Here is a 44,883-nt window from a genome sequence, read left to right on the forward strand (position 1 = left end):
AGGCTTCGCCTTCCAGCGCGTGTACACCGACGCGCGCGATCTCGACGAAACGATGGCCGTGGAAGATCACGACGTGGTGATGGTGCCGCGCGGCTATCACCCGGTGGTCGTGCCTTATGGTTACGACTCGTACTACCTGAACGTGATGGCGGGGCCAACGCGCGAATGGCACTTCCACAACGACCCCGCGCACGAGTGGATCATCGAGCGCGACGCGAAGTGATGGGCGCATAAAAAAACGCCGCGTTGTGCAAAATCAACGCGGCGTTTTTCGTTGCATCGGCAACCAACGGCCATCATCAGGCCAACTGGAATTTCCCCACGAGCCGCTTGAGCACCTTTGCCTGATCGTCGAGCGACTGCGCCGCCGCGGTTGCCTCTTCGACGAGCGCCGCGTTCTGCTGCGTGCCGGCGTCCATCTGCGAGACCGCGCGGCCGATCTCCTCGATGCCCGAGCGCTGTTCGCGCGAGGCCGCCGAAATCTCGCCGATGATGTCGTTCACGCGCTTCACGGCCTTCACGACTTCATCCATCGTCGAGCCGGCGTCCTGCGCGAGCGTCGAGCCGTTGGCGACGCGCTCGACCGACGCGTCGATGAGCGTCTTGATTTCCTTGGCCGCCGCCGCGCTGCGCTGCGCGAGGCTGCGCACCTCGCCCGCCACCACCGCGAAGCCGCGCCCGTCCTCGCCCGCGCGCGCCGCTTCGACAGCGGCGTTGAGCGCGAGAATGTTGGTCTGGAACGCGATGCCCTCGATCACGCCGATGATGTCCGCAATGCTCTTCGCGCTTTCGTCGATCTGCTGCATCGTCGAGACGACGCGCCCCACGACCGCGCCGCCCTTCTCCGCGATGGCCGAGGCGTTGCCCGCCAGCGTGCTGGCCTGTTCGGCGTTCTCGGCGTTCAGGCGCACCGTGGACGTGAGCTGCTCCATGTTGCTCGCCGTGCGCTCGAGCGCCATCGCCTGTTCTTCGGTGCGGCGCGAGAGATCGAGATTGCCGGTCGTGATTTCGCCCGAGGCCGAAGCGATCGCCTCGGCGCTCGCGGCGATCTCGGCGACCGTCGTCGAGAGGCCTTGCTGCATGTCGCGCAGCGCGCCCAGCATGCTCGACGCGTCGCGCGCGTGAACCGCCACGGGCTGCGCGAGATCGCCGGCCGCGATGCGCGCCGCGATGGCCTTGGCATGCGCGGGCTCCCCGCCCAGTTGCCGCGCGATGCGGCGCACGACCCACTCGCTCACGAAGAAAGCGAGCACGAACATGGCCACGGTCGCGACCGCCATCATCACGAACGACGACTTGAAGATGAACCCGGCTTTCTCGATGGTCGCCTTGGCCGCCGTGCCGCGTTGCTCGACGAGGTCGTTGACGAGCGTTTCGAGCTTGCCGGTCTCGACGAGGAGCGAGACGTCCTGGGTGCCCACCTGCCAGCTCATCTGCGAGAGATCGAGCGGCTGCTGCTTCACGAGCGTCACGAAGTCGCGCAAATGGCCGCTCCATGCCGTGGTCGCGTCCGCGAGCTTCTTTTGCAGCGCCAGCGCGTCGCCGCCCTGCAGCTGTGCGTATTCCTGGAGCTGACCCATGCCGCGTTCGAGCGCGCCGAGATCCTTGTCGATGTCCTGGCCCAGTTCGTCACGCTCGCGCGCCGTGGTGGCGGTGAGCAGCATCTTCTGCGCGCGGCTCGCGCGCAGCACATGGCCGCGCGCTTCCTCGGCAGCGCGGCTCGCGACGTATCCCTGTTCGTAGATCGATTGCGCCGAGCCGTTGAGGCGGCTGATCTGCGCGAGCGAGACTGCGCCGATGGCCAGTGTGCCGATCAGCACGAGCGCGAAGGCGAGGCGCAGTGTCGCTTTCACCGAGAGTCGCGCGTTGCGCGTCGCGGCGCCGGGGCGTCCCGTCTTGCGTGGCGGTGCGAGGGTGGCGCCTGATGCCGGATCCTGCGGCACGAAGCCCGCGTGCCTGCCGCGTTGCGAAACTGCTTTCATCTTTTTCGGTCTCCATGCCGATGGGTCCTGGCGCTTCAGCGCTGAGTCCCATCCCATGCAGAGCACTGCTCTGCCTGTTGTTCGACGCCACGCCATCGTTCGTGATTTGCGTTGCGCCTCAACCCCGGTCTACGGCACACCTTCGCGCAATCTTTAACATGCCGCCGCGCGCGGTGCTTCTCATACTCCGGCCCCGTAATCGGGCGCCTCGTGGGCGCACCTGGCGACGGTTATACAGGATCCAAACGAATGCCAAAAATCCCTGAAGAAATTCGGGTGCTGGCTGCAGCCCCTTGCGACAGAGGGCCGCAGGGCCTGGCGCACGCGATGTGTCCGATTCTCGACAAAGCTTGTCCGTACATTTCGACCAAGACACATTACACTGCGCCCATAACTCTTATACATGTCCTTTCATGCCGTCGCCGCTGCTCCCCGAAGCGGCGCCCGCTGAATACTCTCTGCTGCTACCGACAACATGGAAACCAGTCTCGACAAGCGCGCCCTGCCGGGTGCCGCCGCGGGTTCGTCCGCGGCCGCCGCTGCGTCCGCGGTGCAACGCACCGTCTACCCCGTGCTGGGTGCGATCAGCTTCTCGCACCTGCTCAACGACATGATCCAGTCGCTGATCCTCGCCATCTATCCGATGCTCAAGGACAGCTTCTCGCTGTCGTTCACGCAGATCGGCCTCATCACGCTCACCTACCAGATCACGGCTTCGATGCTGCAGCCGCTCGTGGGTGTCTTCACCGACAAGCGCCCCATGCCTTACTCGCTGCCCGTCGGCATGGGCTTCACGCTCTGCGGCCTCCTGCTGATGTCGGTCGCGCCGACTTTCGGCGTGCTGCTGGTCGCGGCATCGCTGGTGGGCTGCGGCTCATCGGTGTTCCATCCGGAATCCTCGCGCGTCGCGCGCATGGCTTCGGGCGGCCGCCACGGCCTCGCGCAATCGCTCTTTCAGGTCGGCGGCAATGCGGGCACGTCGCTCGGGCCGCTGCTCGCCGCGGCCGTCGTGATTCCGCACGGCCAGCGCAGCATCGCGTGGTTCTCGGCGGCCGCGCTCGTCGGCATGGTCGTGCTCACGCAGATCGGCCGGTGGTACAAGGCCCATCCGGCGATGAAAAAGAAGCGCGCCGAAGCGCCTCACGTCGTCCTCCCGCGCTCGCGCGTGGCGATCGCCATCGGCATTCTCGTGCTGCTCGTGTTCTCGAAGTACTTCTACCTCGCGAGCATCAACAGCTATTTCACGTTCTATCTGATCGACCGCTTCCACCTGAGCGTGCAGGCCGCGCAGATCCATCTGTTCGTGTTCCTCGCCGCAGTGGCCGCGGGCACGATCATCGGCGGGCCGGTAGGCGACCGCATCGGCCGCAAGTACGTGATCTGGGGCTCGATTCTCGGCGTGGCGCCCTTCACGCTGCTCCTGCCCTATGCCAACCTGTTCTGGACCGGCGTGCTCACCGTCATCATCGGCGTGGTGCTGGCCTCGGCGTTCGCGGCCATTCTCGTCTATGCGCAGGAGCTGATTCCGGGCAAGGTCGGCATGGTCGCGGGCCTCTTTTTCGGCTTCGCGTTCGGGTTGGGCGGCATCGGCGCGGCGGTGCTCGGCCAGTTGGCGGACGCCACCAGCATCGCCTTCGTCTACAAGGTCTGCTCGTTCCTGCCGCTCATCGGCATCCTCACCGTCTTCCTGCCAGACGTGGAAGCCAGGCGCCCGAAGAAGGCGGCCTGAGCACGGCGACACGCCTCGCTCCCCGGCGAGAACGGCCGGACGACCCGCGAGGGCGTCCGGCCGTTCTTGCTTGTTCGCCTCTCGCACGCTTTGCCCCGCCGCGACTTCGTACTAGGCTTGTTAATGGCCGCCAGCCGCCGCAACGCCGGTGGAAGGCGGCGCTTTCGAGACACCCGCGCGAGGTGAGCGATGCAACTGTCCACGGTAGAGATCGAAAAGCCCGAAGCCACCAACTTCATTCTCGGCCAGACCCACTTCATCAAATCCGTCGAGGATCTGCACGAGGCGCTCGTCGGCGCGGTGCCCGGCATCCAGTTCGGCCTGGCGTTCTGCGAGGCGTCGGGCAAACGGCTGGTGAGACGCTCGGGCACGCAGGATGGGCTCATCGAAATGGCCACCCAGAACGCGTCGCGCATCGCTGCCGGTCACTGTTTCATCGTCTTTCTCGGTGACGGCTTTTTCCCGCTCAACGTGCTCAACACGATCAAGGGCGTGCCCGAGGTGTGCCGCATCTTCTGCGCCACCGCGAACCCCACGCAGGTGCTGATCGCGGAAACGGACCAGGGGCGCGGCATCATCGGCGTCGTGGACGGCATGCCGCCGCTGGGTGTGGAGGCCGAGGACGACGTGCGCTGGCGCAAGGACCTGCTACGCGCGATCGGCTACAAGGCCTGAGCGCCGATGCAAACGCTGCGCGCGGCGATCGAGCGCCAGACGGCGCACGCGCTCGCGTGCGGCGCGCTCCATCGCATCGAGACCGCGCACACCTTCATCGACGATGGCGGCGTGCGTTTTACCGTGCGCGTGGCCGAAAACCTCGCGCGCAAGGAGGCGGCGCGCCTCGCGCCACCTGTTTCGATGGGGTCCGAAGTGCCTCCGCCGCGCAATCCCTTCCTGCCTTACGAGCCCGACCTATTCGTTGCCGATCTCTCGCCCACGCATGTCGCGCTGCTCAACAAGTTCAACGTGATCGACCAGCATCTGCTGATCGTGACGCGTCGCTACGAACCGCAGGAAGCGCTGCTCGACGCGGCCGACTTGACCGCCCTGATCGCGGCGCAGCGCGAGATCGATGGCCTTGGGTTCTACAACGGCGGGACCGCCGCGGGCGCGAGCCAGCCGCACAAGCATCTGCAGCTGGTGCCGCTGCCGCTCGTGGGCGATTCGCCGCACGGTTCGCCGCAAGAGGCGCCGATCGAAGCGTTGTTCAGCGGCGCGCAGGCGGCCCACGGTGCACGGCCGATCGCGATCGTGCCGAGTCTCCCCTTTCGCCATGCGTTCGCGCGCCTCGATTCCGGCTCCGGCTCGCCGGGCGACGCCGCGCGGGTGGCGCTCGACTGCTATCGCGCGCTGCTCGATGCGGCAGGCGTACCGGCCGTCGATGTCGGCGGCGTCGCGCATCAGGGCGCGCCGTACAACCTGCTCGTCACGCGGCGCTGGATGCTGGTCGTGCCGCGCTCTGCCGAATGCGTCGAGGGCATCTCGATCAACTCGCTCGGTTTCGCCGGTTCGTTCTTCGTGCGCGATGCAGCGCACTTGCAAACGCTCGCCCTAATCGGTCCGATGAGGGCGCTCGAACGTGTCGGCTTGGCGCGCTGAGCCGCGTTTCAACCTGCGCGCGACGGATTCGCCGCGCTGCCGGTCACCGTATCGGCCGCTGTGCTCGCGTCGCTCCCCTCGCTCGCGATGTCGAGCGGTTCGAGTGCCGCACGCAGCGCATCAGGCAAGGCGCTCACGGGCCGGCGCGTCGTCCGGTCGACGTACACGTGCACGAAATGCCCCTGCGCCGCAGGCGCATCCTCGCCCTCGCGAAACAGCCCGACCTCGTAGCGCACACTCGACGAGCCGAGGCGCGCGACGCGCAGCCCCGCCTCCACGCGCTCCGGAAACACGAGCGGCGCGAAGTAGTTGCACTGCGTCTCGACGACGAGCCCGATCGTCGCGCCGTGCTCGATGTCGAGCGCCCCCGCGCGAATGAGATACTCGTTCACCACGGTGTCGAAGTAGCTGTAGTAGACGACGTTGTTCACGTGGCCATAGACGTCGTTGTCCATCCAGCGCGTGCCGATCGGCAGGAAATGGCGATACCCGGAACGGGCGACGGTGACAGGTCGGTTCATCGAAGAAGTCCGGAGATGGCTTGGCGGAGAAGCGGGACGCGTTGCGCGGGCGTCATTGGCCGGGACGCTCGACGAACTCGAACGGCAGACCGCGCCGTCGCATCCATTCGCCGAGCGCCTGGCCCGTGCCTGCGCGCCACGGCCGCAACTTCGCGGGCTCGACGAGACGATATTCGAGCAGTTCGGGAGAAAGCGCGATGGTCCCCGACGCCTTCACGTGATACGCGATGATGAGTTCGTTCTTGCGGATGAACTCGTACACGCCCACCAGTTCGACGCTCTCGGCGCGCAGCGACGTTTCTTCGTGCACCTCGCGCGCGATGCCCTCCTCGGGCGTCTCGCCGTTTTCGAGGAACCCGGTGATGAGCGCGAACATGCCTTCGGGCCACGCGGCGTTGCGCGCGAGCAGAATGCGGCCTTCGTACTCGACGATCGCCGCCACGACGGGCAGCGGATTGTTCCAGTGCACGTAGCCGCAGGCGAGGTCCGGGCAGGCGAGACGCACCCGGCCGCCTTCGTGGGACGGATCGGCGCGCTCGGTCAGACGCGAGGCGCAGCGCGGGCAAAACTGGTAATCGGTCATGGATGAAATGGCGCGGATCGATGGCGCGCAAGGCAGGCCGCGCGGCCCGGCGGGCGCGCTCGCGGCTGGCGCGCGAAACGCCCATTCTAGTGGGCTATCGCGATCGGCGCGTAGCGCTCCCCAGCGCTAGCGCGCCGGCGTCTGCGAACCCCGCGCAAGCCAGACCCGCCACACGAGCCCCAGCGCCCCGACCACGAGCACGCCCGCCGCGAGCCATAGCGAAGGCGAGAACGAGCCCGTCGATGCCGCGAGCGGGGCGGCCACGAGCGGTCCCGCGATCTGCCCGATGCCGTAGGAGGCAGTCGCATAACCCATCAGCGCGGCCGCGTGCTCGCCGCGCAGAAGGCGCGCCTCCCGCATCGCGAAGAGCGTGATCGCCGTGAACGGCAGTCCGATCAGCACGCTGCCAAACGAAAAGCCCGCGGCGTTCGGCCAGACGATGCCGAGCGCAATGCCCACGGCCTGAAGCACATAGGAGCCCGCCAGCATCAGGCGATTGTCCCAATGGAGCGGCAGGCGCGCCGCGAGCAAAGCGCCAGCGATGAGCGCCGCGCCCAGCATCGGCCAGAACAGGTCGGGCCAGGCCGAGCCCGGCAGCGCATGGCGCGCGATCACCGGCAGGAAAGTCGCCGTGATGATGTAGCCGAAGCCGGGAACGCCGTAGAGCAGCACGAGCCAGAAGGCATCGGCACGACGGCTTGCGCGGCCCTCGGGTGCGGCACTGGCGCTTGCACTCGCGCCCGAACGCGGCGCCAGCGCTCGCATGTCCTCGCCGAACGGCGCCCAGACGACCACAGCGAGCAACGCGCTGATCAACCCGAAGCCGATCCAGCCTGCTCGCGCGCCAAGACCGCCCGCGGCGCTGACGAACAACCCGGTCGCGATGATGCCGAAGCCGGGTCCGGTATAGATCACGCCGCCCCACTCGTGCGCGCCCAGTTGCGCGAGCCGCCGCAGGCCCCATTGCGAGGCGAACACGAAGGTCCACGCGCTCACCGCGCCCGCCACGAAACGCACCACCGCCCAGATCCAGAACTGCTGCGTGATGCCCATCGCGAACGTGAGGAGCACCGTGGCCACGAGGCCTGCTCGCACGATCCGGGCAGGCGCGAAGCGCAGCGCGACACAAGTGACTGCGCCGACGAAGTAGCCGGCGTAATTGAGCGAGGCGAGCCAGCCGCCTTGACGCAGATCGAGCGAGCCGCCATGCAACATCAGCGGCAAAAGCGGCGTAAACGCGAATCGCCCCACGCCCAGCGCAACGGCAAGCGCGGCCATGCAGGCGAGAGCGGCGCGGCGCCCGGCATGCGGATGCGGTTCTGAGACGTGGGCGGCACGGGAGGCGTAATCGTTCATGAGCGGGAAAGAAGAAGCGACTGCCAACATCGTAGGCGACGCTATCGTTCACGAAAAATGAATTATCATGAACGAATGCATTCCGAGGAGAGAACCATGGACCTCGCCGAACTGGCGATCTTCCGGGCGGTCGTGAGGGAAAACGGGGTGACGCGGGCCGCCGCCAAGCTCAACCGCGTGCAGTCGAACGTGACCACGCGCATCAAGCAGCTCGAAGATGAACTCGGCACGCCGCTCTTCACGCGCGACGGCCGCCGCCTCGTCCTCACGCCGGCCGGCGAGACCTTGCTGCCCTATGCCGAGCGCCTGCTCGCACTCGCCGACGAAGCCCGTCACGCGCTGAAGGCCGGCCAGCCTTCGGGACGCCTGCGGCTCGGCACCATGGAAAGCGCCGCGGCAAGCCGCCTGCCGGCTCTGCTCGCGCACTATCACCAGGCGTGGCCCGAGGTCACGCTCGAACTGGAGACCGGCACGACCGGCACGCTGATCGAACGCCTGCGCGAATACGAGATCGATGCGGCGCTGATCGCCACGCCGCTCGCGGGGCCGCCTGACGCCGACGTTTTCGAGTACGTGCCGGTGTTTCGCGAAGAACTCGTGATGCTCACGCCGCGCGGCCACCGGCCGATCCGCCAGCCCGGCGACATCGCCCTCTCCACGCTCGTCGCGTTCGAGCGCGGCTGTGCGTATCGCGCTTATGTCGAGCGCTGGTACCTGGAGCATGGCATCCGGCCGTCGCGCGTGCTGGAGCTCGGCTCGTATCACGCGATCGTCGCCTGCGTGGCGGCGGGCGCGGGTGTGGCCGTCGCGCCGCGCTCGGTACTCGAATTGCAGCGCAGCCTCGGCGAGGTCGCGATCCATTCGCTCGGCAAGCTCGGCGAGATCGACACGCTGCTCGCGTGGCGCCGCGGGCATTATTCGCCGGCGCTCGCGGCATTGAAGGCGGCGCTTCTCGAGCATGCGCAACGCGGGGGCAGCGAGGCGTTGCCGTTGGCCAGTGAAACGGGAGCAACGCCCGCACAGCTGTAAGCCATCAGAGCCACCGGAGCCGCACTAACCGCACGGCTTCAAAGCCGCGCCATGCAAAAAGGGCCGCCCTTTCGGACAGCCCTTCTTCATCGCCAGGCGGCATTCAAGCCGCGACGCGCATTACAGCTTCGCTTCGACCCAGCCCTTCACGCCGGCGAGCGCGGCCGGCAGATTGGCGGGTTCGGTGCCGCCCGCCTGCGCCATGTCGGGACGGCCACCGCCCTTGCCGCCCACCTGCTGGGCGACGAAGTTCACGAGTTCGCCGGCCTTGACCTTCTTGCTCGCCTCGGCGGTCACGCCCGCGATCAGGCTGACCTTGCCGCCGTCGACAGCCGCGAGCACGATCGCCGCGCTCTTGAGCTTGTCCTTGAGCTTGTCCACGGTCTCGCGCAGCGTCTTCGAGTCGGCGCCTTCGAGCGTAGCGGCGAGCACGTGCACGCCGTTCACTTCGATGGCCTGGCCCACGAGCTCGTCGCCCTGGCTCGAAGCCAGCTTCGACTTGAGCGCGCCCAGTTCCTTTTCGAGCGACTTGACCTGATCCTGCACCTGCGCAATGCGCTGCGTGAGTTCCGAAGGCTGCGCCTTGAGCGCCGCGGCTGCCGCGTTGATGGTCGCGTCGAGGTCCTGGACGAAGCGCACGGCGTTGTCGCCCGTGATCGCTTCCACGCGGCGGATGCCGGCGGCCACGCCGCCTTCCATGACGATCTTGAAGAGGCCGATGTCGCCACTGCGCATGACGTGCGTGCCGCCGCAGAGTTCGCGCGAGAAGCCGAGGTCCATCACGCGCACTTCGTCGCCGTACTTCTCGCCGAAGAGCGCCATGGCGCCGCCCTTCACCGCTTCGTCGTAGGACATCACGCGCACGATGCCGGGCGCGTTGGCCAACACTTCCGCGTTGACGATCTGCTCGACACGGCGGATTTCGTCGTCCGTCATCGGCGCGTTGTGCGCGAAGTCGAAGCGGGTCTTGTCGGCATCGACGAGCGAGCCCTTCTGCTGCACGTGCGAGCCGAGCACTTCGCGCAGCGCCTTGTGCATCAGGTGCGTGGCCGAGTGGTTGCGCGCGGTGCGGGCGCGGCGCACCGCGTCGATTTCCGCCTTCACGACGTCGCCGACCTTCAGCGTGCCCTGTTCGAGCGTGCCGTGGTGGCCGGACACGTCCGCCTGAACCTTGAGCGTATCGGCAACGGCAAAGCGGATGCTCGCGTTCGAGATCACGCCCTGGTCGCCCACCTGGCCGCCCGATTCCGCGTAGAACGGCGTGTGGTCGAGCACGACCACGGCGTTCTGGCCCGTCTTCACTTCGTTGACAGACGCGCCGTCGACGTAGAGCGCGACGACCTTCGCGTCGTCGAACACGATCTCTTCGTAGCCGTGGAACGTGGTCTTCGCGCCCGAGTATTCGAGGCCCTGCGTCATCTTGAACTTGCCCGCCGCGCGCGCCTGCTCGCGCTGGCGCGCCATCGCTTCGTCAAACGCCGGCTCGTCGACCGTCACGTTGCGCTCGCGGCACACGTCGGCCGTCAGGTCGAGCGGGAAGCCGTAGGTGTCGTGCAGCTTGAATGCGAGTTCGCCGGAAAGCGTCTTGTGGCCCTTCGCTTCGAGGTCCGCGAGTTCGGCTTCGAGAATCGACATGCCGTGCTCGATGGTCTCGAAGAAGCGCTCCTCTTCCTGGCGCAGCACGTCGGTCACGCGCTGCTGCGCTTCGGCAAGTTCCGGATAGGCCGCGCCCATTTCGGCCACGAGGTCCGCCACCAGCTTGTGGAAGAATGCGCCCTTCTTGCCGAGCTTGTAGCCGTGGCGGATCGCGCGGCGCACGATACGGCGCAGCACGTAGCCGCGGCCTTCGTTGCCCGGAATCACGCCGTCGACGATCAGGAACGAGCACGCGCGGATATGGTCGGCAATGACCTTCAGCGAGTTGTTCGTGAGGTCCGGCGTGTTCGTTTCGCGCGCAGCGGCCTTGATGAGGTTCTGGAACAGGTCGATCTCGTAGTTGCTATGCACGTGCTGAAGCACGGCCGCAAGACGCTCGAGACCCATGCCCGTGTCGACGCACGGCTTGGGCAGCGGCGTCATGTTGCCTTGGGCATCGCGGTTGAACTGCATGAACACGAGATTCCAGATCTCGATGAAGCGGTCGCCGTCTTCCTCGGGCGACCCCGGCGGCCCGCCCCAGATCTCCGGGCCGTGGTCGTAGAACACTTCCGTACACGGGCCGCAGGGGCCGGTGTCGGCCATCTGCCAGAAGTTGTCGGAGGCGTAGCGCGAGCCCTTGTTGTCGCCGATGCGGATGATGCGCTCGACCGGCACGCCGATTTCCTTCGCCCAGATGTCGTAGGCTTCGTCGTCTTCCTTGTAGACGGTCACCGTGAGCTTGTCGGCCGGCAGCGCGTAGACCTTCGTGAGCAGTTCCCAGCAGTAGTGGATCGCGTCGCGCTTGAAGTAGTCGCCGAACGAGAAGTTGCCGAGCATCTCGAAGAACGTGTGGTGACGCGCGGTGTAGCCGACGTTCTCGAGGTCGTTGTGCTTGCCGCCCGCGCGCACGCTGCGCTGCGCCGTCGTGGCGCGCGTGTACGGGCGCTTGTCGGTGCCGAGGAACACGTCCTTGAACTGCACCATGCCCGAGTTGGTGAAGAGCAACGTGGGGTCGTTGCCCGGCACGAGGCTCGACGAGCGCACGATCGTGTGGCCCTTCGATTCGAAGAACTTGAGGAATTTCTCGCGGATGTCGGCGGCTTTCATGGCGTGCGTTGGGTCCTTCTCTTGGGGGCGTACGGTGCTCGATCTTTGTCGTGGTCGGGGGCCCGGCTTGCGGCAAAACCCCGGTGCTGAATCGGACGATTATACGGGATCGTCGCGCGCTCGCGGCGGCGCTGCGCGTCCGGGCGACTCCACTGCGCGTGGCCGGGCACGGACCTCGATGTAGCCGGCTCGCGGCTTGTGTTCCGCTTAGCGGAACATCGTACCGAAAATTGGCGCAGGTCACGCCGATCGCTTACCATGGGCGGCATCGGCCAGCGCTCGCGGCCCGCCATAGAACGACATTGGGAAGACATAGCATGGGTGCTCTCAGCCATATCCGCGTACTCGATCTCACCCGCGTCCTCGCCGGACCGTGGTGCGCACAGACCCTCGCCGACTTCGGCGCCGACGTGATCAAGGTGGAGCGCCCCGGCGCCGGCGACGACACGCGGCACTGGGGCCCCCCGTATCTGAAAACCGCCGACGGCGCGGACACCGCCGAAGCCGCCTACTACCTTGCCGCGAACCGCAACAAGCGCTCGGTGACGGTGGACATCGCCACGCCCGAGGGGCAGCGCATCGTGCGCGAACTGGCCGCGCAAAGCGACGTCGTGCTGGAGAACTACAAGGCTGGGCAGCTCAAGAAGTACGGGCTCGACTACGCGTCGCTGCGCGAGGTGAAGCCCGATCTCGTCTACTGCTCCGTGACCGGCTTCGGGCAGACGGGGCCCTATGCCTCGCGCGCGGGCTACGACTTCATCGTCCAGGGCATGGGCGGCTTCATGAGCATCACCGGCGAGCGCGACGCGCTGCCGGGCGGCGGCCCGCAAAAAGCCGGCGTGGCGATCGCCGACCTCATGACCGGCATGTACGCGACCATCGCCGTGCTCACGGCGCTCGCCCACCGCGACCGCACGGGCGTTGGCCAGTACATCGACATGGCGCTGCTCGACGTGCAGGTGGCCATGCTCGCGAACATGAACTCGAACTATCTGGCGAGCGGCAAGCCGCCGGCGCGCTGGGGCAATGCGCATCCGAACATCGTCCCCTATCAGGCATTCCAGACGAGCGATAGCTGGATCATCCTGGCCGTGGGCAATGACGGGCAGTTCCGCAAGTTCGTCGAAGTGGCGGGCCGGTCGGAGCTCGCCGACGACGAGCGCTTCGCGACCAATCCGGAACGCGTGCGCCATCGCGAGACGCTCGTGCCGATCGTCGCCGACCTGATCCGCACGCGCGCGAAGGCCGACTGGATCGGCGCGCTCGAAGCCGCGGGCGTGCCGTGCGGGCCGATCAACAACCTCGCGGAAGTGTTCGAGAACGAGCAGGTGATCGCGCGCGCGCTGCAGGTCGATGTGCCGCACCCCTCGGGCGGCACGGCACGGCTCGTGGGCAATCCCATCCGCATGAGCGAGACGCCGCCGCGCGTGGCGAGCCATCCGCCCACGCTCGGCGAGCATACCGATGCGGTACTGCGCGATGTGCTCGGGTATGCGGATGAGCAGGTCGCCGCGCTGCGGGACAAGGGCGTGGTTTGACGCGTGCCTGCGCATAAGCAAGGCCCGGCCGCATAGAGCGACGCGGCCTTCGCCCTATTTTTTCATCGACATCAACCAGTCGATGCCCTGCGGCCAGTCGTCGAGGCCGCTTTCGGCGTTGATGTGCCCGCGCGCGCCGATATCGAACCAGCGGCTTCCCCAGGCCTGCGCGCAGCGCTGCGAAAACGCCACGCCGCAGTAGGGATCGTCGCTGCTCGCGACCACGACGCTCGCGAACGGCAGCGCCGCCAGCGGCACGGGATCGAACCCCCGCGCGTCGCGCGGAAAGTCGGGGCCGTGCGGATCGGGCAGCGCGACCAGCAGCGCGCCGGCCACCTTCGCCCGCGTCGCGGCGCTCGCGTGGCGCGCGGCCCAGTGCGCCACGGTCAGGCAGCCCAGGCTGTGCGCCGCGAGGCGCACGCCGGCGGGCGCGCGTTGCACGGCGGCTTCGAGCGTCGCGCACCACGCCTCGCAGTCCGGGTGCATCCAGTCGGGCATCTGCACCCGCGCAAAGCCCGCGTGCGCGGCCTCCCAGCGCGTCTGCCAGTGTCCGGGCCCTGAGTCCATATAGCCCGGCAGCACCAGCACACGTGTTTCGCTCATCGTCAGCTTCTCCTCGCTTTTTCGTGGTCCACGCGACGATCCGGCACCGGGACTGGCACGGCGGGTCGCGTCAGGTAGAATGGAAGACACCATCGGGTGCCCAATCGCGTGCATTTTGCCTTTTATCGGGCGCCCTCGAACGACTTCCCTTTTCGCATGAATACCGAACGTAAAGACGCTGACCGCACGGACGCGCCTGCGGCATCCAATTTCATCCGCAATATCATCGACGACGACAACCGGTCGGGCAAGTGGGCGCAGCGTGTCGAAACGCGCTTCCCGCCGGAGCCGAACGGCTATCTGCACATCGGCCACGCGAAGAGCATCTGCCTGAACTTCGGCGTCGCGAAAAGCTACGGCGGCGTGTGCCACCTGCGCTTCGACGACACGAATCCTGAGAAGGAAGACATCGAGTACGTCAATTCGATCATCGACGCGGTGACGTGGCTCGGCTTCGAATGGAAGAAGGCCGACCAGGAATACCTCTTCTACGCGAGCGACTACTACGACAAGCTCTACGAGTTCGCCGAACTGCTGATCCAGCGCGGCAAGGCCTACGTGGACAGCCAGTCGCCGGAAGAGATGCGCGCGAACCGCGGCTCGGCCACGGAAGCCGGCACGAACTCGCCGTTCCGCGATCGTTCCGTCGATGAGAACCTCGACCTGTTCCGCCGCATGAAGGCAGGCGAGTTCGAGGAAGGTGCGCACGTGCTGCGCGCGAAGATCGACATGGCGTCGCCGAACTTCAACATGCGCGACCCGGTCATCTATCGCATCCGCTTCGCCCATCACTACCGCACGGGCGACAAGTGGTGCGTGTATCCGATGTACGACTACACGCACTGCATCTCGGACGCGCTGGAGAACATCACGCACTCGCTTTGCACGCTCGAGTTCGAAGATCATCGCCCGCTCTACGACTGGGTGCTCAACGAACTGGCCGACGCCGGCGTGTTCACGCGGCCGCTCCCGCAGCAAATCGAGTTTTCGCGCCTGAACCTCACCTACGCGATCACGAGCAAGCGCAAGCTGCTGCAACTCGTGACCGAAGGCCACGTGGACGGCTGGGACGACCCGCGCATGCCCACCATCGTCGGCGTGCGCCGCCGCGGCTTCACGCCCGAGAGCATCCAGCTCTTTTGCGAGCGCATCGGCGTGACGAAGGTCGATTCGTGGATCGACATGAGCGTGTTCGAAGGCGCGCTGCGCGACGACCTCGACGACAAGGCGCCGCGCACGGCCGCCGTGCTCGACCCGCTCAAGCTCATCATCGACAACTATCCCGAAGGTCAGAGCGAAGACTGCACGGCGCCCGTCCATCCGCATCATCCGGAGCGCGGCCTGCGCACGTTCCCGATCTCGCGCGAGCTGTGGATCGAGCGGGAGGACTTCAACGAGACGCCTCCGAAGGGCTATTTCCGCCTGTTCCCGGGCAACAAGGTGCGCCTGCGCTACGGCTTCGTGATCGAGTGCACGGGCGCGGACAAGGACGAGAACGGCAACGTGATCGCCGTGCACTGCAACTACTTCCCGGACAGCAAGTCGGGCACGGAAGGCGCGAACAACTACAAGGTGAAGGGCAACATCCACTGGGTGAGCGCGGCGCATGCGTGTCCGGCGGAAGTGCGCCTCTACGACCGCCTGTTCCGCGAAGAGCAGCCGGATGCGGGCGGCCGCGACTTCCTCGAAGCGCTCAACCCGGACTCGAAGCGCGTCGTGCAGGCGTATCTGGAGCCGGGCGCACGCGACGCCGCGCCCGAAGACCGCTATCAGTTCGAGCGCCACGGCTACTTTGTCGCCGACCGCTACGATTCGAAACCGGGTGCGCCGGTGTTCAACCGCATCGTCGGCCTGCGCGACAGCTGGGGCAAGTAAGGTACGCGCTGCGCGCCCACATAAGCAAAAGCCCGCACGGATTCGTGCGGGCTTTTGTGAGAGGGGCAGTCTGACCGAAACAGCCCGATCGGCTTACGCTGATCGGGCTGTTTCCTTTTCGGAGATCGTCATGGACACACTCCCGTTGATCGGATCGACCCTTGGCGAGCTCTGCTTCCACGCGCCTCGCCCGTTCACTCGTCGGTGTACACCACGCGATACGGAATGCCGATCTTGCCCCATTCTGCCGCTTCCTGAACGAGGTTGTAGTCGGTCAGCGGATTGTTCTGGACCCAGGCGTTGGGCAGCAGCACCTCATAGCCATTGCCCTCTTCTTCTACCTTGATGTGCGGCAGGCCGACGTCGGCGCGGCGGCGGCACAGCAGCGCGGCGAGCCGCAGGCAGAAGAGCAGCGGCCACTCCACGTCGCGTGTCTGCGAGAGCTTGCCGAGCTTGCCCACGTGGCCGAGCACGAGCGCGGCGAGGCGCGCCTGGTCGGTACGCGAGAAGCCGGGCATGTCGGCATTGCTGGCGATGTACGCCGAGTGCTTGTGATACGCGCTGTGCGAGATGGAGAGCCCGATCTCGTGCAGCGACGCCGCCCACGAGATGAACATGCGGTTCTCTTCGCGGCGCTCCTCGTCGGGCTCCTCGAACTGGTCGTAGAACTTCACGGCGAGATCGCCGATGCGCCCCGCCTGCGCGCGGTCCACGCCGTAGCGGCGCATGAAACCTTCCACCGTCACCGTGCGCATGTCCTCGTGCTGCGAACGGCCGAGCAGGTCATAGAGCACGCCGAGGCGCAGCGCGCCGTCCGTGGTGTCGACGTAGTCGATACCGAGCTCGTCGAATACCGCGATCATGATCGAGAGCCCGCCCGCCAGCACCGGCACGCGATCGGGCTTGAGCGCGACGAGCTTGAGCCGGTTCACGTTCTCGGCCTTGATGAGCGCGCGCTTCAGGCGTTCGAGGCCGCCGCGCGAGATGCCGTGCGTCACGCCCGCATCGTTGAAACCGTTGGCCTCGACGAGTTCCGCGAGCGCGCGCGCCGTGCCCGAGGAACCGATGGCCTGGTCCCAGCCGGTCGTGCGGTAGTCGGAGGAAATGATCTGGATTTCGCGCGTGGCCGCGAGTTCGGCCTGGCGCATCGTGTATTCGTCGACGTTGCCCGAGGGGAAGAACTGCCGGCTATGGCTCACGCAGCCGATATACAGGCTTTCCATCCGGATCGGCGTGTAGTGCGCACCGATGATGAATTCGGTCGAGCCGCCGCCGATGTCCACCACGAAGCGTTTACCCGCGCTCGCCGGCACCGAGTGCGCGGCGCCCGCGTAGATGAGGCGCGCCTCTTCGCGGCCGGCGATCACCTCGATCGGGAAGCCGAGCGCCGCTTCGGCCTCGGCGAGGAACTCGCCCGCGTTCTTGGCGACGCGCAGCGTGTTGGTCGCCACCGCGCGCACCTGATCGGGATGAAAGTCGCGCAGGCGCTCGCCGAAGCGCTTGAGCGCGTCCCAGCCGCGCACCTGCGAGGCGCGGTCGAGCAGCTTGTCTTTCGACAGGCCTGCTGCAAGCCGCACCGGCTCGCGCAATGCATCCACCGGATAGATCTGGCTGCCGGCATCGGTCTCTTCGACGCGCCCAACGATCAGACGAAAGCTGTTCGAGCCGAGATCGACGGCGGCAAGCAGGTGGGGATTCGTTACCATCAGGGGGGCGGGCTCCGTGCGTGCGTACATCGACGAACGCGCGGCCATACGGGCTTGCTGCTCCGCGGCCGCACTGTCCAAATGCGATATTTTAAGCGTAGCCGACTTCACCATGTCGCTCCTCGCGCGGGTCAACCAGGGACTTTTACCCAGGGTGCATGTTCGCTACGCGAGTTGTCGATTTCATGAAAATGCGGCGTAAAATTTATGACACATCAAAAGTCATATTAAAGTCATATTACTGTGAGAATTTCCGAGCGTCCGTTCGAATCACTCCCCGATATTCCTTTTTCATTGCCAATGTCCATCCGCTACCCTTTGCTTAACCGCGAGCTGGGCATACTGGGATTCAACGAGCGCGTGCTGGCACAGGCGTCCGATCCCGCTGTTCCTTTGCTGGAGCGCCTGCGCTTCATCTGCATCACCAGCAGCAACCTCGACGAATTCTTCGAAGTCCGCATGGCCGGGCTCCAGGAACAGATGCGCGACAACCCGGGCGTGCTCTCGCCCGACGGCATGTCGCTGCAGCACGTGTACGACCTCGTGGTCGAGCGCGCGCAGCGTCTCGTGCATCGCCAGTACCGCATGCTGCACGACACGGTGCTGCCCGCGCTCGAACAGGAAAGCATCTATTTTCACGGCACCGACGCCTGGAACGAGGCGCAAACCGCCTGGGCGCGCAAATACTTCTTCGACGAACTGCTGCCCGTGCTCACGCCGATCGGCCTCGATCCTGCCCACCCGTTCCCGCGCGTGCTCAACAAGAGCCTGAATTTCGTGGTGGAGCTCGAAGGTAAGGACGCCTTCGGACGTCAGGCCGTAATGGGCATCGTGCAGGCGCCGCGCGCGCTGCCGCGCCTCGTTCGCATGCCGCAGGAACTCTCGGGCTTCCAGCACGGTTTCGTGCTGCTCGGCTCGCTGCTGCAACGCTTCGTGGGCGAGCTGTTCCCGAGTCTCGTCGTGCGCAGCTGCAATCAATTCCGCATCACGCGCAACAGCGAACTCTTTGTCGACGAAGACGAAATCACCAATCTGCGCGTGGCGCTGCAGGGCGAACTGCCCGCGCGCCATCTCGGCAATGCGGTGCGGCTCGAAGTGTCGGCGGAAACGCCCGCGCATCTCGTGAAGCGTCTGCTCGACGAAAGCGGCCTCAACGAGAAGGACTGCTATTTCGTCGATGGACCCGTGAATCTCGTGCGTCTCATGCAGTTGCCCGAGATGGTGGATCGCCCCGACCTCAAGTTCGTGCCGCACGTGCCCGCCATTCCGCAGCGCATCGCCGCGAACAGCAACATGTTCGATGTGATCGACCAGGGCGACGTGCTCCTGCATCACCCGTACGAGAGCTTCCAGCCGGTGCTCGAACTGTTGCTGCAAGCCGCGAACGATCCGAACGTGGTCGCGATCAAGCAGACGATCTACCGCACCGGCACCGATTCGCCGCTCATGGACGCGCTCATGCAGGCCGCGCGCAACGGCAAGGAAGTGACCGTGGTCGTTGAGCTGCTCGCGCGCTTCGACGAAGAAACCAACATCAACTGGGCCGCGCAGCTCGAAGCCGTGGGCGCGCACGTGGTGTACGGCGTGGTGGGCCACAAGTGCCATGCCAAGATGATGCTGATCGTGCGCCGCGTGGCCGTGAACGGCCGCATGGTGCTGCGTCGCTACGTCCACCTCGGCACGGGCAACTACCATCCGCGCACGGCGCGTCTTTACACCGACTTCGGCCTCATGACCTCGGAGCCGAAGATGTGCGAGGACGTTCACCACGTCTTCCAGCAGCTCACGGGCATCGGCGGCGAGCTGCAACTGCACGATCTGTGGCAGTCGCCGTTCACGCTGCATCCGAAGATGATCGAGGCGATCCGCGCCGAGGCCGAGGCTGCGCGCCAGGGCAAGAAGGCGCGCATCGTCGCCAAGATGAATGCGCTGCTCGAGCCCACGGTAATCGATGAGCTGTACGAAGCATCGCAGGCCGGCGTGAAAATCGACCTCATCATCCGCGGCGTGTGCTCGCTGCAGCCCGGCGTGCCCGGGCTCTCGGAGAACATCACGGTGCGCTCGATCGTCGGGCGTTTTCTGGAACACCATCGCATCTACTACTTCTATGCGGGCGGCAAGGAAGACGTCTATCTGTCGAGCGCCGACTGGATGGATCGCAACCTGTTCCGGCGCGTCGAAGTGGCGTTCCCGATTCGTGACCGCAGGCTCAAGCGCCGCGTGATCGCCGAAGGTCTGTCGTGCTTTCTCGGCGACAACCAGTCGGCCTGGCTCATGCAGAGCGACGGCCACTATCGCCGGCGCCGTGCTGGCAAGGCCGTGCGCAATGCGCAGTTGAATCTGCTCGCGAAGTTCTGCCCTTGATGGCTTGACGGGCTGGTCGCGCTGGACGAAAAAATGCCGCTTCCCGGGAAGCGGCATTTTCGTTTGCACTGGCTGCGGCGCTTACACCGGCGCGGGCTGCCTTCTCGTCGTACGCGCGGTCGGGAAGCGCACCGTGAACGTGCTGCCCCGCCCTTCTTCGCTCTTCACTTCGAGCGCTGCATCATGGCGTTGCAGCACGTGCTTCACGATGGCGAGGCCCAGCCCCGTGCCGCCCGTGTCGCGCGAGCGGCTGCGATCCACGCGATAGAAGCGCTCGGTCAGGCGCGGAATATCGGCGGCTGGAATGCCCAGTCCGCTGTCGGTGACCGAGAACACCGCACTGCCTTGCTCCATGCGCCAGCTCAGGTGCACCGAGCCACCCTCCGGCGTATAGCGCACCGCATTGGTCGCGAGATTGCCGAGCGCGCTCAGGATCTCGGTTTCGGAGCCCGTAACGCTCAAGCCATCGTCGAAATCGGCCGTGATGCGGTGATGGCCGCCCGACAGGTTCTCCGCGTCCTCACGCACGTGTCCGAGTACCGCGCGCATATCGACCATCTGGTCGTCGGGCTGACGCGCCTCGCCTTCGAGTTTGGCCAGCACCAGCAGATCGGTGACGATGTGGCGCATGCGCGAGGCCTGTTGCTCCATCAACTCCAGATAGCGGGTGCGCTCGGCTTCGCCCAGCGGCAGTTCGCGCATCGTCTCGAGGAAGCCCGAGAGCACGGTGATCGGCGTCTTCAATTCGTGGGAGACGTTGGCCACGAAGTCGCGCCGCATGGCGTCGGTACGCTCGAGTTCGGTGATGTCCTGCGAGAGCACGAGCTTACGGTTCTCGCCGTACGGAAACACCTGCACCGAAATCACATTCTGACGCTTCGCGCCCATGCCCCGCATGATGAGCATGTCCGTGTAGTCGTGCGAATTGAGATAGCGCACGAAGTCGGGCTGGCGCACGAGATGCGTGATGTGCTGGCGCAGATCGCGTTTCGCGTCGAGACCGAAGTGGACTTCGGAGATCGCGTTGCACCATTCGATCTGATCGTGATCGTCGAGCATGGCGACGCCGTTGGGCGACGCCTGAATCGCCTGGATGAAGCGCGAATGCTGCTGCTCGACCTGGCGCACCTGGGCGTGCCAGCGCTTCGCGAGCTTGTGCAGACGGTAATAGATTTCGCCCCAGATGCCGGGGGCGCTCGGCACTTCGCCATAGACCGGCGCGTCGAGCAGGCGCCAGAGGCGCTGCTTGTGGAACGTGCCGAAGAGCATTTGAGCGAGCAGCGCCAGCACGGCCACGCTCAGTGCGATCTTGACGCCGAAGATCGCGCCAATGCCCGCGCATACGAGCGCGAGCAACGCGATCGATACGAGGGAGCGCACCCAGATGATGTTCATGATCCTGCGATCGAAGGTAGATACGGTCGGATGCGGGCACGCGACATCTTGTGACCACCGCTGCGGTCACGGTGGATTCCAATCAGCCGCGCCGCCCGGTGACTCACCCTGCGGCGCTGCCGTGGAACGGGCTCAGGCGCTCTTCGCGAGACGGTAGCCGCTGCCGCGCACCGTTTCGATCATAGCATCGCACCCCGCCGGCTTTAGCGCGGCACGCAGACGCTTGATATGCACGTCAACGGTGCGCTCTTCGACGAACACGTGATCGCCCCACACCTGGTCGAGCAGCTGCGTGCGGCTGTGCACGCGCTCGGGGTGCGTCATGAAGAAGTGCAGCAGGCGGAACTCGGTGGGACCGAGATCGAGCTTGATCTCCGAGCCATCGGCCGCCGCCGCCACGCGGTGCGTGGCCGGATCGAGCTTCAGTCCGTTGATCGCCACGACGTCTTCGGTGAGCTGCGGCGCGCGGCGGCGCAGCACCGCCTTGATACGCGCCATCAGCTCCTTCGGCGAGAACGGCTTCGTCACGTAGTCGTCGGCGCCGATCTCGAGACCGAGCACCTTGTCCTGCTCGTCGCCGCGCGCGGTCAGCATGATGATGGGGATATGCTTCGTGCGCTCGTTGTTGCGCAGGTCGCGCGCGAAGGTGACGCCGGACTTGCCCGGCAACATCCAGTCGAGCAGGATGAGATCGGGCAGCACGTCGCTGATCAGGTTCTGCGCCTGCTCCGCGTTGTAGGCGCGGATCGGGCAATGGCCTGCGTGCTGCAGGTTCACCGAAATCAGCTCGGAAATGGCGGGCTCATCTTCGATGACGAGAATGCTGCTAGGCATCGGCACCTCTTGACCTTGTTACCTGAAAGTTAGCTGAGTGCTTCGCGTTCGAGCGCGTCGCGCGACTTGTGCCGCACGTCCGTGCCCTTCACGATGTAAATGATGAATTCCGCGATGTTCTTCGCGTGGTCGCCGATCCGCTCGATCGCCTTGGCGATGAACAGATAGTCGAGGCCCACCGAGATCGTGCGCGGATCTTCCATCATGTAGCTCACGAGCTTGCGCACGAAGGCGCGGAATTCCTCGTCGATCGCCTTGTCGTCGCGCACGATCTGCGCGGCCGCCACGGTGTCGAGGCGCGCGAACGCGTCGAGCGCGCGGCGCAGGATCGACACGGCCATCTCGCCCGAGACCTTGATTTCGGCGATGTTGACGGTGCGCGAGGCGCCGTCTTCCATCAGGCGCTTGGTGCGCTTGGCGATCTTCTCGGCTTCGTCGCCGGCGCGCTCGAGATTCGTGATCGTCTTGGAGATCGCGAGCACGAGGCGCAGGTCGCGCGCGGCGGGCTGGCGGCGCGCGATGATGTTGCTGCACTCCTCGTCGATCTCGACTTCCATCGTGTTGAGGCGGTCTTCAGCAGCGATCACGCGATCGGCGGCGGCGCCGTCGAACTCGTTCAGGGCCTGCATCGCCGTGATGATCTGCGATTCGACTAGGCCGCCCATTTCGAGGACCTTCGACGAAATCAGATTGAGGTCGGCATCGAACTGGCTGGACAGGTGTTTGTCGGACATGGTTTCCTCGCTGCGTCGTCGGTCAGCCGAAACGGCCCGTGATGTAGTCTTCCGTTTCCTTGCGGACCGGCTTGATGAAGATCTTCTCGGTGTCGCCGAATTCGATCAGCTCGCCGAGATACATATACGCAGTGTAGTCCGAACAACGCGCGGCCTGCTGCATGTTATGGGTGACGATCACCACCGTGTAGTCGCTCTTCAGCTCGGCGATGAGCTCCTCGATGCGGCCCGTCGAAATCGGGTCGAGCGCCGAGCACGGCTCGTCGAGCAGCAGCACTTCGGGGCGGATGGCAATGCCGCGCGCGATGCACAGGCGCTGCTGCTGGCCGCCCGAGAGGCCGTAGCCGCTCTGACCCAGCTTGTCCTTCACTTCGTTCCAGAGCGCGGCCTTCGTGAGCGCCCACTCGACGCGGTCATCCATTTCCGGACGCGAGAGCGATTCGAACATCTTCACGCCGAACGCGATGTTGTCGTAAATCGACATCGGGAACGGGGTCGGCTTCTGGAACACCATGCCGATGCGTGCGCGCAGCAGCGAGATGTCGCGCTTCGACGTGAGCAGGTTCTCGCCGTCCATGACGATTTCGCCCTCGGCGCGCTGCTCCGGATAGAGCGCGTACATCTTGTTGAAAGTCCGCAGCAGCGTGGACTTGCCGCAGCCCGACGGGCCGATGAACGCGGTCACCTTGCCTTCGGGGATCTGCAGGTTGATGTTCTTCAGGGCGTGATATTTGCCGTAGAAGAAGTTCAGGTCCTTCACTTCGATCTTCGGCGTGCCGAGCGCCTGCGCTGGCGCGTGATGGGCGGGTTCCGCGGGTTGGAAACCCGTTGCCGGCGACGCAGCTTGCCCGGCGCTCTTGAGGTGAGTCTCTGCCATGTTCATCGGGTACTCCGCCCTGGATTACTTGTTCGAAAAGACCGTGCGCGCGAGGATATTCAGACCCAGCACGCCCAGTGTGATCAGGAAAACGCCGGCCCACGCAAGCGATTGCCACTGCGCAAACGGGCTCATCGCAAACTTGAAGATCGTGACCGGCAGGTTCGCGATCGGTTGATTCATGTTCGTGGTGAAGAACTGGTTCGACAGCGCCGTGAAGAGCAGCGGCGCCGTTTCGCCGGCAATCCGGGCGACCGCCAGCAGCACGCCCGTCACGATGCCGGCGATCGAAGCCTTCAGCGTGATCGACATCACCATCTTCCACTTCGGCGTGCCGAGCGCGAATGCCGCCTCGCGCAGATTGTTCGGCACGAGCTTGAGCATGTTTTCGGTCGTGCGGATCACGATCGGGATCTGCAGGAGCGCCAGGGCGATCGCGCCGGCCCAGCCGCTGAAGTGCCCCATCTTCGCGACGACGAGCGCGTAGACGAACAGACCGACGACGATCGAAGGCGCCGACAGCAGAATGTCGTTGATGAAACGCGTGACGCTCGCGAGCCAGCTTTTCTGGCCGTATTCCGCGAGATAGATGCCTGCGAGAATGCCGATCGGCGTGCCGACGAAGGTTGCAGCCGCAACGAGTATCAGGCTGCCGACGATCGCGTTGGCGAGACCGCCGCCATCGGTGTTCGGCGGCGGCGTGGACTGCGTGAACAGCTCCACCGAAAGACCGCCGATGCCGAGCGACAGCGTCGTGTAGAGAATCCACACGAGCCAGAGCAGGCCAAACGCCATTGCGGCGAGCGAGCACGTGAGCGCGATCGCGTTGGTGATGCGGCGACGGCGTTGCAGCTTGCCGCGCATGCGGTCTAGTTCGGGCCCGTAAATCGCACCCGGAATCTTCATCAGCGGTTCGCTCATCGCGCACCCTCCGCTTTTTCAAGGCGCAGCAACATGACCTTCGAGATCGACAGCACGATGAACGTGATCACGAACAGGATCAGGCCGAGTTCCATCAGCGCGGCCGTGTGCAGGCCCGGGCTCGCTTCCGCGAACTCGTTGGCGAGCGCCGAGGTGATGCTGTTGCCCGGTGAAAAGAGCGACACGTTGTCGAGCAGATTGGTATTGCCGATCACGAACGTGACGGCCATCGTTTCGCCGAGCGCGCGCCCGAGCCCGAGCATGACGCCGCCGATCACGCCGGTCTTGGTGAAGGGCAGCACGATCTTCCACATCACTTCCCAGGTCGTGCAGCCGATGCCGTAGGCCGACTCCTTGAGCAGCACGGGCGTGACTTCGAACACGTCGCGCATGACCGAGGCGATGTACGGAATGATCATGATCGCGAGGATCACGCCGGCGCAGAGAATGCCGATGCCGATGGGCGCGCCCTTGAACAGCGCGCCGACGATCGGCATGCCGCCCAGCAGCGCGCCGAGGGGCTTTTCGAACCATTGCGCGAAGATCGGCGCAAACACGAGCAGACCCCACATCCCGTAGACGATCGACGGGATGGCGGCGAGCAGCTCGATGGCGATGCCGAGCGGCCGGCGCAGCCACGCGGGCGAGAGCTCAGTGAGAAAGAGCGCAATGCCGAAGCTCACAGGCACGGCGATGATGAGCGCGATGAGCGAGGTGGCGATCGTGCCGTAGATGGGCACGAGCGCGCCGAACTGCTCACTGGGAGGATCCCAGTCGGCAGTCCAGAGGAATGCGAGACCGAACTTCTGGATCGTCGGCAACGAGGCGACGAGCAGCGATACGATGATGCCGCCGAGCAGCAGCAACGTGACGATGGCGGCGAGGCGTGCGAGGCCGCCGAAAATGATGTCCCCTGCCGGGCTGGGCGCTCTTTGCTGCGCAGCGTTGCCGGATGGGTTCGACACGAGCGGGACGTCGGACATGGTGACCTGGGTTCCATTTGCCGCGAGCGCGGGGCTCACGACGTTGACGCAGCCGTGAGACTGCGGATCGCCCGACTTCCGGCCACTATGGCTGACGACTGGACCGGAGGGCGGGCGGCACATCATGGACAGCGCATTCAGGCAAGCCACAAGCGAACAGGCCGCGCGCGTCACGCGGCGGCCCTTTTTACGCTTGCCTGACGCCTTGCTTACTCAGCGACCGGCTTGCCGCTCGCGTCCTTGACCTTCTCCTTCCACTGCGCCTTGATTTCGCTCACAACCGAAGGCGGCAGCGAGATGTAGTCGAGGCTGTCAGCAGCCGGCGTGCCGTTCTTGAACGCCCAGTCGAAGAACTTGAGCGTTTCCTTGCCCTGTTCCGGCTTGTCCTGCGCCGTATGCAGCAGCACGAAGGTCGCGCCGACGACCGGCCATGCGTCCTTGCCCGGCTCGTTCGTGAGGATCTGGTAGAACGACTTCTTCCAGTCCGCGCCGGCAGCGGCGGCCTTGAACGTTTCGGTGTCCGGCTGAACGACGGCGCCCGCCTCGTTCTTCATGGCAGTGTAGACCATGTGATTTTGCTTGGCGTACGCCCACTCGACGTAGCCGATCGCGCCCGGCAGGCGCTGAACGAAGGCGGCGACGCCGTCGTTGCCCTTGCCGCCCGTACCCGTCGGCCAGTTCACGGTCGTGCCTTCGCCGACCTTGCTCTTCCACTCGGGGTTGACCTTCGAGAGGTAGTTCGTCCAGATGAAGCTGGTGCCCGAACCATCGGCGCGGCGGACCACGGCGATGTCGAGATCAGGCAACTTGACCTTCGGGTTCAGTGCGACGATGGCCGGATCGTTCCACTTCTTGATCTTGCCGAGGTAGATGTCGCCGAGCACCGGGCCCGACAGCGTGATTTCGCCAGCCTTGACGCCCGGAACGTTGATCGCCGGCACGACGCCGCCCACCACCGTCGGGAACTGGAACAGACCGGCCTTGGCCAGATCTTCGTCCTTCAGCGGGGCGTCAGAGCCCGCGAAGTCGACGGTCTTGGCCTGAATCTGCTTGATGCCGCCCGACGAGCCGATGCCCTGGTAGTTCACCTTGCCGCCACCCGACTTTTGATAGGCATCCGCCCATTTCGTATAGATCGGTGCTGCGAAGGTGCTACCCGCGCCGGTGATGTCTGCAGCGTGGGCTGCGATCGCGAAGAGCGCGCCAGCAACGCCAGCGAGCGCGGTTTGCATCAATTTCATGAGACCTCCAGTGTGTGAGCGGGATAACGACACCGCGAAGCTTAGGGGGTCTCTGTGACAGTACTGTGACGGTTCATGAAGCAAACGTGACAGTTCGATTACCGACTGAAAGGCGGGGGATGGCGCGAAGAATGCGCGCTTACCGGCAATTGCGGCGAGGCCTGCAAGGAGAGTGACAGCAGTGAAGGCCGCCCGGCGGGGCTTTCGTGTCAGTCGGGAAATCGTCGGAAGTTTTCGAGGAATCCCTCGAATAATGTTAGCGAACGATGTTTTTTATGTTTTAAACGTTTGCCCGAATCTGCGTGTCATCGAAAAAAAACACGGAAAAAACGCGCGCATGCCGTTCCAGCATCGCGCGCGTGGGATCGGTATGCGATCGGCCAGCCTGGCTGACGATCACGCGATAGCACGCTTGACCACGCCTGCGATCGCCTCGGCGTAGTGCACCACGTCGCGCTCCTCGCGGGCCTCTACCATCACGCGCAGCACCGGCTCCGTGCCCGAGGCGCGGATCAGTACGCGGCCCTTGCCCTTCAGTTCCGCCTCGGCGGAGGCGATCGACTGCTGGATCGCGGCGTTGCCTTTCCAGTCGGCGCCCTGCGCAATGCGCACGTTGATGAGCTTCTGGGGGAACAGCGTCACGCCGTCGAGCAGTTGCGCCAAAGTCTGGCCGCTGCGCTTCATCGCGGCGAGCACGAGCAGCGCAGAGACGATGCCGTCGCCGGTCGTGTGGCGATCGAGCGAGAGAATATGGCCCGAGCCTTCCGCGCCCAGTTGCCAGCCGTGCTCGCGCAGTTGCTCCAGCACGTAGCGGTCACCCACGTTCGCCCGCACGAACTGCACGCCGAGGCGCGCGAGCGCCTGCTCGACCGAGAGATTGGTCATGAGCGTGCCCACCGCGCCTTCCACCTTGCCGTCGGTCGCGATGCGGTCCTTCACGAGCACGTAGAGCAGTTCGTCGCCGTTGTAGAGGCGCCCTTGTGCATCCACGACTTGAAGACGGTCGGCGTCGCCATCGAGCGCGATGCCGAGGTTGGCGTGATTCGCGCGCACCGCGCGCACGAGCGCGTCGGGCGAGGTCGCACCCACGCCGTCGTTGATGTTGAAGCCGTTCGGCGACACCCCGATCGGAATGACATCCGCGCCCAGTTCGTGGAACACGTGCGGCGCAATGTCATACGCCGCGCCGTTGGCACAGTCGATCACGAGCTTCAGACCGCGCAGATTGAACGCCTGCGGGAACGTGCTCTTGCAGAACTCGATGTAGCGCCCGCCCGCGTCGTCGAGCCGTCGCGCGCGGCCAAGCTGCTCGGAAGGCGCGCAGTCCAGCGGCTGCTCGAGTTGCTCCTCGATCTGCGTCTCGACCTCGTCGGGCAGCTTGTTGCCGTCCGCGGAGAAGAACTTGATGCCGTTGTCGTAATAGGGATTGTGCGATGCGCTGATCACGACGCCCGCGGCAAGCCGCAGCGCACGTGTGAGATAGGCAATGCCGGGCGTCGTCATCGGGCCGGCCAGCATCACGTCGACGCCAGCGGCCGAAAGCCCCGCTTCCAGCGACGCCTCGAGCATATAGCCCGAAATGCGCGTGTCCTTGCCGATCAGCACGGACGGACGCGGCCCCGAAGCCGCCGCCGAACCCGCGAGCACCTTGCCCGCGGCGTAGCCAAGGCGCAGCACGAAGTCAGGCGTGATCGGCGCCTCGCCGACCTTGCCGCGTACCCCATCAGTTCCGAAATAACGACGTCCCATTTTTCTATCCCTCGGTTTGGTGCTGTCTTGTACTGTACGTAGCCACCGTGACATGCGCCGGTGCGCTCAGGTGCGCTCTGGTGCGCCCTGGTGCGCCCTGGTGCGCCCTGGTGCATTTGGCGCCGGCAAGCGTCTATCCGGTCAGTGGCTCAACCTCGCCCGGCCGGCGCGCCGGCGCCCATCGCATTGCGCATCGCTGCCCAGACCTTGAGGGCATCCACAGTGGGCGCGACGTCGTGTACGCGGATGATTGCCGCGCCCCGCTCTGCCGCGCACACGGCTGCCGCCACGCTCGCCGCCACCCGCTCGCTCGCGGGCCGGTTCACGAGTGCGCCCAGCATCGATTTGCGCGACATGCCGGCGAGTATCGGATACGGCGCCTTGCCGCTCGGGACCTCGGGCGCCGTCTCGGGCAGGTGCGCGAGCAGCGCGTAATTGTGCTCCACCACCGACTTGCCGAAGCCAAAGCCCGGATCCACGCTGATCCGCGCCTTCGCCACGCCCGCCGCTTCGAGTTCGGCGCAACGCTGCTCGAGAAATTCGCGCACCTCGCGCACGACGTCCGCATAGTTGGGCTCGGACACCTGCATCGTCTGCGGCTCGCCCAGCATGTGCATCACGCACAATCCGCAGTCGCTGCCGCGTATGGCTTCGATCGCGCCGGGCATCCGGAAGCCCCAGATGTCGTTGATCATGTCCGCGCCGGCCGCGAGCGCCGCGCGCATGACCTCGGGCTTGTACGTGTCGATGGAGAGCGGCACGTTCGCGGCCTTGAGCTTCTCCACGAGCGGAATCACGCGCGCGAGTTCCTCGTCGAGCGGTACCGGAGGCGCCCCCGGCCGCGTCGATTCGCCGCCAATATCGATGATGTCGACGCCGTCGAGCATCATCTGCTCGGCGCGGCGCAGCGCGTCACCGAAAGCGAGATAGCGGCCGCCATCGGAAAACGAGTCCGGCGTGGCATTGAGGATGCCCATGACGAGCGGACGTTCGAAAGTCAGCGTGAAGCGGCCGCACGCGAGCGGTTCGGGTGGAAGATTACCCTGCGAGATGATGTTGGGCACGTCAAGAAACGTCAGAAGTGTAACGGGATGTGGTGGGCCGGCATGCCGCGCGCACCAGAAATGCAAAGGGCCGGTGTGAACATCACACCGGCCCGCAACTTTACTCGATAAGGATCACGCCGGTGCGGTGGCACTACCCGGCTTGACCTCGGTGCCCGGGCTACCGCCCGACGACGCGTCGCCCGGCGACGGCGTGCTCTTCGGCGAGCGCGGCGGACGGCCGGCCATGATGTCGTTGATCTGCTCGGCGTCGATCGTTTCCCACTCCATGAGCGCGGCGGTCATGGCTTCGACCTTGTCGCGGTTCTCGTCGAGCAGACGCTTCGCGAGGTTGTACTGCTCGTCGAGCACCCGGCGGATTTCCGCGTCGACCTTCTGCTGCGTGGCTTCCGAAATCGCGCGCGTGAAGCCCTTGCCGAACGGACCGCTGTCACTGTCGTCGTCGGCGTAGACCATCGGTCCGAGCGCGTCGGTCATGCCGAAACGCGTGACCATTGCGCGAGCCGTTTGCGTCGCCTTGTTGAAGTCGTCGGACGCGCCCGTGCTGATCAGGTTCATGAACAGCTCTTCCGCCACACGGCCGCCGAACAGGATAGCCAGACGATCCAGCAGATAGTCCTTCGAGTAGGTCTCGTTGTCGTGTTCGGGCAGCTGCCACGTCACGCCCAGCGCACGGCCGCGCGGAATGATCGTGACCTTGTGCACCGGATCGGCCTTCGGCAGCAGCTTCGCGATGACCGCATGGCCCGACTCGTGATATGCCGTGGCGCGCTTCGCCTCTTCGCGGATCACGGCCGACTTGCGCTCCGGACCCATGAAGATCTTGTCCTTCGCGTCCTCGAAATCCTGCATCTCGACGATGCGCTTGCCGCGGCGCGCCGCGAAGAGCGCAGCTTCGTTCACCAGGTTGGCGAGGTCGGCGCCCGAGAAGCCCGGCGTGCCGCGCGCGATGACGGCTGCGTCTACGTCGTTGGCGATCGGCACCTTGCGCAGGTGCACCTTCATGATCTGCTCGCGGCCACGAATGTCCGGGAGGCCGACATAAACCTGACGGTCGAAACGGCCCGGACGCAGCAGCGCCTTGTCGAGCACGTCCGAACGGTTGGTTGCCGCGATCACGATGACGCCCGAGTTCGCCTCGAAGCCGTCCATCTCCACCAGCATCTGGTTCAGCGTCTGCTCGCGCTCGTCGTTGCCGCCGCCCATGCCGGCGCCGCGATGGCGGCCGACCGCGTCGATTTCGTCGATGAACACGATGCACGGTGCATGCTTCTTGGCCTGTTCGAACATGTCGCGCACGCGGGCCGCGCCCACGCCGACGAACATTTCGACGAAGTCGGAACCCGAGATGCTGAAGAACGGCACCTTCGCCTCGCCGGCAATGGCACGTGCCAGCAGCGTCTTACCGGTGCCCGGAGGGCCGACCAGCAGCACGCCGCGCGGGATGCGCCCGCCCAGCTTCTGGAACTTTTGCGGATCGCGCAGGAAGTCGACGAGCTCGGACACTTCTTCCTTGGCTTCGTCGCAGCCCGCGACGTCGGAGAAGTTGACGGCGTTGTTGTTCTCGTCGATCAGGCGGGCGCGCGATTTACCAAACGAAAACGCCCCGCCTTTGCCGCCCCCCTGCATCTGTCTCATCATGTAGAACCAGAACACGATGATGAGGATGGTTGGCCCGAGGTAGTACAACGCGGAGACGAGCGCGTTCGGCTCTTCATCGGCCTTGCCGCTCACCTGCACGCCATATTTCATCAGGTCGCCGACCATCCAGATGTCGCCCGGGGAGACGATCTGGTATTTCTGGCCATCAGCCGGAGTGACCGTGAGGTTCCGCCCCTGCACCACGACGCTCTTGACCTTGCCGTTTCTCGCGTCGTCCATGAACTGCGAATAGGAAACGCCTTCCTGGACACGGGGCTTGTCGAACTGCTTGAACACCGTAAACAGCACCAGTGCGATTACCAGCCACACCGCTGCCTTCGAAAACATGTTGTTGTTCAAAGCACCACTCCTTCACTCATAGATGGGCGCCTACATTCGCCTTGCGACACCATCAAAGCATTCTAATCCAGTACAAGGCCCCCTGCCATAAGGTTTCACTACCGCAGGAATAGCCTCGGCGCCTTGCCCTGACTGCGTCTTGCACGCGTCTGACAGTCGGTTTCGCGTTATGTACCGCAATCGCGCCCTGTTTAACGGGGGCGCTTCAAGTGTTTACCCAATATAAACGTTTCGGACGATTTGTCGCGCGACGCCTTCGGTTTGCGCGCGGCTACGACCTTGAACTGTTGCTTGAACTTCTCGACGATCTGGCTGTAACCGCTGCCGTGGAAACATTTGACTAAAAGGGCCCCTTCGGACTTCAGATGATTCTGCGAAAACTCGAGCGCAAGGTCGCACACGTGTTCGATCCGTGCCGCGTCGGCCGACGCGACCCCCGAGAGATTGGGCGCCATGTCCGAAATTACAAGATCGACCGGGCGGCCACCCACCAATTCTTCGAGTTGCGCAAGCACGTCGTCTTCGCGAAAGTCGCCTTGCAGGAACTGGACGTCGGCGATGGGTTCCATCGGCAGAATGTCGAGCGCGATGATCGTGCCGTCGATCCCGCCCTGCCGCTGCTCGTCGCGCTTCACGCCCACCGCGAGCTTGTTGCGCGCGTACTGGCTCCAGCTTCCCGGCGCCGCCCCGAGGTCCACGATCACCATGCCAGGGCGGATCAGTTTGTCCTGCTCGTCGATTTCCTTGAGCTTGTACGCGGCGCGGGCGCGATAGCCCTCCCGCTGCGCCATTTTCACGTAAGGGTCGTTGATATGGTCGTGCAGCCACGACTGGTTGAAGCGATTTTTTGCCATTAAAGATGAACTCTTGCTGCGTGATTCCGCGCTTTTAGCGGATAATACGCGTTTAATTCGTGCGGCCGTCGCGGCTCGCCTTGCCGGATGATCGTTGCTCCGGCAACCCAAGTGCCCGCGCCCTGCCGTTTCCCCACGGTTTTCCGTTGTTCCGACGCGCTTGCCCGCCAGCGGCCCGCCATCCGCGGACCGCGTCCGGTCCGTACAGGCTGCCAATCCTTGCCTGCCGACCCGCGCGGCGCCGTCATTTTAGTCGAGTCTGCCACATCCCATGCCCGCCCTCTCTCTTTCCGCCGAACAGCGCTCCGAACTGCGCTCCCAGGCTCATGCGCTCAAACCGGTCGTGCTCATCGGCGCCGAGGGACTGACCGACGCCGTGATCAAGGAAATCCAGGTTCACCTCGACGCGCACCAGCTCATCAAGGTGCGCGTGTTCGGCGACGAGCGCGAGGAGCGCATCGCGATCTACGAAGAGATCTGCGACCGTCTGGGCGCCGCCCCGATCCAGCACATCGGCAAGCTGCTCGTCATCTACAGGCCCGAGCAAGCCAGCGCGAAGACCACTACCGCGCGCGCGGGCGCACGCGGCACCGTGTCGCGCCCGTCCGCCGACGTGCCGAGCGCGCGCGAGGCAGGCAAGCGCGGTGCTGCGCCGCGCGTCGTGAAGGTCGTCAAGCCCAGCGAGAACCCGATGCGCAAGCCGAAGGCACAAAAGCTGACGGTGAAAGGCAACGAGCGCGTGACGCAAGGCGGCAACATCAAGCGCGCCAAGAAGCGCCAGACCAGCTCCAAGCGCGTCCATCAGGGTTCGAAGTAAAAAGCGCGGCCTTCGAGCCGCGCTTTTTTTCGCCTGACGCAGCGTTCGGGCGCGTTCAGCGCGGGGCGGCTTCCGGGCGCTGCGGCAGCGTACCGCGCGCCGAAGGCAGCAGCCAGACGAGCCAGGCGCCAAGCAGGCTCTGCACCAGATAGAACACGCTCGATACGCCGTGCAGCAAGCCAAAGCGGCTCGCATACGGCGAACTGGCGACATCCATGCCCGCGCTCATCGCCTGTACGCGCAACGCGTTCATGAACGGCTGCAGCGCGAAATAACCGATCAGCACGCACAGCAGCATCGCGGCCAGAATCCAGCGCAGCCGGCGATAGCCCAGCATGCCACGGCGCGCGAGCACGTTCGCGAGACCGAGCAGCAGCACGCCGCACACTACGCCGACCATGCCTTCGAGACGAAAGAGCTGTGCGGCGATGTCGCCGGCCACCACTCTTTCGAGCGAGGCGAACAGCACGGGAGCGACGGCATAGCCGATGGTCAGCTGGCTGCCGACCCACAGCATGGCCAGCAGCCCGAAAAGCCGGTGCGGAACGAGCGAAACGGGCGTGGCGGAACCCACGTGGCTTGCGGTACTCACGTCGGCGTCCTCAGACGTAGCGAACCTCAATGACCTCGTACTCGCGCACGCCGCCCGGCGCCTGCACTTCGGCGACGTCGCCTTCGGACTTGCCGATGAGCGCGCGCGCAATGGGCGAGCTGACCGAGATCAGACCGTGCTCGAGGTCGGCCTCGTCGTCGCCGACGATCTGGTAGGTCACCGTCTTGCCCGAATCGAGGTCTTCGAGAGCCACCGTCGAGCCGAACACGATGCGGCCGTCGGCCTCGAGCGTGGACGGGTCGATGATCTGCGCGGCCGCCAGCTTCGACTCGATTTCTGCGATCCGGCCTTCGATGAAGCCCTGCTTTTCTTTCGCGGCGTCGTATTCCGCGTTTTCCGACAGATCGCCTTGCGCACGGGCTTCGGCGATCGAATTGATCACCGCCGGACGCTCGACGGACTTCAGGCGCTGCAGTTCTCCGCGAAGTTGGTCTGCGCCGCGCTTGGTCAAGGGAATCGTGCTCATAAACAACTCGTCTGGCCAGTTAGGCCCTCAATGAAGCCGCGCCACGCGCGCCTGCGCGCATAGTGCGGCCATAAAAAAATTCCGCGGTTAAGTGCATCCCGCGAGGGCGGCTGCGCGGTCTGGCGCAGCCTGGAAACCCTGTGGGGACGCCGCTTAACCGCGGCACATTCAGCTTTTTAGCCTGCCTCGTCAATCTTGGACAGACAATTGAAGCCTTAGTTTAGGCGAGCATGGAGGCCTTGTAAATCATAGACTTCCAGGTTCTTCAGGTAGCGCAGCCCCTCGACGGCCGCACGTGCGCCCGACATCGTCGTGTAATAGGTGACCTTGTTGGCCTGCGCGCTCATGCGAATCGAACGCGAATCGGCAATCGCCGCGCGCGTTTCGTCGACGGTCGTGATGACGAGCGAAATCTCGCCGTTCTTGATCATGTCGACGATGTGCGGACGGCCGTCCTTCACCTTGTTGACGACCTTGACCGGCACGCCGGCCGCATCGATGGCGGCGGCGGTGCCGCGCGTGGCGACGAGCCCGTAGCCGAGCTCGTGCAGCATGCGTGCGACTTCAACGGCCTTGGGCTTGTCCGCGTCCATCACGGTGATGAAGACGGTGCCCGATTCCGGCAGGCGCGAGCCCGCGGCAAGCTGCGACTTGAAGAGCGCTTCGCCGAACGTCTTGCCCACGCCCATCACTTCGCCGGTCGAACGCATTTCGGGTCCGAGCACCGGATCGACGGTCGGGAACTTCACGAACGGAAACACCGCTTCCTTCACGCTGAAGTACGGCGGCTCGACTTCCTTCGTCACGCCCTGCTGCGCCAGCTTCTGGCCGACCATTGCGCGCGCCGCGATCTTCGCGAGCGGCAGGCTCGTTGCCTTCGAGACGTACGGCACCGTACGCGACGCGCGCGGGTTCACTTCCAGCACGTAGATGACATCCTTCTTCGAGCCATCGTCCTGCGGCACCTGCTGGATCGCGAACTGCACGTTCATCAGGCCGACCACGTTCAACGCCTTCGCCATTGCGGCGGTCTGGCGCTTGAGTTCGGCGATCGTCTCCGTCGAGAGCGAGTACGGCGGCAGCGAGCACGCCGAATCGCCCGAGTGGACACCCGCCTGCTCGATGTGCTCCATCACGCCGCCGATGAACACGGCTTCGCCATCGGAGATGCAGTCCACATCGCATTCGATCGCATCGTTGAGGAAGCGGTCGAGCAGCACCGGCGAATCGTTCGACACCTTGACGGCCTCGCGCATGTAGCGCTCGAGATCGCGCGGCTCGTGGACGATTTCCATCGCGCGGCCGCCCAGCACGTACGACGGACGCACGACGAGCGGATAGCCGATTTCGTCGGCGAGCTTGAGCGCTTCGTCTTCGGCCCGCGCGGTGCGGTTGGGCGGCTGGCGCAGGTTCAGGTCCTGCAGCAGCTTCTGGAAGCGCTCGCGGTCTTCGGCCGCGTCGATCATGTCGGGCGACGTGCCGACGATGGGCACGCCGTTCGCCTCGAGGTCGAGCGCGAGCTTCAGCGGCGTCTGGCCGCCGTACTGCACGATCACGCCAAGCGGCTTTTCCAGATCGACGATTTCGAGCACGTCTTCGAGCGTCACCGGCTCGAAGTACAGGCGGTCGGACGTGTCGTAGTCGGTCGAAACGGTTTCGGGGTTGCAGTTGACCATGATCGTTTCGTAGCCGTCTTCGCGCATGGCGAGCGCGGCATGAACGCAGCAGTAGTCGAACTCGATACCCTGGCCGATCCGGTTCGGACCGCCGCCCAGCACCATGATCTTCTTGTTGTTCGTGGGGCTTGCCTCGCACTCGTCCTCATAGGTCGAGTACATGTAGGCCGTCTTCGTCGCGAACTCGGCTGCGCAGGTGTCTACGCGCTTGTAGACGGGGCGCACGTTCAGTTCGATGCGGCGGCGGCGCACGTCGGCGGCGTTGCTGCCGAGCAGCTTCGCGAGACGGCGATCCGAGAAGCCGCTCTGCTTGAGATAGCGCAGTTCGTCCTTCGAGAGGCTTTCGAGCGTGCGGCCGCGAGCCGCTTCTTCCTTCCTGATGATCTCTTCGATCTGCGCGAGGAACCACGGGTCGATCGCGGTTTCTTCGAAGATCTCTTCGCGCGTCATGCCCACGCGGAACGCGTCGCCCACGTACCAGATGCGGTCCGGACCGGCTTCGCCGATCTCGCGGATGATTTCGTCGCGGCTCGTGGTCTTTTCGTCCAGCCCGTCCACGCCGACTTCGAGGCCGCGCAGCGCCTTCTGGAACGACTCCTGGAAGGTGCGGCCGATGGCCATGACTTCGCCCACGGACTTCATCTGCGTGGTGAGGCGCGGGTCGGCTTCACGGAACTTCTCGAACGCGAAGCGCGGAATCTTCGTGACCACATAGTCGATGGTCGGCTCGAACGAAGCCGGCGTCTGGCCGCCCGTGATTTCGTTCTTCAGCTCGTCGAGCGTATAGCCCACAGCCAGCTTGGCCGCGACCTTGGCGATCGGGAAGCCCGTGGCCTTCGAAGCGAGGGCCGACGAACGCGACACGCGCGGGTTCATTTCGATCACGATCATGCGGCCGGTGCGCGGATCGATCGAGAACTGCACGTTCGAACCGCCGGTATCCACGCCGATCTCGCGCAGGACTGCCAGCGACGCGTCGCGCAGGATCTGGTATTCCTTGTCGGTGAGCGTCTGCGCCGGCGCGACCGTGATCGAGTCGCCGGTGTGGATGCCCATCGGGTCGAGGTTCTCGATCGAGCAGACGATGATGCAGTTGTCCGCCTTGTCGCGGACGACTTCCATCTCATATTCCTTCCAGCCGAGCAGCGACTCTTCGATCAGCAGCTCGCGCGTGGGCGAAAGGTCGAGGCCGCGTTTGCAGATCTCCTCGAACTCTTCGCGGTTGTACGCGATGCCGCCGCCCGAGCCGCCCAGCGTGAACGACGGACGGATCACGACGGGATAACCGCCCGTGCCGGTCGCCGCGGCGATTTCGGCGTGAACCTTGAGCGCCTCTTCCATCGAGTGCGCGACGCCCGACTTCGCCGAGCCAAGGCCGATCTTCGTCATCGCGTCCTTGAACTTCTGACGGTCTTCGGCCTTGTCGATGGCTTCCGGCGACGCGCCGATCAGCTCGACGCCGTACTTCTGCAGCACGCCGTGGTGGTGCAGGTCGAGCGCGCAGTTCAGCGCGGTCTGGCCGCCCATCGTCGGCAGGATCGCGTCGGGGCGCTCCTTCTCGATGATGCGCTCCACCACTTCCCATGTGATCGGCTCGATGTAGGTGACGTCGGCCGTGTTCGGGTCGGTCATGATCGTCGCCGGATTGCTGTTGACGAGGATGACCTTGTAGCCTTCTTCACGCAGCGCCTTGCATGCCTGCGCGCCCGAATAATCGAACTCGCACGCCTGGCCAATGATGATCGGACCCGCGCCGATGATGAGAATGCTCTTGATGTCTGTCCGCTTGGGCATAACGCTCTCGCTAAATATTCCTGTGTCTTTTACGTCCTGCGGCGCGCGCTTCGCTTGCCGCTCGCCGCCGGGTACGCGCGTGGGCCGATCTCGAGTTCGGCTCGCTGCGCACCCTGCTCTGTTCTTTCCCGCCTGTGCGCCGCGCCTACGCTTTCGCCTTGTCCATCAGCGCGGTGAAGCGGTCGAACAGATAGCCGATGTCGTGCGGGCCGGGCGACGCTTCCGGGTGGCCCTGGAAGCAGAACGCGGGCTTGTCGGTCAGCTCGAAGCCTTGCAGCGTGCCGTCGAACAGCGAGACGTGCGTGACGCGTGCGTTGGCGGGCAGCGTGTCGGCATCCACTGCGAAGCCGTGGTTCTGCGACGTGATGACGACACGGCCGTCGCCGAGATCCTTGACCGGATGGTTCGCGCCGTGGTGACCCGTCTTCATCTTCATGGTTTTCGCGCCCACGGCGAGGCCCATGATCTGGTGGCCGAGACAAATGCCGAAGGTCGGGATGCCGCGAGCGATGAACGCCTGCGTGGCCTTGATCGCGTAGTCGCACGGCTCCGGGTCGCCGGGGCCGTTGGAGAGGAACACGCCATCCGGATTCAGCGCGAACGCGTCTTCAGCCGTGGCTTGCGCCGGCAGCACCGTGACGTCGCAGCCGCGCTCGGCCAGCATGCGCAGGATGTTCTGCTTCACGCCGAAGTCGAACGCGACGACCTTGTACTTCGGCGCCGACTGCGTGCGGTAGCCTTCGCCCAGACGCCACTCGGTCGTATTCCACGGGTAGGGCTTTGCGGTCGAGACGACCTTGGCGAGATCCATACCCGCGAGGCCCGGGAACGAGCGCGCGAGTTCGATGGCACGGGCTTCGTCGTCCGAACCGGCGAGGATCGCGCCGTTCTGCGCGCCCTTGTCGCGCAGAATACGGGTGAGCTTGCGCGTGTCGATGCCGGCGATCGCCACCACGCCTTCGTCCTTCAGGTAGTCGCCGAGCGTGCGCTCCATGCGGAAGTTCGAGGCGAGCGTGGGCAGGTCGCGGATGATCAGACCGGCGGCATGGACTTTCGTGGCTTCGACGTCTTCGGCGTTGACGCCGACGTTGCCGATATGCGGGTACGTGAGGGTGACGATCTGGCGAGCGTAGCTCGGGTCAGTCAGGATTTCCTGATAACCGGTAATGGCCGTGTTGAACACGACTTCACCGATCGTATGACCCGGCGCGCCGATCGAGTAACCACGAAAGACCGTGCCGTCGGCGAGCGCGAGCAGAGCGGGAGAAAATGACGGCAACACGGGAGACTCCTTGGGGGGAGCACCCTGTGCCGACCTGTTATCCGACGTTGCGATCTTGCGACCTGGGAGCGGCTGCGGCGTCGGCATTCTGTGTCCACCTTCGTCGGGTAGATCTGGAATGCGCGCGCGGCTCGCTCGCTACGCGACTCTTCGTGCGGTCGGCCGTGGTGGCGCCGGGCCACGAGTTCGCGTTTTTGACGCAGGATCGGGCGGCAGCCGGCCAGTCGACGGTGAGGCGCGGGCGGCGGATGAACGGTTGGGAGGAGGTAGGCGCTAGGGTGCGGGTTGATAAGCTCAAACCTTGAAATTATAGCGCGAAAGTCACCTTTCCTTCAAATTCCAGGATGACGCCGACGATGGGGAGCACCCACGCGCTCACGCGTGCGGCCCTTTCCACTATAGCGGGCGGCGGCGCGGCGGCAAACAGGCGCTGCGCTTTTCGAATGCACACGCCGCAAATGAAAACGCCGTCACCTGGCGGGTTGACGGCGCTAAACGTAACAACACGGAGAAGTGATCGGAGCGAATACCCTGCGCTGCCCCCGCAACGCACGATTTGAGCACCCTTCGCTAGCCGCTATTGGACTTTGTGCTTCTGCGTATGGGTTTCGGCCTTCGGGCGGCTTGCCGCACCCTTCGACGCCTTGCTGGGCGCTGCGCTCGAGGCCTTTGCCTTGACAGGTTCGGAAACCTTGACGACCTCAGTGCGCGTGCGACCGTGCTTCTTATCGTAGCGCGACTTCGACCCAGTGTCTGTAACGCGGGTGCCGATTCGCTGCACGCCGCCACCAGAAACGTTCGTTGCCAGACGTTCAGGCCCCGGCTCGCTCGGCATTGCCTTGTTGACGGGCACGTGCAGCACGAGCACCTGGCCCGGTGCAACGTAGTCACGGCGGGTCTTGTTCCATGCCTTCAACTGTCCCAGTGACACGCCGTAGCGGCTCGCCACCGCTTCCATCGACTGCTTGCGGCGCACGCGGATCAACATCTTGCGCGTGTCGGGCACGTCCGGCTCCATGGCCAGCACGGCGCTCTCCGCGACGTCGGCGCTGATGTCCTCGTCGTCGCCGTCGTCGGTGCGCGGCACGACGAGCGTCGAGCCCGCCTTCAGGCGCATGCCAGCCGGAATCTTGTTCACCGACATGAGGGTGTCGGCGTCCACGCCGATCTTCTGCGCGAGCGCAGCCGGCGTCGTGCGTGCATCGGTCGTATAGACGGTCCACGAGGACAGCTGCCCCGAATACGCCTTCAGATTGCGCTCGAACGCGCTCGCGTTGTCGAACGGCAGCAGGATCTGCGGGTCGGTGGCACCGAGAATGACCGGCTTCTTGAACGACGGGTTGAGCGAGCGGAACTCGTCGGTCGTCATGTTCGCAAGCCTGGCGGCGACGTCCACGTCGATGTCGTGCGACGTCGTGACCGTGACGAAATAGGGGTGGTTCGGAATGGACGGCAGCGTGAGCCCGTATTGCTGCGCGTTCATCACGATGTTCTTGACCGCCTGGAGCTTGGGTACGTAATTGCGCGTTTCATTGGGCATGCGCAGGCTCTGGTAGTCCGTGGGCAAGCCCGCCGCCTGGTTGCGCGCGATGGCGCGCTGCACGTTGCCCTCGCCCCAGTTGTAGGCGGCCAGCGCGAGATACCAGTCGCCGAACATGTCGTGCAGACGCGAGAGATAGTCGAGGGCGGCACTGGTGGAGGCCAGCACGTCGCGGCGCTCGTCCTGCCACATGTTCTGCTTGAGGTTGTAGGTGCGGCCGGTGCCCGGCACGAACTGCCACATTCCGGCCGCCTTCGCGACCGACAGCGCCTGCGGGTTATACGCGGATTCGATGAACGGCAGCAGCGCGAGCTCGGTCGGCATGTGACGCGCCTCGAGTTCTTCGACGATGTGATAGAGGTACTTTTGCGAACGCTCGGTCATGCGCGCGACGTAGTCGGGCCGCTGGGCGTACCAGTTGGCGTTCATGTCGACGAGGTCGCTCTGCAGGTCGGGCATCTGGAAGCCGCGACGGATGCGCCCCCAGAGGTCGGCGTCGGGGCTCGTGAGTTGAGTGACGGAACCTTGATCGACGTTAATCGTTTCTTTCGCTGCTGAGGTCTTGCGAATGAGGTCGGCGTTGGCTTGGGCGTTGGCTGAGGCTTGAGAACTCGCAGACTGTCCCCCGCCCGCACAGGCGGCGAGCATGAGGACCAGCAGCGCACTGAGTATGAATCGCATGAAAATCTACATCCGCAAGGCTGGAATTTGCAGCCGATAGTACGGAACACACCCGCTTCCGTCAATCGGAATTATTCGGAAAAAAGCCGTGAAATCCGCAGCTTGGGTGCGATTCCACACGCTTGGGTTGAGCATACCCCCTCATTCCGGTCGGTCAGCGAAACCGGTTCTTCCATTCGCGCATCATGGCGAAAGCAGCCAGCCGGTCCGGCACCGCTTCGTGCAGTGCCTCGGCGAGCGCGGCTTGCACGGCCGCATCGCCCGCGCGCAGGAACGGATTGACGGCGCGCTCGTGCGCGATCGTCGTGGGCAAGGTCGGCACGCCGCGCTCGCGCAGCGCCGCCGCCTCGCGGCTCCAGTCGCGTAGATCGGCATTGCCGGGATCGCAGGCGAGCGCGAAGCGGATGTTCGACAGCGTGTATTCGTGTGCGCAATGCACGTGGGTGTTGCCGGGCAGTGCCGCCAACGCGTCGAGCGAGACGAGCATCTGCGCGGGCGTGCCCTCGAAGAGGCGGCCGCAGCCGCAGGCGAACAGCGTGTCGCCGCAGAACACATGGGGCGTGCCGGCGGCGTCCGCCGCCTGGAAATACGCAATGTGGCCGCGCGTGTGGCCCGGCACGTCGATCACCGTGAAGTCGAGCGCGGGCGCGTCGAGATGGACGGCGTCGCCGCCCTTCACGCGCGTGACGAACGGATCGAGCGGGCCGAGCGCTTCGCCCGCCGGGCCGTATACGGGCACGCGGGGCACGCTGGCGTCGGCGAGCAAGTCGGCCACGCCGCCGACGTGGTCGTTGTGGTGATGCGTGAGTAAAATAGCGGCGAGCCGCCAGCCGCGTTTCGCGAGATATGCGCGAACCGGGGCGGCGTCGCCCGGGTCGACGGCGACGGCATTCTGGCCGTCCGAGACGACCCAGATGTAATTGTCTTCAAAAGCCGGAACCGGTACGTATTCGTGGGCAGCGCAGGCAGCGCCCGAACGCGCGTACTCAAGCGGACTCTTCATGGGGCGACGTATTCTTCGACATGACTGATCGATTGATTATAGACTGGCCCGCCTGGACCACATCGCCCGCTGGCAGTTACGTGCTAGGTTGGGAACAGGAGCAGCTAGATCGCGTGGTGTCGAACATATTCGGCTACCATGCGCTCCAGCTCGGCCTGCCGCAGCTCGACGCCCTGCGCGAAAACCGCATGCCGTGCCGCGGCCTCGTGCTCGACGCGGCCAGCGCCGCGAGCGCGCCCTACTCGATCCCCGGCGCACCGGGCCATGCACTCGAGAACGGCGCCGAACCGTTGCGTGGCGCGCCGGGCATACCCGAAACCAACGGCACGCGCGCGGCCGGCACCACGGAAGCCCGCTTCCCGGCGGCGACAGGCGCCCCGCCGCTATACGCGCCCGCTGGCCGCAGCACGGTATGGTGCGACTACCTCGACCTGCCGTTCGAGGCGCAGAGCGTCGACCTGATCGTGATGCCGCACACGCTCGAATTCACGAGCGACCCGCACCGACTGCTGCGCGAAGCCGAACGGGTGCTGATGCCCGAGGGGCAATTGCTGATCGTCGGATTCAACTCGCTTTCGTTGTGGGGTGCGCGCCACTCTGCCGGAAAGCTGACTGGCCATCCGTTCCTGCCCGCGCGGCAGGACCTCATCGCCTTCACGCGCCTGAAGGACTGGATCAAGCTGCTCGGCTTCGAGCTTGAACGCGGGCGCTTTGGCTGCTATCGTCCGCCGCTCGCCACCGACCAGTGGCTCGGCCGCTACGGTTTCATGGAAGCCGCCGGCGACCGCTGGTGGCCCATTTTCGGCGCGATCTATATGGTGACGGCGATCAAGCGTGTGCGCGGCATGCGCCTCGTCGGGCCGCTGAAGGTCAAGAAACCGGTACTGGCGGCGAGCCTGAAGCCGGCCGCCACCACACCGTCACCCACTCGCAACAAGGACACATGAGCACACCCGATTTCGTCGAAATCTTCACGGACGGCGCCTGCAAAGGCAACCCCGGCCCCGGCGGCTGGGGCGCGCTGCTGCGCTTCGGCGCGCAGGAAAAGGAACTGTTCGGCGGCGAGGCCGGCACGACCAACAACCGCATGGAGCTGATGGCGGTGATCGCCGCGCTCGACGCGCTCAAGCGCCCATGCAGGGTGATCGTGCACACCGACTCGCAGTACGTGCAGAAAGGCATCAGTGAGTGGATTCACGGCTGGAAAAAGAAGAACTGGATGACGGCCGCCAAAACGCCGGTCAAGAACGACGATCTCTGGAAGCGCCTCGACGCGCTCGTCGCGCAGCACGAGATCGAGTGGCGCTGGGTGAAGGGCCATGCGGGCCACCCGGAGAACGAGCGTGCCGACGCGCTCGCGAACCGCGGCGTCGCCACGCTCGCCGAACTCTGAGACCGCACCGCACGCGGCTCCTCGACGCTTTCAAGACTGACAAAACATGCGCCAAATCATTCTCGATACCGAAACCACGGGCCTGAACGCCCGCACGGGCGACCGCATCATCGAAATCGGCTGCGTCGAGCTGGTGAACCGCCGGCTCACCGGCAACAACCTGCACTTCTACGTGAATCCGGAGCGCGACAGCGATCCGGGCGCACTCGCGGTGCACGGCCTCACGACCGAATTCCTCTCCGACAAGCCGAAGTTCGCCGAAGTCGCCGATGAAATCCTCGACTTCGTTCGCGACGCGGACATCATCATTCACAACGCGCCGTTCGACATCGGCTTTCTCGACGCGGAGCTCGCGCTGCTCGGCAAGCCGGCGTTCAAGGAGCATTGCGGCGAGGTGATCGACACGCTCGTGCAGGCCAAGCAGATCTTCCCCGGCAAGCGCAACTCGCTCGATGCCCTGTGCGACCGCTTCGGCATCAGTAACGCGCACCGCACGCTGCACGGCGCGCTGCTCGACTCGGAGTTGCTCGCCGAAGTCTATCTGGCGATGACGCGCGGCCAGGAGAGCCTCGTCATCGACATGCTGGGCGAGCACGCTGCGCCGGGCTCGGTCGCCGCGCCGCGCGTGCGGTTCGAGTCGATCGAGCTGCCGGTGATCCTGGCAAGCGACGAGGAAGTCTGCGCGCACAACGCCGTGCTCGATGAGCTCGACAAGGCGCTCAAAGGGACGTCCGTTTGGCGCACCGAGCCGGTCGCCGTCGAAGAAAATTCGGCCGATGTGCAAAATGCTTAAAGAAGGGCTTTACAGGATCTGAAATAGCCTGCATAATCTCAATCTCTTCGGGTGGTTAGCTCAGCGGTAGAGCACTGCCTTCACACGGCAGGGGTCACTGGTTCGATCCCAGTACTACCCACCAGAATTCCCTGGTGTTGGTAACGACAAACACCGAAGCGGAAAATCAAGGGCTTACGTTGAAAGACGTAAGCCCTTTTCCGTTTACGCGCGCATTTCTGAAAGTAGGAAATGTATCTTTTCCGTACGAGCCGCCCGATACGGAAATCTGTACGGCTAGTGCATGCGCGGCGCGGCCTTAGTCGCCTCCGAGAGTCCGCGAGCGCGCCTAAGACTCCGTGCGCAGGCGACCTGTCCGGCACCGCGCCGCGCGATCTACTATCACCCGCCTTCTAGCGGACGATTCGAAACTAGCTGTCATGGCCAGATACAGATGTCCGGTCTCCGGCTCAATAGAAATGTCCGGTTTTTTGCGAGATTTGCTTCCGTCTTTCCCGGGTTTAATCTCCATTCCGTGTTGAAGGATAGCGTCTGGAGCAGCA

General features: G+C 65.0%; 36 protein-coding genes and 1 tRNA gene (1 of these 37 only partly in view). 13 read left to right on the top strand and 24 right to left on the bottom strand.

Features of this window, described 5'->3' with window-relative positions; translation table 11 throughout:
* Positions 1-223, top strand: the 3' portion of a protein-coding gene (gene iolB / locus VSR34_RS02400; protein WP_028214465.1) for a 5-deoxy-glucuronate isomerase. The gene continues 581 nt to the left of window position 1, outside the view; 223 of the gene's 804 nt are visible here — the last part of the coding sequence; the start codon falls outside the window, past its left edge; its stop codon occupies positions 221-223.
* Positions 224-299: 76 nt separating this feature from the next.
* On the opposite strand, the gene VSR34_RS02405 is transcribed toward iolB, so the two are convergent.
* Positions 300-1,982: a methyl-accepting chemotaxis protein gene (locus VSR34_RS02405; protein ID WP_028214466.1), complete on the bottom strand. Its 1,683-nt coding sequence runs from the start codon at positions 1,980-1,982 to the stop codon at positions 300-302.
* 475 nt (positions 1,983-2,457) lie between these two features.
* Here VSR34_RS02405 and VSR34_RS02410 point away from each other — a divergent pair, with 475 nt between their 5' ends.
* From VSR34_RS02410 to VSR34_RS02420, 3 genes are all read left to right on the top strand, one after another.
* On the top strand, positions 2,458-3,711 hold the full coding sequence (locus VSR34_RS02410) for an MFS transporter (RefSeq protein WP_028214467.1): 1,254 nt from the start codon (positions 2,458-2,460) through the stop codon (positions 3,709-3,711).
* A 189-nt stretch (positions 3,712-3,900) separates the two neighbouring features.
* Entirely contained in the window at positions 3,901-4,386 is a 486-nt protein-coding gene (locus VSR34_RS02415; protein ID WP_028214468.1) for an adenosine-specific kinase, read from the top strand.
* 6 nt (positions 4,387-4,392) lie between these two features.
* Positions 4,393-5,310 carry a DUF4922 domain-containing protein gene (locus VSR34_RS02420; RefSeq protein ID WP_028214469.1) on the top strand — a complete coding sequence of 306 codons (918 nt, stop codon included), beginning with the start codon at positions 4,393-4,395 and terminating at the stop codon, positions 5,308-5,310.
* 8 nt (positions 5,311-5,318) lie between these two features.
* Here the strand turns inward: VSR34_RS02420 and VSR34_RS02425 are convergent, their stop codons facing one another.
* The 3 genes from VSR34_RS02425 to VSR34_RS02435 form a co-directional block, all read right to left on the bottom strand.
* Complete coding sequence (locus tag VSR34_RS02425) at positions 5,319-5,831, bottom strand: thioesterase family protein (protein ID WP_042289254.1); 513 nt, start codon at positions 5,829-5,831, stop codon at positions 5,319-5,321.
* A 52-nt stretch (positions 5,832-5,883) separates the two neighbouring features.
* Positions 5,884-6,414 carry an NUDIX domain-containing protein gene (locus VSR34_RS02430; protein WP_028214470.1) on the bottom strand — a complete coding sequence of 177 codons (531 nt, stop codon included), beginning with the start codon at positions 6,412-6,414 and terminating at the stop codon, positions 5,884-5,886.
* Between the two features lie 126 nt (positions 6,415-6,540).
* The gene (locus VSR34_RS02435) at positions 6,541-7,770 is read right to left on the bottom strand and encodes a YbfB/YjiJ family MFS transporter (protein WP_028214471.1); all 1,230 of its coding nucleotides are present in this window, start codon (positions 7,768-7,770) and stop codon (positions 6,541-6,543) included.
* A 96-nt stretch (positions 7,771-7,866) separates the two neighbouring features.
* On the opposite strand from VSR34_RS02435, the gene VSR34_RS02440 reads away from it, so the two are divergent.
* The gene (locus VSR34_RS02440; RefSeq protein ID WP_342961765.1) at positions 7,867-8,799 is read left to right on the top strand and encodes a LysR family transcriptional regulator; all 933 of its coding nucleotides are present in this window, start codon (positions 7,867-7,869) and stop codon (positions 8,797-8,799) included.
* A 120-nt stretch (positions 8,800-8,919) separates the two neighbouring features.
* Here the strand turns inward: VSR34_RS02440 and alaS are convergent, their stop codons facing one another.
* Complete coding sequence (alaS, locus tag VSR34_RS02445; RefSeq protein ID WP_342961766.1) at positions 8,920-11,544, bottom strand: alanine--tRNA ligase; 2,625 nt, start codon at positions 11,542-11,544, stop codon at positions 8,920-8,922.
* Positions 11,545-11,861: 317 nt separating this feature from the next.
* Here alaS and VSR34_RS02450 point away from each other — a divergent pair, with 317 nt between their 5' ends.
* Positions 11,862-13,082 carry a CaiB/BaiF CoA-transferase family protein gene (locus tag VSR34_RS02450; RefSeq protein WP_342961767.1) on the top strand — a complete coding sequence of 407 codons (1,221 nt, stop codon included), beginning with the start codon at positions 11,862-11,864 and terminating at the stop codon, positions 13,080-13,082.
* Positions 13,083-13,136: 54 nt separating this feature from the next.
* Here VSR34_RS02450 and VSR34_RS02455 read toward each other — a convergent pair whose 3' ends face one another.
* Positions 13,137-13,685 (bottom strand): alpha/beta hydrolase, encoded by a 549-nt coding sequence (locus tag VSR34_RS02455; RefSeq protein WP_154671324.1) that lies wholly within the window; start codon positions 13,683-13,685, stop codon positions 13,137-13,139.
* 156 nt (positions 13,686-13,841) lie between these two features.
* Here VSR34_RS02455 and VSR34_RS02460 point away from each other — a divergent pair, with 156 nt between their 5' ends.
* Entirely contained in the window at positions 13,842-15,560 is a 1,719-nt protein-coding gene (locus tag VSR34_RS02460) for a glutamine--tRNA ligase/YqeY domain fusion protein (RefSeq protein ID WP_028214476.1), read from the top strand.
* Between the two features lie 194 nt (positions 15,561-15,754).
* Here VSR34_RS02460 and ppx read toward each other — a convergent pair whose 3' ends face one another.
* A complete protein-coding gene (gene ppx / locus VSR34_RS02465) occupies positions 15,755-17,266 on the bottom strand; it encodes an exopolyphosphatase (protein ID WP_238328094.1) in 1,512 nt (503 codons plus the stop codon).
* A gap of 300 nt (positions 17,267-17,566) precedes the next feature.
* Between ppx and ppk1 the strand changes: the two genes are divergently transcribed.
* Complete coding sequence (gene ppk1 / locus VSR34_RS02470) at positions 17,567-19,630, top strand: polyphosphate kinase 1 (protein WP_028214478.1); 2,064 nt, start codon at positions 17,567-17,569, stop codon at positions 19,628-19,630.
* 81 nt (positions 19,631-19,711) lie between these two features.
* Here the strand turns inward: ppk1 and phoR are convergent, their stop codons facing one another.
* The 11 genes from phoR to VSR34_RS02525 all read right to left on the bottom strand — a co-directional run bounded on the left by phoR (position 19,712) and on the right by VSR34_RS02525 (position 32,283).
* On the bottom strand, positions 19,712-21,025 hold the full coding sequence (phoR, locus tag VSR34_RS02475; RefSeq protein WP_028214479.1) for a phosphate regulon sensor histidine kinase PhoR: 1,314 nt from the start codon (positions 21,023-21,025) through the stop codon (positions 19,712-19,714).
* Between the two features lie 132 nt (positions 21,026-21,157).
* Positions 21,158-21,859, bottom strand: a complete 702-nt coding sequence (phoB, locus tag VSR34_RS02480) for a phosphate regulon transcriptional regulator PhoB (RefSeq protein ID WP_028214480.1) — start codon at positions 21,857-21,859, stop codon at positions 21,158-21,160.
* A gap of 29 nt (positions 21,860-21,888) precedes the next feature.
* Positions 21,889-22,593 carry a phosphate signaling complex protein PhoU gene (gene phoU / locus VSR34_RS02485; RefSeq protein ID WP_028214481.1) on the bottom strand — a complete coding sequence of 235 codons (705 nt, stop codon included), beginning with the start codon at positions 22,591-22,593 and terminating at the stop codon, positions 21,889-21,891.
* Positions 22,594-22,615: 22 nt separating this feature from the next.
* On the bottom strand, positions 22,616-23,476 hold the full coding sequence (gene pstB, locus VSR34_RS02490) for a phosphate ABC transporter ATP-binding protein PstB (protein WP_028214482.1): 861 nt from the start codon (positions 23,474-23,476) through the stop codon (positions 22,616-22,618).
* An 18-nt stretch (positions 23,477-23,494) separates the two neighbouring features.
* Complete coding sequence (pstA, locus tag VSR34_RS02495; RefSeq protein ID WP_028214483.1) at positions 23,495-24,391, bottom strand: phosphate ABC transporter permease PstA; 897 nt, start codon at positions 24,389-24,391, stop codon at positions 23,495-23,497.
* Entirely contained in the window at positions 24,388-25,374 is a 987-nt protein-coding gene (gene pstC / locus VSR34_RS02500) for a phosphate ABC transporter permease PstC (protein WP_028214484.1), read from the bottom strand. The genes pstA and pstC overlap by 4 nt, the downstream gene beginning before the upstream one ends.
* 209 nt (positions 25,375-25,583) lie before the next feature.
* A complete protein-coding gene (gene pstS, locus VSR34_RS02505) occupies positions 25,584-26,615 on the bottom strand; it encodes a phosphate ABC transporter substrate-binding protein PstS (RefSeq protein ID WP_028214485.1) in 1,032 nt (343 codons plus the stop codon).
* A gap of 396 nt (positions 26,616-27,011) precedes the next feature.
* Positions 27,012-28,364 (bottom strand): phosphoglucosamine mutase, encoded by a 1,353-nt coding sequence (glmM, locus tag VSR34_RS02510; protein WP_028214486.1) that lies wholly within the window; start codon positions 28,362-28,364, stop codon positions 27,012-27,014.
* Positions 28,365-28,513: 149 nt separating this feature from the next.
* Entirely contained in the window at positions 28,514-29,341 is an 828-nt protein-coding gene (folP, locus tag VSR34_RS02515) for a dihydropteroate synthase (protein ID WP_081716210.1), read from the bottom strand.
* 201 nt (positions 29,342-29,542) lie between these two features.
* Positions 29,543-31,429, bottom strand: coding sequence for an ATP-dependent zinc metalloprotease FtsH (gene ftsH / locus VSR34_RS02520; protein ID WP_028214488.1), 1,887 nt, complete (start codon positions 31,427-31,429; stop codon positions 29,543-29,545).
* Between the two features lie 191 nt (positions 31,430-31,620).
* Positions 31,621-32,283 (bottom strand): RlmE family RNA methyltransferase, encoded by a 663-nt coding sequence (locus VSR34_RS02525; RefSeq protein WP_028214489.1) that lies wholly within the window; start codon positions 32,281-32,283, stop codon positions 31,621-31,623.
* Between the two features lie 271 nt (positions 32,284-32,554).
* On the opposite strand from VSR34_RS02525, the gene yhbY reads away from it, so the two are divergent.
* Positions 32,555-33,100 (top strand): ribosome assembly RNA-binding protein YhbY, encoded by a 546-nt coding sequence (gene yhbY, locus VSR34_RS02530; RefSeq protein ID WP_028214490.1) that lies wholly within the window; start codon positions 32,555-32,557, stop codon positions 33,098-33,100.
* 55 nt (positions 33,101-33,155) lie between these two features.
* Here yhbY and VSR34_RS02535 read toward each other — a convergent pair whose 3' ends face one another.
* The 6 genes from VSR34_RS02535 to gloB form a co-directional block, all read right to left on the bottom strand.
* Positions 33,156-33,617 (bottom strand): DUF4149 domain-containing protein, encoded by a 462-nt coding sequence (locus VSR34_RS02535; protein WP_342961780.1) that lies wholly within the window; start codon positions 33,615-33,617, stop codon positions 33,156-33,158.
* An 85-nt stretch (positions 33,618-33,702) separates the two neighbouring features.
* Complete coding sequence (gene greA / locus VSR34_RS02540; RefSeq protein WP_028214492.1) at positions 33,703-34,179, bottom strand: transcription elongation factor GreA; 477 nt, start codon at positions 34,177-34,179, stop codon at positions 33,703-33,705.
* A 215-nt stretch (positions 34,180-34,394) separates the two neighbouring features.
* Complete coding sequence (gene carB, locus VSR34_RS02545; RefSeq protein ID WP_028214493.1) at positions 34,395-37,649, bottom strand: carbamoyl-phosphate synthase large subunit; 3,255 nt, start codon at positions 37,647-37,649, stop codon at positions 34,395-34,397.
* A 145-nt stretch (positions 37,650-37,794) separates the two neighbouring features.
* A complete protein-coding gene (gene carA, locus VSR34_RS02550) occupies positions 37,795-38,931 on the bottom strand; it encodes a glutamine-hydrolyzing carbamoyl-phosphate synthase small subunit (RefSeq protein WP_028214494.1) in 1,137 nt (378 codons plus the stop codon).
* A gap of 577 nt (positions 38,932-39,508) precedes the next feature.
* A complete protein-coding gene (locus VSR34_RS02555) occupies positions 39,509-41,152 on the bottom strand; it encodes a transglycosylase SLT domain-containing protein (protein WP_028214495.1) in 1,644 nt (547 codons plus the stop codon).
* Between the two features lie 154 nt (positions 41,153-41,306).
* Positions 41,307-42,155: a hydroxyacylglutathione hydrolase gene (gene gloB, locus VSR34_RS02560; RefSeq protein WP_342961768.1), complete on the bottom strand. Its 849-nt coding sequence runs from the start codon at positions 42,153-42,155 to the stop codon at positions 41,307-41,309.
* Positions 42,156-42,175: 20 nt separating this feature from the next.
* On the opposite strand from gloB, the gene VSR34_RS02565 reads away from it, so the two are divergent.
* The 4 genes from VSR34_RS02565 to VSR34_RS02580 all read left to right on the top strand — a co-directional run bounded on the left by VSR34_RS02565 (position 42,176) and on the right by VSR34_RS02580 (position 44,465).
* Complete coding sequence (locus tag VSR34_RS02565; protein WP_342961769.1) at positions 42,176-43,102, top strand: class I SAM-dependent methyltransferase; 927 nt, start codon at positions 42,176-42,178, stop codon at positions 43,100-43,102.
* Positions 43,099-43,548, top strand: coding sequence for a ribonuclease HI (gene rnhA, locus VSR34_RS02570; RefSeq protein WP_028214498.1), 450 nt, complete (start codon positions 43,099-43,101; stop codon positions 43,546-43,548). Before VSR34_RS02565 ends, rnhA begins: the two co-directional genes overlap by 4 nt.
* A 46-nt stretch (positions 43,549-43,594) precedes the next feature.
* The gene (dnaQ, locus tag VSR34_RS02575) at positions 43,595-44,341 is read left to right on the top strand and encodes a DNA polymerase III subunit epsilon (protein WP_028214499.1); all 747 of its coding nucleotides are present in this window, start codon (positions 43,595-43,597) and stop codon (positions 44,339-44,341) included.
* A gap of 49 nt (positions 44,342-44,390) precedes the next feature.
* A tRNA-Val gene (locus VSR34_RS02580) sits at positions 44,391-44,465 on the top strand.
* The last annotated feature ends 418 nt before the right edge of the window (positions 44,466-44,883 follow it).

It is taken from the genome of Paraburkholderia sp. JHI2823 (genome assembly GCF_038900695.1).
Classification (GTDB): domain Bacteria; phylum Pseudomonadota; class Gammaproteobacteria; order Burkholderiales; family Burkholderiaceae; genus Paraburkholderia; species Paraburkholderia mimosarum.

Bases quoted from the DNA above. Each gene is read 5' to 3' on its own strand.
- VSR34_RS02405 (WP_028214466.1), bottom strand. From the start codon at position 1,982: ATGAAAGCAGTTTCGCAACGCGGCAGGCACGCGGGCTTCGTGCCGCAG.
- VSR34_RS02410 (WP_028214467.1), top strand. From the start codon at position 2,458: ATGGAAACCAGTCTCGACAAGCGCGCCCTGCCGGGTGCCGCCGCGGGT.
- VSR34_RS02415 (WP_028214468.1), top strand. From the start codon at position 3,901: ATGCAACTGTCCACGGTAGAGATCGAAAAGCCCGAAGCCACCAACTTC.
- VSR34_RS02420 (WP_028214469.1), top strand. From the start codon at position 4,393: ATGCAAACGCTGCGCGCGGCGATCGAGCGCCAGACGGCGCACGCGCTC.
- VSR34_RS02425 (WP_042289254.1), bottom strand. From the start codon at position 5,831: ATGAACCGACCTGTCACCGTCGCCCGTTCCGGGTATCGCCATTTCCTG.
- VSR34_RS02430 (WP_028214470.1), bottom strand. From the start codon at position 6,414: ATGACCGATTACCAGTTTTGCCCGCGCTGCGCCTCGCGTCTGACCGAG.
- VSR34_RS02435 (WP_028214471.1), bottom strand. From the start codon at position 7,770: ATGAACGATTACGCCTCCCGTGCCGCCCACGTCTCAGAACCGCATCCG.
- VSR34_RS02440 (WP_342961765.1), top strand. From the start codon at position 7,867: ATGGACCTCGCCGAACTGGCGATCTTCCGGGCGGTCGTGAGGGAAAAC.
- alaS (WP_342961766.1), bottom strand. From the start codon at position 11,544: ATGAAAGCCGCCGACATCCGCGAGAAATTCCTCAAGTTCTTCGAATCG.
- VSR34_RS02450 (WP_342961767.1), top strand. From the start codon at position 11,862: ATGGGTGCTCTCAGCCATATCCGCGTACTCGATCTCACCCGCGTCCTC.
- VSR34_RS02455 (WP_154671324.1), bottom strand. From the start codon at position 13,685: ATGAGCGAAACACGTGTGCTGGTGCTGCCGGGCTATATGGACTCAGGG.
- VSR34_RS02460 (WP_028214476.1), top strand. From the start codon at position 13,842: ATGAATACCGAACGTAAAGACGCTGACCGCACGGACGCGCCTGCGGCA.
- ppx (WP_238328094.1), bottom strand. From the start codon at position 17,266: ATGGTAACGAATCCCCACCTGCTTGCCGCCGTCGATCTCGGCTCGAAC.
- ppk1 (WP_028214478.1), top strand. From the start codon at position 17,567: ATGTCCATCCGCTACCCTTTGCTTAACCGCGAGCTGGGCATACTGGGA.
- phoR (WP_028214479.1), bottom strand. From the start codon at position 21,025: ATGAACATCATCTGGGTGCGCTCCCTCGTATCGATCGCGTTGCTCGCG.
- phoB (WP_028214480.1), bottom strand. From the start codon at position 21,859: ATGCCTAGCAGCATTCTCGTCATCGAAGATGAGCCCGCCATTTCCGAG.
- phoU (WP_028214481.1), bottom strand. From the start codon at position 22,593: ATGTCCGACAAACACCTGTCCAGCCAGTTCGATGCCGACCTCAATCTG.
- pstB (WP_028214482.1), bottom strand. From the start codon at position 23,476: ATGAACATGGCAGAGACTCACCTCAAGAGCGCCGGGCAAGCTGCGTCG.
- pstA (WP_028214483.1), bottom strand. From the start codon at position 24,391: ATGAGCGAACCGCTGATGAAGATTCCGGGTGCGATTTACGGGCCCGAA.
- pstC (WP_028214484.1), bottom strand. From the start codon at position 25,374: ATGTCCGACGTCCCGCTCGTGTCGAACCCATCCGGCAACGCTGCGCAG.
- pstS (WP_028214485.1), bottom strand. From the start codon at position 26,615: ATGAAATTGATGCAAACCGCGCTCGCTGGCGTTGCTGGCGCGCTCTTC.
- glmM (WP_028214486.1), bottom strand. From the start codon at position 28,364: ATGGGACGTCGTTATTTCGGAACTGATGGGGTACGCGGCAAGGTCGGC.
- folP (WP_081716210.1), bottom strand. From the start codon at position 29,341: ATGGGCATCCTCAATGCCACGCCGGACTCGTTTTCCGATGGCGGCCGC.
- VSR34_RS02525 (WP_028214489.1), bottom strand. From the start codon at position 32,283: ATGGCAAAAAATCGCTTCAACCAGTCGTGGCTGCACGACCATATCAAC.
- yhbY (WP_028214490.1), top strand. From the start codon at position 32,555: ATGCCCGCCCTCTCTCTTTCCGCCGAACAGCGCTCCGAACTGCGCTCC.
- VSR34_RS02535 (WP_342961780.1), bottom strand. From the start codon at position 33,617: ATGCTGTGGGTCGGCAGCCAGCTGACCATCGGCTATGCCGTCGCTCCC.
- greA (WP_028214492.1), bottom strand. From the start codon at position 34,179: ATGAGCACGATTCCCTTGACCAAGCGCGGCGCAGACCAACTTCGCGGA.
- carB (WP_028214493.1), bottom strand. From the start codon at position 37,649: ATGCCCAAGCGGACAGACATCAAGAGCATTCTCATCATCGGCGCGGGT.
- VSR34_RS02555 (WP_028214495.1), bottom strand. From the start codon at position 41,152: ATGCGATTCATACTCAGTGCGCTGCTGGTCCTCATGCTCGCCGCCTGT.
- gloB (WP_342961768.1), bottom strand. From the start codon at position 42,155: ATGAAGAGTCCGCTTGAGTACGCGCGTTCGGGCGCTGCCTGCGCTGCC.
- VSR34_RS02565 (WP_342961769.1), top strand. From the start codon at position 42,176: ATGACTGATCGATTGATTATAGACTGGCCCGCCTGGACCACATCGCCC.
- rnhA (WP_028214498.1), top strand. From the start codon at position 43,099: ATGAGCACACCCGATTTCGTCGAAATCTTCACGGACGGCGCCTGCAAA.
- dnaQ (WP_028214499.1), top strand. From the start codon at position 43,595: ATGCGCCAAATCATTCTCGATACCGAAACCACGGGCCTGAACGCCCGC.